Source organism: [Phormidium] sp. LEGE 05292, from assembly GCF_015207735.1.
In the GTDB taxonomy this organism is placed as follows: Bacteria; Cyanobacteriota; Cyanobacteriia; order Cyanobacteriales; family Aerosakkonemataceae; genus Floridanema.
In genome coordinates, this window is sequence record NZ_JADEWG010000028.1 from 1 (window position 1) to 57,671 (window position 57,671).

Genomic DNA, 57,671 nt, shown 5'->3' on the forward strand with positions numbered 1-57,671 from the left:
GTCCCAAAGTCGGTCTTCTCCGATTCCACCGAAGAAGATTTGAAGCAGGGGTGCAGGGAGGACAAGGGGACAAGGGGAAGCTCATTAACTTAGAACTATTTCCCTAACTCAAAACTCAAAACTTTCCCCCTTCTGCCTTCTTGTAGCTTTTTTGTACCATTAGTATGAAGTATGAAGAACAATTTATCCTTCATACTTTAGATTTTCCATATTGCTCTGAGGAGATGTAGTATCATCAAACCATAGTATTTTTATCTATAATCTTGGGCTTTGATCGATTAATGTCTCACAACTATGCCAGTCAGTTTTTACTGCTGCTACTGTGGCTTGATATTCCGCATTATAGGGGCTATGACAAACTAAAAATACCCTGTACAGATTATAACCAAGATCGATAAATTCTCCCATATTAGGAATTCGATTAAATTCAATTATTTGTTGTTTTGACTTTTGTTCATGATTGTCTTTCATGTATAAACAAATTTTAATCATTGGATTGCTCCTTGGTAGAATTATTGTTAATTTGTCTCTCTTCCCTGTGTGATTTTAACTTAATAAGTGCTAAATCAAAATTTGGCAACATATTGATTAAAACAGTAACTTCACTGGACAAATTACTCATTTCGGAGCAGTGTTACATAAATTTTCACAAGGGTCAATCGATTTGGGATTTTGGATTTTAAATTTTAGATTAAATCCTTTCCCGGCGACCAAAAGCCCCATAGTTCTGGAAGTACAGATAAAATGGTTAAAGTCTTGGACTAGAAAGAATCTGCAATGCCTTCACCAGAGTTAAGTACCGCAAGAGAGCAAGATTTTCAGGAAACAGCCAGTAGCGATGTTGCAGCTGTGAGCGATCGCAACGAGGATCAATACCTCGATGAACTCCCCGACGAAGTGGAGATGTCCCTGTTTGACCATTTGGAGGAGTTACGTCAACGGATTTTTTATGCGTTGATTGCCGTAGCGGTGGGCATAGCAGGTTGTTTCCTATTTGTCAAGCCCATTGTCCAATTATTAGAAGTTCCGGCTCAAGGAATTAAGTTTCTGCAATTGGCTCCTGGGGAGTTCTTTTTTGTATCTTTAAAAGTTGCCGGATATAGCGGTTTGTTGGTAGCTAGTCCGTTTATTTTGTACCAAATTATCCTGTTTGTTTTGCCTGGGTTAACTCGCGGGGAAAGGAGGATTTTAGGGCCAGTAGTTTTAGGTTCTAGTTTTCTATTTTTAGGCGGATTAGTATTTGCTTACAAGCTATTAATTCCAGCTGCGATTACTTTCTTCATCAATTATGGGGAAGATGTTGTAGAGCAGTTGTGGTCAATCGATCGGTATTTTGAATTTGTGTTGTTGCTTTTATTAAGTACAGGTTTAGCTTTTCAGGTTCCCGTTATTCAAATAATCTTAGGATTTATCGGGATTGTAAGTGCTAAACAAATGCTCTCTGCATGGCGATATGTGATGATGGGTGGGGTAGTTTTGGGAGCAATTTTAACTCCTTCTACCGATCCTTTAACGCAAAGTTTGTTAGCGGGAGCAGTAATTGGTTTATATTTTGGTGGCATAGGTTTAGTTTTCTTATTAGTTAATTTGAATGGGGGACAAAAGTTAATTCAATGGATAGTCGATCGATTTAAGAAAAACCAGAAAAAGTCTGCTGAAAATTATAATTCCTCAAGTTCAACAACTCAATCTATAGAAGTAAAACAAGAGGCAGAAGAAGTAATAGAAAAAGATGATACTGCGCCAGTTGCTCATACTTCATCAGAAAATTCTATTGCGGAGATTGCGCCTAATGAAATCAGGGAAGAATCACCCGCAGTTGTAGCAATACAGGAACCAATTCAAAATGGTAGTTCGGTTTGGGCAGATGAGCAATCAAATGGCAATGGAGAAGCTTATAAAAATGGCGTAGTTGCAGCATTCCCGGAAGTAAAAGTTACTGAAGAAACTACAGAAAGTGGTGCAATCTTGCAAGATGAACAGCAAGATTTAGAATTGGATAAGCAGGAAAGTTTAGTGACTGGAAATGAAGAAATTCCTGAAGAAAACCTGGAAATAGGTGGTTACAATATAGAGCCTATTACCGTGTCGGAAGAAATAGAAAAAGTAGTGGAAGAATTACCAGAAGTATCTTTGCCTTTAGCAGAAAGCAAAGTTGAGTCTAATAAACAAGTAGTAACGCAGATGTTTCGGAAACTTTTTCATTCCAGAGTTACTGGCGCTTTATACAAAATTGTGAGTCAATGGGGTGATGAATTAGGAGAAGTAGGGATAAAATGGGCAATAAGTTTAAATCGTCAAGGTGAAGATTGGGTATCAACACCAGATTTAAGTTTTATTCCTTACGAAAAGCTGCCTATTGAATCTTTGCAAGATGAAGTTTGTCCGATCGCACCAGAGTTAATTATTAATATTATGCCTGGTGAAAGAAGTTTTCGGGAGTTGGTGGAAGATGCGATCGCTTATCTAGAAGCAGGCGTACAAAGAGTTTGGTTAGTTGACTATCAAGCAAGAAGTATTACTGTATTTTACGCTGATTCTCGACCTCGGAGTTACACAGGAGAAATGCAGTTAAGCGATCGGCTTTTTGACGGTTTAGAACTTACCCCAGAACAAATTTTTCAACAAGCAAAGTTACCCAAAACCTAAATTAATTATTGTATGCTTCCTTCCTCTTCTCTCTGTGTCCTCTGTGTCTCAGCGGTTTAAAAAACTATTATATTTGAACCGCGTTCGCGTAGCGTGTGCATAGCACGTAAGACGCGAAGGACACGAAGAAAGAAGAAAAGACGTTTCATAAAACCTCTCTACTATCAATACCTTTAGCAAATTTTCCTAAATTTTCTTGTCGCCATTTAGCATCTGCTTTACGATTTGTTTGTATTTCCAAAACTCGAATTCCTTTTTCCGGTAAAGGATTCAATCTTTGCTGTAAATGCTGCCAAGAATTAATTAATTCATATTCCACGTTGTAAGTAGCACAAAGTTGAGCAAAATCTATATCTTGGGGTGTAGCAAAATACTCTTCAAAAGGTGGCTCAAATTTAGAAACAGGCAACATTTCAAAAATTCCGCCACCATTATTATTAATTAAGATAATTGTCAGATGACCGATAAATTTTTTCCTCAGCAAAAAGCCATTGGTATCATGTAATAAAGCTAAATCTCCTGTTAACATAACGCTACTTTTTTGCCGATGAGCAATACCTAAAGCGGTGGATAAAGTACCATCAATTCCATTTGCTCCCCGATTAAAAAAAGGTTGAATGCGCGAATTGTTTGGTTGCCAGAAAAATTCTACATCTCGCACAGGCATACTATTAGCAATAAATATCGGGGTTTCTGTTGGTAAAGTTTGAGGAATTAACCAAGCAACTTTGCTTTCAAATAAGTTTTCTTTAGCTGTCATTTCTTGGTTAATTTTTTGTCTAATTTTTGCTTCAATATCACACCAAATTTGGAGATATTTACTATTAAAATTCGCCTCTAATTGGCAATGATTAACTAATTGTTCGATGGAGATGCGTAAATGAGTTGTTTTCCCATGCAGCGGATCAAAATTGTGATGACTGGGGTCAATTATCCATCTTTTCGGTTGAGTTGTTTCTAGCCAAGTTCGCAGTTCTTTGCTGGTGGGTAAATCCCCGATTTGAATAACAATTTCTGGTGTTAGTTGTTGGGCAATTTGTTGATTTCGCAGAATTAAATCATAAGTGGCAATTAAATAGGGATTGAGTTGGTTATAATTTCTTAATGGCGATAGTCCTTCAGCAAGAACGGGCGCTTTTAAGGTTTGGGAAAGATGGGAAATTGCCTGACAGTATTCTTGTGGGAATGAAGGGCTAGCAGTACCACAAACAATAATTATTCGTTCAGTGTTTCGCCATTCTTGAAAATGATGCAAGATGGAAAATGAAGCATATTTTGGTAATTCTTGCTGAGTTTTTTGGATATAATCGAAGAAGTTTTTTAGAGAAAATTGGGATTTTAAGTAATTACTATTATGGTCGGGAACGGGGGCTAATGGGTCACGAAATGGGATGTTAAAATGTACTGGGCCGGGGGTGGGAAAAAGCGATCGCTCCCACCCATAAACAATAGTTTGTCGTAAGTAATTGAGGATGCTTATTTCTAAGGAAGGGGTGGCTAATTCTGTTTGCCAGTTGGGATAATTGCCGTACATTTTTACTTGATTTATTGTTTGCCCAGAGTGGCAATCTCGCAGTTCGGGAGGTCGATCGGCTGTGAATATTAATAGGGGTATACGGCTTTCTTTTGCTTCGATAATTGCTGGATAAAAGTTCGCGCCAGCAGTACCAGAAGTGCAAATTAAGGCTACGGGTAAATTGGTTTTTTTGGCTATCCCTAAAGCAAAAAATGCTGCCGATCTTTCGTCTAAGATGGGGATAGTTTCTATTTGTTTTTCTTGGGCAAAGGCGATTGTTAAAGGGGTAGAACGTGACCCTGGACAAATAATTGCTGTGGTTAATCCGAGACGTTTTAAGGTTTCGGTAATAATGGAAGCCCAGAGGGTGTTGGTGTTACGAAAGTCTAGGGACATGGAAATAATTTAATAAACCGCTTCAGACGCAGAGGGCACAGAGGAAGATGGGAGATTTTTTTAAATTAGGGCTTTGAGAAGGGCTTGGAGTTTTAGTTGGATTTCTGCTAGTTCTTTTTCGGGATCGGACCCGGCGACAATTCCTGCACCTGCCCAAAGTCTAGCGCGATCGCTTTCGATTAATGCAGAACGAATTCCTACTATAAATTCACTATTTCCTTGATGATCTATCCAGCCTAATGGTGCTGCATAAACGGAACGTTTAAATTTTTCATAACGGCGAATTTGTTTGAGGGCAATATCTCTTGGAACACCAGCAACAGCAGGTGTAGGATGCAGTTCAGCGAGGATTTCTAAAGGGTGAATTCCTATAGGAATTTTACCTCGGATTGGTGTCCATAAATGCTGAATATTGGATAGTTTTAATAAGCCTGGAATGGGCAGCTTTTGTGGTGTTAAACCCAATTTTGATAAGCGTTGAAAGATGAAGTCACTGACAATTTGATGTTCGGATCTGTCTTTTTGGCTAGTGAGTAATTTTTCGGCAAAGTAAGCGTCTTCTATTAAAGTTTTACCTCTGGGTGCTGACCCAGCTAACGCATCAGTTTCTAATTCTTGATTTTGAATTTTAATTAGTCTTTCAGGACTAGCACCAATGAAGCTTTTGCCTTTGCCATTACTGAGGGAAAATACCTGACAGTCAGGATATTTTTGTCGCAAGTTATGTAGGGAATGAATCAGATGAAAAGGTCTGGGTGCTTTGACATCGATCGCATGAGCCAAGACAATTTTGCTAATCTTATCCTGCTTAATTAATTCTAATGCTGATAATACTGATGAATAGAAGTTTGTTTTATCAGTAACATCTTTGGTATGCAAAGCCAATTTATACTCATCAAGGTTGGAAAATTTTAAGGTTTTGGTTAGGTTAATTTGCTGGTATTTTTCCCATATACTTTCACAAGTTTTTTCTATGTTAAGGTTTCTATCTATGATAATATTGCTGATAATTATACAACGATTTTTTTGACAAGAAATTTGCCATTTTGGTAAAAATACCATTGCTGATGGAAATGGAGAATCGCTGTGATTATCTTCATCAAAGAAGGTAAAATTACAGAAGAAATGCGGGCCTGAAAATGGTAAATCTAGGACTCCAATAGCAGTGGTATCGGCGAGGCATGATTCGATAAATTGTTGCACTTGAGAAAAGCGATGAGTTCCTGCTACTTTAAATTTGATAGCTGTGCCAAAAGCAGCGATCGCTTCCGCTTGTTTCGCTTTTTCTCCATAAAAATGGATTTCATTTGGTTGGCAAATTTTATCCAGTACTGCCAGAGGATCGATTGATTTTGCCTCCCAGGAAATACTGACTATTTTGGATGGTCTTTTTTCACTTAAGGTTTGTTTACAAGCAGAAAGAAACTGATTTAGTTCCTGACAATCCTGAATCAGATTTGCATGATGCTGTGTGATTGGCATGGATAAAAAAGTTTGCAAATTTTTTTAAAGTTTGGTTGCCAAAACCGAATTCATGAGCGTATTACTAGTGAGTTAGCACTCTACCTCACGTCCGAGCATTGCTAGGCGGGGGGCAGTTTGCTGATTCTTGCATGGTCAACGCTCCAAATTGAGTGTACCATTGCTCCATTAAAATCATAAAATGATTAAAATTGTGAAACTTAAATTGATTTTGTCTAATGACTACCAATTCGATTAAGCTGACAAACAGAAAGTTGTGGTACGCTGCAATTAAACCACCTATGTATAGCGTTGCCATTATCCCGATTTGGGTAGGCACAGCCGTAGCTTTTGCCGAGAGAAAAATGATTCATGCTGGAATATTTGCCACTTTTTTAATATCAGCGATTTTAATTGTAGCCTGGATTAATCTCAGTAATGATGTTTTTGATTCAGAAACAGGCATTGATGAAAATAAAGCTCATTCTCTGGTAAATTTAACAGGTAATAAATCGTTGATTTTTTGGCTGGGCAATATATTTTTAGCTTTGGGAATTCTAGGAATTTTAGCGATCGCTTGGCTACAACGTGACTTAACTGTAATTGGCATAGTCATTCTTTGCTGTTTTTTAGGCTACACTTACCAAGGGCCACCTTTCCGTTTAGGATACCAAGGTTTAGGAGAAATTATTTGTTTTATTTGTTTTGGCCCTTTAGCAATAGCTGCAGCTTACTATAGCCAAACTCAAACTTTTTCTCTGACCAGTATAGCAGTTTCGGTAATTGTGGGAATTGCCACTAGTTTAATTTTATTTTGCTCCCACTTTCATCAAGTTACAGATGATATAGCTGCGGGAAAGCGCTCGCCAATTGTCCGACTTGGTACTACTAAAGCTTCGCAATTACTACCTTGGTTTGGTGGTAGCATTTATGCGCTAACTGTCATGTTTGTAGCAGGGCAAATTTTTCCGATTTGGACTTTGTTAATTTTTATTAGCTTACCATTTGCGCTGAAATTATTTCGCCATGTTGCTGAATTTCACAACCACCCAGAAAAAGTGAGTAACTGTAAATTTATTGCTGTTAAAACTCATTTTTGGAGTGGTTTGTTTTTAGGTTTAGGGTTTGTAATTCCGGGTTTTTAATGGTTTATCAATTGCAATTTCGTCCCTATCAGCGCTCCTTTGTGCGATCGCTCTCTACCAGTCATGGTAACTGGAAAATTAGAGAGGGAATCATCATTAAATTAATCGATGAAACAGGCACAATTGGTTGGGGAGAAATTGCCCCCCTTCCCTGGTTTGGTTCAGAAACATTAGCCGCAGCTTTAGATTTTTGTTCCCAACTAGGGAAGGAAATTACCACAGAAACTATTTTTGCTATTAGCGATCGATTACCCACTTGTCAATTCGGTTTCCAGTCAGCTTGGGAAGCAATCAAACATCCCCAAAAAGTTACTTTCAACCTCAACTTTAGTGGTTTATTACCTACAGGTGAAGCAGCTTTACATACATGGCAACAACTTTGGCAACAAGGATATCGCACCTTTAAATGGAAAATTGGTGTTTTACCAATTGCCGAAGAAATAGCCATTTTTAAAAAGCTAATTCAAGCTTTACCTAATGAAGCAAAACTAAGACTAGATGCTAACGGGGGGCTAAATTGGGAAACAGCAACCGAGTGGTTAAAAATCAGCGATAATTGGCAAATTGAATTTCTAGAACAACCGTTAGCAGTAGGTGAAGAAAAGTTGATGCTAGAGTTAAGTAAAAATTACTCTACACCCCTAGCTTTAGATGAATCAGTAGCGACAATTGATCAATTAAAAGCTTGTTATCAACTTGGTTGGCGGGGAATTTTCGTGATTAAACCTTGTATTGCTGGTTCACCATTTCATCTGCGTGATTTTTGCAAAGAAAATAACTTAGATGTAGTCTTTTCTTCTGTATTTGAAACTACTATTGGTAGAGAAGCTGCATTCAAATTAGCTAGGGAAATTTCTCATAAAAATCGCCCTTTAGGTTTTGGCATTCACCATTGGTTTAAGGAAGATGAAAAAACATGGTTAGCATCTCTATGGAAAAACCTTTAATTTATTTAGAAAAACGTGCTAACGATCGTTGGTTAATTGGTTATGATAGCCGTGAATTTACTTTACTGACTCAACAGTTACAGTCACAACTTACTCAAAATGCTAATTTAAAAACACCCTTAAAAATTGTCATTGCTGAACGACAACCGATAAAATTACTTGCCAGTTTCATCGCTGCGACTGCTGCTAACAGTTATGTTTTTCTTTGTAATCCAGATTGGGTGAAAGCTGAATGGGAACAGGTTTTAAATTTAGTGCAACCGGATATAATTTGGGGAGATGTAGCAGAAATCGTCTATCAAAAACCCCCAATAAGAACTACGCCATCTCTACCTAATTATCCCTCATCTTTAATTATGATTCCCACTGGCGGTTCATCGGGAAAAATTCGTTTTGCCATGCACAGTTGGGAAACTTTAATGGCATCAGTAAGAGGATTTAAGCACTATTTTAATTTAGAAAAAATTAACTCATTTTGTATTTTACCACTTTATCATGTGAGTGGATTAATGCAATTTATGCGTTCTTTTACTAGTGGTGGTAAATTGGTGATTTCTGCTTTAAAACAACTAGAAAATTGTGAAAAGTATGATATTGAACCCTCAGATTTTGTTGTATCGTTGGTTCCTACACAATTACAACGCTTGCTAGAAAAACCATATTTAACTACTTGGTTATCTCGCTTTCAGACGGTACTTTTAGGCGGCGCACCAGCTTGGTTAGAACTTTTAGAAACATCGAGAAATTACGGGATTCGTTTAGCGCCTACTTATGGAATGACAGAAACCGCATCTCAAATTGCTACTTTGAAACCAGAAGCTTTTTTAGCAGGAAATAATACTAGTGGTCAAATTCTTCCCCATGCCAAAGTAATAATTAAAGGTAAAAATGAGGAAATATTGGGTATAAATCAAACAGGTATTATTAACATTCAAGCCGATTCTTTGGCATTAGGTTATTATCCAGAATTCTTTCCCAATCAAGAAGAATTCCAATTAGATGATTTAGGATATATTGATGAGAATGGTAACTTAAAAATTGTAGGACGTAACAGTAATAAAATCATCACTGGGGGAGAAAATGTATTTCCTAATGAGGTAGAAGCAGCTATTATTGCTACTCAAATGGTTGAGGATGTTTGTGTAATTGGTTTACCTGATTCTCAATGGGGTGAAATAGTCACAGCAATTTATGTTCCTAAATTCCCTGATATTAATATTAGTAATTTAAAAACAGCTATGGAAAATAAATTGAGTAAATTTAAACATCCCAAAAAGTGGATTGCTGTAGAAAATTTGCCACGCAATGCACAGGGAAAGGTAAACCGCCAACGATTACAAGAAATCGCTACTACAGCAGTCCTATCTGAGTGATGAACTCCTCTTCTCTTTCCTCTGTGTCCTCTGCGCCTCTGCGGTTCAAAAAATTTTCCAACTAGAAATAAAACAGAATTTCTATATTAATAGCTGTAACCAATAAAGAATTTCTGAGGGGACTTCTTTTCTGGTTCTCGTATTGGGATCAATACAAATATGCCTGGTAATTGCCTTAGCTATAATCTCATTATCAGGAGTATTAATTTGATAATTAATTTCAAACTTTTGGGAGTTTAATTGGTTAATAGATAAGTTAATTAATATGCGATCGCCACAAAACATTGGACGCAGAAAGTCCGCACTAGCATGAACAATGGGAATAGCAAAATCATCGTTTCTAAAAAATTGTTGAAGATTAATATTAGATACATTTAGCGATTCTTCATAAGCTTCATGGCAAATTGCTAAAACATTGGCAAAGTAAACAACGCCAGCTGCGTCAGTGTCTTGAAAGCGAATGGTACGACTATAAGTAAAGGGCATATTTTCTAACTCACTTTAGTAATTAAAGATTGGGTGGTTAACCCACCCTCTTTTGATTTATAGAGAATTTCTGGGACACAAAGTGTTCAGAAGTAGGTCTGGATCGAGAGTTTTATCTAAGCTTGTATTTTTAGTCAAAAAAACCATCCTTTTGCCTTTGAAAATTAAGATCGGTGGCTGCTTAGCATTACTATTGTAAGCACTTATTTGGGAGAACAAGTTACCTAAATTTCCCGAACGGTTTCTAATACTTAATACCCCATCTTGACTACCATAAGGGCCTGAAGAATTGCAAATAGAATTATTAGCGGTAGGATCGCTGGAAACTAATCCGACGAAGGTACCACCGTTACCCATTAAATAAGCATTACCGTCTAATTGGGGAATTATCTGCAAAATTCGCCCATGACTTGCTAATAATATTTCCTGAGAATTCTGATTTGTTGCTGTTGGCGTAAAGGAAACAGCCAGAACTTGAACTGACATCAAAGCTAAGGTTTGAACTGCTAATAATGGGGAAGTCAAGCCTATAAAACGTAAGAACTGAATCATAATTTATACTTAAAAGTTAGTCATGTTGCTTAATTCAATATTCGCAAAATATTTAGTTGTTAGCAATTATTGTAATTAATCTGTAATAGTTAGGAATACTTTTGGTTAGCTTATGAGTAGCATCGTCTGGCTTCCCCTTTTTTAAGGGAAGAGGGGGATTGCCTACGGTACGCTACGGGAACGAAAATGCTTCAACTCAGTTACTAAACAAAAACCCCTCACAAGCTATGTTTTACTGGCGAGGGGTTTTATCAGGGTGCATCTACTATAAATTAATTAAAGCCTGAAGTCGCTATTGGCAGCTTCACACTTTTGGGTGAAGTTTAGTTATTTGGGAGAGTGTATTGCTTTGTCTGATTTTACGCAGTTTAGCGATCGCAATCTATTAATCGCTGCTGCTAACTCAAATTTGCGGAAAACTGCTAAATCTCCTTGAGGAAAACGAGTCAAAATATCCAATCCTCGCAACTCGATATCTGCCATAATTTGATTGAGAATTTCTGGCAAAGTAGCAGTTTTATTAGCATATTGACGGACTGCATAAACCATCGCTTCTGCGATCGCCCTAGACTGTGCTTTATCCACAATTTGTTCTACTGCTGATAAGTCAATATCTTCGCCACCAAATACCATTTCATCCACATCTCTAACTTTTAATCTTACTTGTTTCTGGCGATAACTAGGATCGATCGTTTCAGGGATTGGGATGCGTGGCATAATTTGACCGAACTTTTCGCCGCCTTCAGCTTGTCTTTGATTAGCATATTGATTGGCGATTTCTTTAGCTTTTGCTGTCACATCTTGCGGCTGAAAATTCTGCATCGCAATCACTGTGTCTGCTACTTCAAAATAATCACCGCTACCGCCCATTACCAAGATTGAAGACACATTATAATCGGTGTATAATTGCCGGACTTTATCAATAAATGGGGTGATTGGTTCCTGATTTTTGGCAATTAAAACTTGCATTCTTTGGTCACGAATCATGAAGTTTGTCGCGGCTGTATCTTCATCTATTAGTAATACTTGGCTACCGATTTCTAATGCTTCCATAATATTTGCTGCTTGGGAAGTGCTACCACTGGCGTTTGTGGTGGAAAAATTAGTAGTTGAACGGTCTTGAGGTAAGTTACTAATAAATGGTGAAATGTCAACATTAGCAACAGATCTGCCATCCTCCGCACGGATTTTTACTGCGGCGGGATTAGTAACTACAAATTCTCTACCGTCATCGGGAATATGATTATAAATTCCTACTTCTATTGCTTTTAATAAGGTAGATTTGCCGTGATATCCGCCGCCGACAATTAGGGTAACACCTGCGGGTATTCCCATCCCAGTAATTAAGCCTTGATTGGGACGATCAAATTCAATTTTTAAAGATTCTGGAGATTGAAAAGCGATCGCACTTTCCACCAAAGGTCGATCGTCAACTCCACTGCGTCGAGGTAAAATCGCCCCATCAGCAATAAAAGCTATTAAGCCTTTATTTGCTAATTCCTGCCTTAGCCAATCTGCATCTTCAACAGTTTCTACATGATGTTTAATTTTATTGGCATCTAACCGTTGATATTTAAGTGCTAAATTGACAAGTTGTGGCACTTGATCGCAAAGCATTTCGATCGCTTGATATCCTAAAATTCTGCGTCCGCCAGCAGGTAAGCCTACAACAAAACGCACTTCAACAAATTCGCTGTTAATAACTACAGAATTACGTTCTAAAACTTCTTGACCGACAGGTAAAATAGAAATTAATCCACTATTTCCTGTACCTCTTTTTTGCTTAAATTTCTGCGTACAAACATCAAAATATCGCGTTAAATAATCTCTTAAGGCAATTTCTCTGCTTTTAGTTTGGTAAAGTTCCACTGGAAATTTAGCGACTGTCATCGGAACTTTAACTCGAATGTGACTGGGACTAGCAAAAGGATCGCCTTGTACGCGATCGATTATCAAAGTAAAATCAGTAAAATCGTAACTTCCTTGAATATCCTGATAAGCTTTATATCCACGTCCATCTAATCTAATTAACTCTTGACGCAGTTTCTCTTGGTTAGCCATAATTAAAAACGAAAATCTTTAACAAAATATGTGTTAGCCCGAATCTTGGGCAAAAGCGAGAATATGTTCAGCGATTATTTGTGGTTGTTCCAATTGCGGTGCATGACCACAATCTTTAATCCATATTAGTTTACTATGGGTAATATCTCGCTGAAACTTCTTAGCGTCTTCTGTTCCTAATGTTTCATCCGACTCGCCCCAAAGGATGAGAGTTGATTTGTCAATCTGGGCGATTTTATCACCTAACCAACTGTAGCCGCAACTTTTAGTAAAACTAATCATTGCTTCTACCCATCTGGGCATTTCGAGATGTAAAGTGACAGATTTCAAAGCTAAGAAATCAACAGAATTCTTATTAATCATCTTAACTATATTTAATGCTTGAAGTTTGCGCTGTCGCCAATATTCTACTGCTAAGTAATCGCAAGGAGGAAAGAGATATTTTCCGAAGTTGAAACTCCCTGAATAACCAACGCTGTCAATTAATATTAACTTTTTTACTGCTTGGGGATAGCTAATAGTAAAGTCAATTGCTGCTGCACCTCCCATAGAACAACCTAACAAAATCATTGGTCGATCGATCAGAGATTTCCAGCAACAGTAGAGATGAGTTTTAATAGTAGATGGATTGAAATTAATACCTTCGATTCTATCTGTAAATCCGAAACCTAATAAATCGATCGCCCAAGTTTCATTTTTAGCAGCGAGTAAAGGAAACAGGCGATAAAATTCTAACAGCGAACTATCAAAACCATGTAATAACAAAATTGGAATTCCACCTTTACCTGCTTTTATATAAGCTGTCGAAATTGGTTGCTTATTTAAAGGTGTAGCGATCGCTTTTTGCTGAATTTTTTCTCGTAGTTGAGTAACTGCATCTTGGGTAAACATTTTAGTTGTGCGATCGCTTCCTATTCATTTTACAAAAATTTCCGGCTCTGGCTCATCAAATTTACTTTTATTATTAATTTTAGATACAAAGCACTGCCATAATAACAATGTAGTGATGTTGACAGAATAATTTTATGCCGATTATCCATAAAATAATTGAAGTAGAAACTAGCGAAGGAATCAGCATTTTTAATATTACACCACAGATCGGTAAATTCCTGCAACATACGGGCATAAAAAACGGTCAAGTTTTAGTTTTTTCTCGTCACACAACCACAGCTTTAGCTATCAATGAAAACGAAGAAAGATTGCTGGAAGATGTGAAAGTATATTTAAGAAAATTAGCCCCAGAAACAGACAAGTATTTGCATAACGATCTACACCTGAGAGTTGTCCCAGAAGATGAACCAATGAATGCTCATTCTCATTTAATGTCGATGATGTTAAGTACTAGCGAAGTAGTGCCAATTGTCGATGGAAAATTAGCTTTAGGTACTTGGCAATCTGTGTTATTTTTTGATTTGGATGGGCCGAGAAAAAGGACAGTTTTTTTGCAAATTAGTGGGGAATAAGGGACAGGATCAGGATTTATGGATTTACATGATGAACAGGATTGATTAAGGAATTGATTAGGATTAATACTGTTTATCATGTAAATCCATTAATACTGCTCAAAAGCTCATTTGGGGATGAATTAATTGATAACCTGCTTGTTTGATTTTTTGATTGGATACCTTAGCGTTGTAAGGTCGGTTACTATTTTGGGAAGCATCCCAAGAAACTTTGGGTAAATTGTGGGTTTCAAAAAGGCGATCGAGCAATTCCCGACTAGGTAAATAAGCATCATTTACTAAGTTATAAACACCTGATAATTGATGCTGTCTAGCAAATTTGATCGCACCCACAATATCATCTAAATGAATCCAATTTGTAGTATCCTCGCCATTACCCGGACGAGTTGCACCAACAGCCCTACCAAATATTTTGATCAGTTCTCTACCAGGGCCAAAAATACCGCCTAATCTGAGAATACAAACCTTTAAATTCTCACTAGATGCAGAAAGTAAAACTTGTTCAGTTTCCGCTAAAATTTGCCCATTTGCGGTAGTAGGTGAAAGCGGCGTTGACTCATCTACCCAATCGCCATTCTTATCACCATAAACCGAGTAAGTTCCAGTATAAATCAATTGCTTAATGCTGGAATTTCCTTGTAAAATTGGAACTAAATTTTTCGCAGTATGTAGGTAAGTTTCTTCGTAAGTATTTGCGCCTTTTGCGCCCACACTCAACAAGACAACTTCTTGATTTTCAAGGACTTTTGCTAAACCTTCCGAATCATTCCCTCGAACTACAAAAACCTTTTGAGAAACTGCTTCTAATTCGGCAACTCGTTCAGGATTAGTTGTAGTTGTAGTCACCGAAAAGCCCAAATCTTTTTGCCAAAGACGGGCAACATTATAACCAACATAGCCACAACCAATAATAGCAATATTCATCAGCAACCTTCTTCTTATCTGTGTTCATCTGCGTTTATCTGCTTCCATCTGCGTACCCTAAAAAACTCAGAGTACACAGATGATTAATTAAGCTGCAAAACTATTAGCAACTCGACGTTCTAAAAGAACTTCAAAACGAATCCCAGGTTTCGGTTCCAAAACCTTAGTTGCCAAATTATTTTCTGCCAACTTAGCCCGAAACTCTTGTGTAGTTCCTATATCTTTTAGGAATTTTACCAGTAAACCATCATATTCGATATCACCACCTGCTGCTGTTGGTAACATCACTTGTGGTTTAACCATTTGGGCAACTTCTAAAGCACTTTTTGTTCCTTTAATAATTGAGCCAACTAAAGGTAAAGCTAAGTCAATTATTGGGGTAATTACCACATCAATTGGCGCAACTTCTTTTAAAGTTGGAGAATGGGAACCGTGAGGCTCATAATATAAAGTAAAACCACTTTCTAACTCCTTTAACAAGTAGCCATTCTCGACAGTAGTTGGGCCGATCGAAGAACCTGGAACCGCTTTAATTTCTACGCTATTATTTAAGTTGAAAATCTCACAATGAGTGAGTGCTTTTACTTGCTGATAACCTAACTCTTGTACTACTTTAGCGGCATTGGGAGAACCAACAACGGGAATGTTACGGTTAAGTTGTTTGAGAGTTGCTGGGTGGGCGTGGTCTTCCAAACCTTGAGACAGTAGAATTAAGTCAATGTTTTCGGGAATTTGACGATCGCTTTTCCGCGAACCTTTAAACAACCATTCCTGATTACCAAATACTAACGACCCCACCAGCCAAGGGTCAACTAAAATTTTTTGACCACCTATTTCGATTAACCAAGAATTACTGTCCAGCCAGGTCAGATACATAGTAACTTTTCCGATAACTCCTGTTTCTTATTTTAGGCTTATGTTACGTTCTGTTAACTGGGTCCGATCGCCCCAATTCTGGCATACCTTCAGTCCTTTAAGTATATTTAAGGTATAAAAAGTAACTAAAATAGTGTTAATAATTACTTAATAAAAGCACTCAGCAAACACAGTAACCCCTTACGAGGCAAATCTTAGGGAAGACGAGTAAAATAATTGATCATGTGTAACTAATTGCACCTTCATAATTCAGTAATATTCCGATTTAAAACCTGCCTTTTTGTAATATCAACGAATTGTCCACAGTAACTTTATTCACTTTAGTTTCCCGAAAATTTGCTTTAGCTTCATCCTTTTGGGTGAACCAATCAGAGGAAGTTCTGAAAACAGCATGAAACATATTATACAGATGCCAAATAAATAAATTGCATCAAGTACTACAACCGACAGCAGCTAAATTTTAAGGAAATCTTTCAATTAGGTACATACCGCAACCAAGCAAAAGCAGTAATACTAAAAATTATCTCTTAGTATTTACTAATCTCAAAAGTTTTCTGCAATACAAAACTCTCAAGATTGAATCAATTAAAGTTTGAGGCATTACCCAGAGGTAGCCATGAAAGTCACAAATAACGAAGAACTAGAGCAACTTATCCAACGAGTCAAAGCAGCGCAAAGAAAATATGCCACTTACACTCAAGAACAAGTTGACACCATATTTAAGAAAGCCGCACTAGCAGCTAATACTGCGCGTATCCCTTTGGCAAAAATGACAGTTGCCGAAACGGGAATGGGTGTAGTTGAAGACAAAGTGATCAAAAATCACTTTGCATCGGAAATTATCTATAACAAATATAAAGCTGATAAAACCTGCGGCGTAATCGAAGAAGACAAAGCATTTGGGATTCAAAAAATTGCCGAACCAGTAGGAATTTTGGCAGGTATTGTTCCCACAACTAACCCGACTTCTACCGCAATTTTTAAAGCTTTAATTGCACTGAAAACCCGCAACGCAATTATCTTTTCTCCTCACCCACGCGCCAAAGATTGCACGATCGCAGCAGCAAGAATCGTCCTGGAAGCAGCAGTTGCAGCAGGCGCACCCGAAGATATTATCGGTTGGATTGATGAACCTACCGTGCCACTTTCGCAAGCGTTAATGCAGCATCCTGACATTAATTTGATTTTAGCTACAGGTGGCCCCGGAATGGTGCGGGCAGCTTACTCTTCAGGACACCCATCTTTAGGAGTTGGTGCCGGAAATACTCCAGCATTAATCGATTCTTCTGCTCATTTGAAAATGGCAGTTTCCTCAATTATTCTGAGTAAAACCTTCGATAATGGCATGATTTGTGCTAGCGAACAGTCAGTGATTGTCGTCGATGATGTTTATGAAGAAGTGCGGAAAGAATTTATCGATCGCGGTGCTTATTTCCTCAATCCAGAAGAACGGGAAAAATTTGCGAAATTAATCATCATCAACGGACGGTTAAACGCGGATATCGTCGGACAACCTGTTAGCAGATTAGCAGAATTAGCCGGAGTTATTATTCCCGAAGATACCAGAGTAATCATTGGTGAAGTAGAAAAAATTGGTACTGATGAACCCTTCGCCTTTGAAAAATTATCGCCAATTTTGGCAATGTATCGCGCTACAGACTATGAAGATGCGGTAGACAAAGCCGAACAATTGGTATTATTTGGAGGCAGAGGGCATACCGCAGTTCTTTATACTTCACCTTCCAATGTTGAACATATCAAATGGTTTGAAGACAAAGTACAAACTGCCCGGGTTTTGATTAACACGCCATCTTCCCAAGGTGCGATCGGAGATTTATACAACTTCCGTCTCGATCCATCATTAACATTAGGTTGCGGAACTTGGGGCGGTAATTCAATCAGCGAAAACGTCGAACCAAAACACCTGCTAAACATCAAAACTGTTGCCGAACGACGGGAAAATATGTTGTGGTTCCGCATTCCGCCAAAAGTTTACTTTAAGTATGGTGCATTGCCAGTAGCAATTCGAGAATTAGCCGGAAAACGTCGCGCATTTATTGTTACTGACAAACCATTGTATGACTTAGGTGTTACCAATCCTTTAGAAGCAGCATTAGAAGAAATCGGCTTAAAATATGACACCTTTTATGATGTCGAACCCGATCCTTCTTTGGAAACAGTGGAACGTGGTTTAGCACTGATGAATACTTTTCAACCTGATGTGATTATAGCGATCGGTGGTGGTTCCCCGATGGATGCTGCGAAAATCATGTGGTTGTTGTACGAACACCCAGAAATCGAATTTGAAGGTTTGGCAATGCGGTTTATGGACATCCGCAAACGGGTTTATGAGTTGCCACCTTTAGGCGATAAAGCAATTATGATTGCTGTTCCTACCACATCGGGAACTGGTTCAGAAGTAACACCATTTGCCGTTGTTACCGATCGCCGCACCAACATCAAGTATCCTTTGGCAGATTATGCTTTGACACCAACAATGGCGATCGTCGATCCCGAATTGGTGTTAAATATGCCGAAGAAACTAACAGCTTATGGTGGAATTGATGCGTTAACTCATGCTTTAGAAGCTTACGTTTCTGTGTTAGCTTCGGAATACACCAACAGCATGGCACTAGAAGCAATTCGGTTAATCTTTAAGTATTTGCCAAGTGCTTATCATAATGGGGCAAACGATCCAAAAGCGCGGGAAAAAATGCACTATGCTTCGACGATCGCAGGCATGGCATTTGCTAACAGCTTCCTGGGAATTTGTCACTCAATGGCGCACCAATTAGGGGCAACTTTCCATGTACCTCACGGTTTAGCTAACGCCTTGATGATTTCTCATGTGATCAAGTACAACTCAACCGATGCACCATTCAAACAAGCTACTTTCTCGCAATACAAATATCCTAATGCCAAATGGCGTTATGCCCGGATTGCTAGTTATTTAGGATTACCCGGAGAAACAGACGAAGAGAAAGTTAACAGTTTGATTGCAGCAGTAGAAGACTTGAAGCGCCAGTTAGATATTCCAGTGGCAATCAAAGAAGTAATCATGGAAAGTAAAGCGGAATTTTACGCTAAGTTAGAACATCTAGCAGATCAAGCTTTTGACGATCAATGTACAGGTGCTAACCCTCGTTATCCGTTAATTACTGATTTGAAACAACTGTTGGAAGATGCTTATGAAGGTACTCCAGTGGTTGATGAAAGTCTGTTTTCAACTAATGGGAATGGTCATGTAATTGGTGTAGCGGATGTAAAACCCGATCCGCAACCTGTGAGTTAGGGTTTGGGGACAGGGGATTGGGAAAACTGAAGAATAAAGGTTTCTTCCCTATCCCCTTTCCCGATAATACTCAATCTGCTTGCCTGAATCTTTTTTTAGTGTTCATCTGTTTACCCTACGGGAAGGCTACGCCTACATCTGTGGTTAAAAATCAAACTCTCTGCATCCCACAAGAACAAACCAAATTAAAACTGACGATTGACGGCGGAACTATACATCAAAAAGTTCAGTTTGTCTGTTCTAGTGGGAGAAAAGTATACGCTTTTTTTATATAAAAAGTACAAATACTTACAAAAAATGTATTATTTTGATAATTTACGTTAAGTTATGTTCTAATTTGATAAGGAACTTTAGAGCAGGAGAGTGGCTTGTGCTTTTCTCCTGAACTGATAACTTAAATTAATGGTCTTTCAAAGCTGAAAAAAGCTAGTTATATGATGCGTAAGGTTTCTTTTGTCGGTACAGCATTGTTCGGTTTGATTGCTTCTGCTGCTTTATTGTCAAGCTGTGGTCAAAAAACCGAAACCCCTACTTCTCCAGCAGCAACTTCTCCCACTCCTAACGTTGTATCTCCTGTAGCTGGTTCTTCAACCACCAGCAATGCTTCTCCCGTTGCAGACTCTTCAGCTAACACTGCATCTCCCGCTGCTGAGTCCACTGCTAGCAACACTACATCTACCGTAGCGGCTTCCCCCTCTACTGCATCTGCTGATACTACAGCTAGCACTGCAACTCCTACTGATTCTACAACTGCTAGCACTACCACGCAGTCTCCCGCCGCAACTACTGCTTCTAGTACTCCCGGAACTGGTGTACCTGAGTTGATTTCTGCTGCTGCTTTTGAAGAAATTGATGCTAACAAAGCAGGTAAAATTACTGTTGAAGATTTTGTAGGTTACTACACCGAAAAAGCTGATTCTGCTAATAAACTGAGCAAAGAAGATGCCCAGAAAAAGTTCAAGCAACTTGATAAAGATAATGATGGTAGCTTGACAAAGGAAGAAGCTACTGGTCAAAAGTAGTTCATTTGGTAAAGTTTTGCCTGAAGGAATTTTTTAGGCTTATTTTTAAATTGGACTTGGGAGATTTTTTCCGAAGTCCAATTTTTAGTTCGTTGTAAGCGCTTAAGCGCTTTTCCTACTGAAGTAGGAACAACGAACTTTTTGACAGTATTTTTATAGCAGGTAATTTTTGGTGAGGATTAGACCTTTTGCGAAAGTAGGCAATGCGCCTATTCATCTGTGTTGATCTATGAATATCTGTGGATACTTGTGGTAAAAAATCCGAGATTTTTGTTTATAAATTTAAAACATCGCAATGGAAATAGAGTTTTAGTTAATATTAAGATTTTTCAGGAAAAGTTGATATTTTTTGGTAAGAAGACAACATTAGAGTTAAATTTTTGTTATCATAGTATGGTTAGCTAAATCAACCCTAAATTTCAGAGGAAATTATTATCGTTACAAAACAACTGATTAATCGGCAAATCAAATCCGCTCAGGTTCTTCTGATTGACCATGAGAATATCAATCGTGGTTTAACAGATACCAGTGAAGCCCTAAAACTTGCTGAGAGTGTAGATCTCGACCTGGTGATCGTCTCTGAAGGAAAAGAGATTCCAGTAGCGAAGATTTTGAACTTCGGTAAGCATCAGTACCAACAGAAAAAACGTCAACATTCTAGCGCCAGAACCACTGTTAAAGAAGTTAGGTTGCGTCCTAATATTGGTGAATCGGATTACACCTTACGTATTAATAGAGCGATCGAGTGGTTAGGAAAGGGTGATTCCGTAAAATTTCAGCTACGTTTACGAGGACGGGAACATCAAAACCGCGATCGCGCTTTAGAGTTGCTAAACCGAATAGTTACAGACCTGTCTCAAGCTGGTAAAGTCCAATCCTTAGATAAAGGGTCATTAATTGTGCAGATGATTCCCGGTTAAACTATATTTCTTAGCAATCTATTGCACAGTTGTAATAAGTTGCCACTAAAAAAGGGTCAGACAGAAATGGCTGAACCCTTTAAACTTATAATTGGTCTATCTTTGAAAGCTAATGACTAATTAACTTTAAATATTTAGTAGCGATTGGAAGAATTGTTATTTCTGCGTCCACCACCAAACGATCCACCACGTTCTTCACGAGGTTTTGCTTTATTGACCTTTAAATCACGACCCATCCATTCTGCACCGTCAAGTGCTTCAATGGCAGCTGTTTCTTCTGTATCTGCACCCATTTCCACGAAACCAAAACCGCGCTTCCGACCTGTTTCGCGGTCAGTGGGAAGCTGAACTCGCTTTACTGAACCATATTCTGTAAACACAGAAGTCAAGTCGTCTTCTGTAACGTCATAGGAAAGATTGCCTACATAAATTGACATAGATTGTCTCCAAAATTTAAGGAATGAGGAGAGTGAAATTTCGGAGAGAAGTCTGTCAATGGAAAAACGTAGAAACTAGTTAATACTAAAAACAAATGCTGCAACCGAATATTTAATTCTCTTCTGTCATAGTAGCACTTCGGAGCAGCTTTTGCACTAATTCAAGCAATAATTTTTCCCGAAGAAGGCCAACAATAACTGACGATCGATGCCCCACATTTCTAAACTGTATTCTTTGACACTAGAATACACCGATCGCCTACTGCAAAACACTTAGTTGTTTGCCGAATTGGAATTTATGCAAATAATGGATGAATTTTAAGCTTTAGCAATATTAGTAGGTTTAACCAAACTAGAAATTGCTTGCATTAATGTTTCTGGTTCTACGGGTTTAGCAATATGTTTTTGAAAGCCGCTAGAGAGTGCTTTTTGTTCATTGATTTCTCCGGCGTAGGCAGTAAGTGCGATCGCAGGAACTTCTCCACCTTTTTCTGTTGGCAAAAAACGCAATTTTTCAAGTAACATATAACCATCCATTTCTGGCATTCCAATATCACTAACTAAAATATCAGGCACGGATTCATTAAATGCTGTTAACGCTTCTTTCGCTGATGATACTACTGTCATTGTTGCGCCATATTCTTCTAAAACAAAACTCATTAATTGTCTAACATCTGCTTCATCATCTACTAATAAAATTTTCACCCCTGCCAAAGGTAAAGCGTCAATATTAATTACTAAATCGTTAAGTTTTTCCGATTTTATGATCTTATTAACCCGATTCAATAGGGGTAATTTCACAGTAAAAGTTGCGCCTTTACCTTCTCCTTTACTTGCTGCTAATACAGTTCCGCCGTGCAATTCTATCACTTGACGAACGATCGCTAATCCTAAACCTAAACCGCCGAATTTCCGAGTTGTACTACTGTCAGCTTGGCGGAAATAATCAAAAACGAATGGGAGAAATTCCGGGTTAATCCCTTTGCCATTATCAATTACTTGAATTTGCGCTTGCTGATTAACTTCTTCTAATTTCACTTCTACTTTGCCGCCAATTTGAGTAAACTTGACTGCATTAGAAAGCAAATTCCAAATTACTTGTTGTAGTCGGTTGGCATCACCTGTAACTAAGCCAACATTAGGGGAAAAATTTGTGTCGATTTGAATAGATTTGGCTGTTGCTGCTAAACGGACTGTTTCTATTGCCGCTTCAATGACATTGATTAAATTAACAGGAGCTATATTTAAACTGAGCTTTCCGCTTAAAATTCGAGAAACATCTAATAAATCTTCGACTAACTGTGCTTGTAGTTTAGCATTACGTTCAATAGTTTCTAAGGCTTGAGCGGTTTTTGTTTGATTGAATTGCCGAGTTCTTAATAATTTTGCCCAGCCTAAAATTGGATTTAAAGGCGATCGCAATTCATGAGAAAGTACTGCTAAAAATTCGTCTTTGGTGCGGTTAGCGGCTTCCGCTTCTTCTCTAGCTGCTTGCTCTCGCGCTAAAATTTGTTCTCGCTCTTTTTCTGCCTGTTTTCGATCGGTAATATCATGGAAAGTTACCACACCTGCGACAATTTTCCCAGTACGATCGCAAATTGGTGCCGAACTCACTTCAATAAAACCGTAACTACCATCACCTCGCAAAATCTTAATCTCTTCGCCTGTAACAATTTCACCTGTAGTCAGAGAACGAGCTAAAGGCCATTCTTCTGCTTGATACAATTTACCATCAGGATGAAAACCTGGATATCGATCGTATTGTTCCACATTATCAGAAGGAACAAACTGTTTTCGCCAAATTTGTTCTACTTGTTTATTACCTAAAATTAGCTTACCGGAAGGAGCTTCGGCAATGATTACTCCTCCCGGCATTTGTTGTAAAACTGCTTCCAAAAGTCCTCTTTCTGACTCTAGTTGTTTAAGTAATTCCTCAGTTCGTTGTCTGGCTAATACCTGTTCTGTAACTTCTACTCCATGAAGCAATATCCCTTCAATTTCTCCAGCAGCATTCCACAAAGGTTGGTAAACACAATTGAAAAAACCTTGATAAATAGTGCCGTCATGATAGCGATCGTACACCGCAGGCATTTCATTACCTTCAAAAGTAATTCCAGTCTGATGAACTTCATCTAATGCTTCAAAAAAACCCTGTCCCTGCAATTCAGGAAAAATTTCCTTCATTGGTTTACCAATTAATTCTGCTTCTGAACGACCTACAACTTCTTGATGAGCAGTATTCACAAATTCATAAATATGATCGCGTCCTTTAGTAACAGCAATTAATGCTGGTGCTTTACGGAAAAATTCGTGCAGTCGGGAACGTTCTACTTCGGCTTGAGTTCTTGCTTGTTCTGCTTCTTGACGTGCTGTTTGTTCAGCAGCTAAAAGTTGCGTGTGTTCTGCTTCTGCTTGTTTGCGATCGTGAATATCGATCGCACTTCCTACCCATTTAATCACATTACCGCGAGAATCATGAATCGGAGCAATCGAACCTAAAAACCAGCGATATTCTCCATTAGTTTTGCGAACTCGGTATTCTATTTCGTAGCTTTCCTTAGTTGTTGCGGCTACATTCCATCGCTGAATTAACCGTTCTACATCATCAGGATAAACAACTTTAGCCCAACCTGAATTTAAAGTTTGTTCTCTATTTAAACCTGTATATTCATACCAACATTGGTTGCAGTATTCAAGTTGACTATCAGGAGCGGAAATCCAAACAAATTGGGGCAAACCTTCAGCTAAAATACGATAGCGTTCATTACTTTCATGTAATGCTTCCTTAATACGTTGCGATTCAGTAATGTCTAATGATATACCTGCCAATAATTTTCTACCTTGAGCATTGGGAAGGGAAAATTTGAATGCAGTATAAATATGTTCTCCATCTGGTTGTAAGGCAGTTTCGATAAATTCTATCCCTTGATTTGATGCTAAAACAGCTAAATCATTACTGCGCCATTGCTGTGCTACTTCGGAGGGTAAAAAATCAAAGTCTGTTTTTCCAATAAAATCTTTAAGCTGGCGAGCGAATATTCGCTCAACTGTCTGATTAACATAAATATAACGTCCAGTTTCGTCTTTAATATATGCCGTTGTAGGGCTATGTTTCATAAAACTTTCAAACAACTGCTGAGTTTCTTGCAGTTTTTGTAAATTCCTTTCCACTCGTAACTTAGCATTTCGTAAACCTGCACTGACAAACACCAGCAACAAAGCCACTGACAACAGTATTATTAACCGAAATAGTTCTCTTCCTGAATCAATAGCTAAAGAGTAAATTGGCGGAATGAAAAAAAACTTGAAGGTAATTCCTGCTAATACTGTAGCTAATATCCCTGCTTTTTTTCCACCATAAAGGGAAGTCAGAGTAATTGAGGCATAAAATAGGGCAAAAAGCGTTGGCGTAAGTAGAGGTTGCAAAAACCATGTCAAAATTAAGACGATCGTATTAGCAACGATAGCCACAAAATAACTATGGTATTTTTGGTAACTTGTTTTGATGATGGAAACGTTTCTCAAGGCAGATCTGGCTCACGCTTGTTGAAACTATAATAACTTACATGAGATGGCAACTTTTTAACACTAACCTGGGATAGAAATTTTTTCTTTGAGCCACACCAAGACCTAAAGGTACGCGGATTGAGATTATAAAATTAAGATTAATTTTTTGCTCATTAATCACTATCTGCTTAACCGTTCCTAAATTAAACAACACTGCACGACATTAATTTTCTAACTATTTAAAATCTACTCATTATCCACAATTTCATCATCCTTGAGTCTCACGGGCTTTGCGTAATTTCTCCTCCAGTCGTGCCATCACTACTTCACCATCTACTACGTCTCCACGTTCGATAGAAGCCAGCCCAGCTGCTAGTTTTTTCTTAGTTTCTTCTTCCCATTCCTGATAACCATTCTCCCATTCCTCCAACAGTTTCAATGCTTTCACAATTACATCTTCAGCATTTTCATATCTGCCTGTAGCAATTCGAGTTTGGATAAATTGCTCGTATTCCGCTTTCAGTTGGATGTTCATAATTTTTACCTCTGGGAATAGGGACTCCTGCTATTTTCCTTATAACAAAGGGTAGAGAGCATTAGCCTGAAATTGCCAATTCTGCTCTTAAGAAATCTACAAATTGCCGTGCTGTACGTCCCGATCGACCATTATGACGAGTCGCCCATTGTAACGCCCGCTGTTCTATCTCTTCTGCGGGTAATTTGATTGCGGCTTGATTCGCTAAATGCTGCACAATTGTTAAATAAGTTTTCTGATCTGTTGGTTCAAAAGTTAAGGTTAAACCAAAGCGATCGCTAAACGAAAGTTTTTCCTGCATTGTATCCCAAGCATGAACTTCATCGTTATCACTTGGTCGGGGTCGATCGGCAAAAAATTCCCGAATTAAATGCCGCCGATTAGAAGTCGCATAAACCACCACATTTTGCGGTCTTGCGGTTAAATTTCCTTCCAAAACTACCTTTAAAGCTTTGAAAGCATCATCATCTTCTTCAAAGGAAAGGTCATCGACAAAGATAATAAATTTCTGCGGTAAATTGCGGATCTTTTCCACAATTGATGGTAAGTCTTTGAGTTCAGTTTTGCCGACTTCTATGAGCCGCAAATTGCGATCGCCATATTCATTCAACAAACTTTTCACCAAAGAAGATTTTCCCGTCCCTCGACTGCCATATAGTAACACATGAAGTGCTGGATAACCTGCTAGTAAAAATTCGGTATTTTTAATTAACGCCTCTCGTTGTAACTCATAGCCAACTAACTCTTTTAAGTTAATCGGATCGGGATATAAAATCCCCACTAATTCTCCACCTTGCCAACGAAAAGCTTGATATTCCGCAAATATACCTGTCCCAAATTCTCGATAATAATTTGCTAAATCTGCCAAAATCTCTGTCCAATCTTCTAATTCTTGCCAAGTGGCAATTAACTTTATTTCTTGAGGCGATCGCAGAATTGCTTGGTCAGATTCTAAATACCAAACAACCGGAGCTAAAGCCAGTTGTGCAGCTTCTTGTATCCAATAACTAATATCAGCACCGCTACATTCATAAAGACTTTGTAATGCTTGTAAATCTTGGCGAGCAGCCGCTACTAAAGCTGGCGGCAAATCTGCTAATTTGTGATATTGGGCTTGTTGGCTAAAAGGATTTCGATCGCGGATAATTTTGCTTAATAAATGTTCTTGCCAACTTTGATTTTTGCTAGCTAAAGCCTTTACCCATTGCCCATAAGCTTGTAAGTAACTTAGCCCATCTGCATCACGATGTCTCAAAGCTTGCAGTAAATTGAGGAAAGCTATACCAGGCGCATCATTCAAAACAGATTGGTACAGCAATAGAGAAGCCGCTTGACGTTGGAGAAATTGTACAGGAGCGATCGCAGAAGCATTCATTAATAGAATAAATAGCAAAAACCTAGTTCCATAAATTATGGTAGCAGCAAAAGTAACCTTATTCACGCTAGTAATAATCTCAACCTTTATTTTAATCATAGTCTTTTTGAGCGTCTATACTTAAAATTTGTTTATATTTTACTGTCAAAGTATATTGAAAATTGTTTAAAAATTTCTTTCATGTAGGTTTACTGTGGAGATTAAGGAAAAATAAATCTAGACTGATTAATATAGGCTTTACTAAGGAACAAAGAAATGGACGCTAATGAATTAATCGAACGTTACGCACTCGGAGAAAGAAACTTTAGTGAGATCAATCTCATCGGTGTTAATTTAGAAAAAGCTAACTTGACAAACGCCAACTTTTCTGGAGCATATTTGGGAGCCACTAACCTAAGTCGGGCGCAATTAACAGGAGTAAATTTTGCAGGAGCTTTCCTACATCGGGCGAACTTAAGCTTTGCTAAACTTAACGAAGCAGTGTTAACAAATGCCGACTTAACCAAGGCTAATTTGCAGGGAGCAACTTTAATTAAGTCAATACTTAAAGGAACCAAACTAAGTGGAGCTAGATTAACCGCAGTCAACTTTCGTTTAGCTAACTTAGAAGGCATAAATTTATGTGGAGCAGATTTACGCGGAGTTAATTTACGTTCTGCAAATCTTAGCAATGCTAATTTAAATTGGGCTAATCTCACAGGAGCTAGATTAAGTGGTGCCTTACTTCAAGGAGCATCACTTAATGGAATAAAATTATGTCAAGCTCTACTCAATGGTGTAGATTTGAGTGGCATGGAATTAGAGGGTGTTAACTTTAGTGAATCCAAATTAAGTGGTGCTAACTTAACAGCAACTAACTTATCTGCCACTAACTTAAGTAATTGCCAATTGCGAGTTTCATTATTAGCTAGAGCAAATTTGCACGCAGCAAACTTAACAGGCTCAGTACTTTCTAAAGCAGATTTGTGTGAAGCAAATTTGAGTAAAGCAGATTTAACTACTGCGAGTTTGAATGAAGCTGATTTAACAGGAGCAAAACTAAATATGGCTAATTTAAGTGAAGCCGATTTATCTAATTCCAGTTTGCGAAAAGCTTACCTGTGGGGAGCTAATTTAAAGGTAGCTGAATTGCGGGGAGCAGACTTAAGAGGAGCCAGTCTCCGGGGTGCTTATTTACATGGTGCAGACTGGCGAGAGGCAATTTTAACTGGTGCAACAATGCCAGATGGTAGTTTGCATGAATAGTTAACTTTAATTAAGAATTAGTTAATTAAAAATTCTTAACTAAGCAGTTGAAAGGATCGTATTCAAACCTTTGGTCATAATTAGTTTCACCATATAAATTAAAGCTGATTGTGGGTGTATTAGCGATCGCTTCTACATGATGAATTACCTCCGGCATTAAACAAATTATATCTCCCGTTTCTAAAATACACTCACCAATTTTTTCTATAAAATTAGGCAATTTAGCATCGTCAGAACATCGCCAAAAAGTATTTTTTTCCTGCCCACTAATCAGCGCCACAACTCCCCAAGTTCCATGATTATGAATCGGCGAAACCTTTCCTGGCAACCAACTAACAGTTTGTATTGTTAAAGCAAAATCTGGCTCATCATAAAGCATTTGCACTGACCAACCTGTGTCTGGATCGGGTTCTAAATATTCTCCTTGTAACCAAGACGAACTAATCAGCAAACGACGCACCAACGGACGAATTGCCTGAAGTCGTTGATAGTCATCAGAAATATTCTGCACGATATCTTCTACATCAGTTAAAAATCGATAAAGGCGATAAGGAGAACTTAAATCTACAGCCTCATCTGAAATTTCTTCTGCTTTATATTGCCCATCATTTCTAACTAACCAATCTCGATTCATTATCTTTTCATTGGTAATGGGTAATGGGTAGTGGGTAGTGGGTAGTAGGAATCCGATTATCGACTACCCACTACCTACTACCAGCGTCAATCTTATAAATAGCAACTTGCTTTACTACCTTATATACGTTTCTCATCCAATATTGGATTTATTTAAATCCAAATTCCCAGTTGCTTCGTATTAAGAGTAGCTACTACACAGTTGAGCTATTAAATAGGCTTGCAGACTGTAATAGCGTCCTTGCACTCCAAAACATTAATAAAACTCAAAGGCTAACTATGCGTAAACCTTCAGCATTATTACTCGGTCTATGTATCAGCAGCTTGGTTTTCAGTGCTTCTTTAGTAACTGCAACTACAGCCAGAACAGCTGTTAAAACTGATACTGCGATCGCGCAAGCAAATCCCTGTGCTGCTAAACCCAATCCTTGCGCTGGAAAATTAAAAAATGTCGGTGGGCCATTAGCTAAAGAACTGCAAGGAAAACCTGTAGTTGTAGATATTTTTGCTACTTGGTGTCCCGCGTGTAAAACTCTGGAACCTACCCTATCTCAGTTGCGTCGAGAGTACACCGGAAAAGCCAATTTTGTGGTATTAGATGTTAGCGATAAAGCTAAAACTATGCGCTCAGAAGCTAGAGCCAGACAGCTAGGACTTGAGAAATTTTTTGCTGGAAATAAATCCAAAACTGCAACAGTTGCCATTATCGATCCAGCTACAGGAAATATCTTGGTGCAACACAGCAAAAATCCCAGTAAAGCTGCTTATACCTCTGTGCTGAATTCAGCTATTGCTAAAAGGTAGTTCTTAAAAAGCTATCAGATTATTGGTTAATAAAGGCTTCTCCGTCAAAAATATTCCGCTGCATTCTACCTGATGGAGAACAACCTTTTATTGAGGGAGCAAGTTTATCAAAAACTTTCTCCTTTACAGGAGTTTTTGTCACTTTTTGAACGCACGTAATAAAGTTTCGAGAGATTCCCATGTCACAAATTGAAAAATTCGATCGCCAACCAACCACCACTAAAACTAACAGCTTTAAAATCCGCAAAACTTCGTTAATTTTTAGTGGTTTAGTACTACTCGGTTCGATCGTAGCCATGATGATTAGTGGGCCAGTTTCCCTGCAAATCGATCTTCTAGTAGCAGTCGTAGAAAACAGTTACCAACAATGGTTAAAAAGTCAAAATACAGCTAATCCATTAGTATTAGTTCCTTTAGCATTTGTCGGCGGACTGCTTGCTAGTATTTCCCCTTGTATCTTGGCACTTTTACCGATTAATCTCAGCTACATTGGCACGCGCAACATTACTTCTCGTCGAGATGCTTTCATCAAGGCAAGTTTATTTGTTTTAGGGGTTGTAACCATTCTCAGTTTGTTTGGATTAGCTTCTTCCTTCGCTGGTGCAGTGATGGTTGAGTATCGCGGTTATATCAATATAATTGTCGGATTTATCATCCTAATTATGGGGTTGAGCTTAATCGGAATTATCCGTTTACCTCTACCTCAAATAAATGTCAATGCTTCTAATTTAGGCCCTTTAGGAGTGGGTGTAACCTTTGCTTTAGTGAGTTCTCCCTGTGCTAGTCCCGTATTGTTTGCTGTGTTGGCGGCAAGTGCAGCAACTGGTTCCCAAATTTTGGGAACAATTACAATGATTAGTTATGGTTTTGGTTACACCATGATTATCTTTCTCGCCAGTGTATTGACTGGTTTAGCAAAGCAAACAAGGGTATTACTAAATTATTCCGAATTAATTGTCAGAGTTGGTAGTATTGCTTTAATAATTGCCGGAGTTTATTACTTAATTGCAGGAACGCGCTGGTTTTTTAGTTAGAAACTAAGAGGCGTTAAAGAGATTTGCGCCTCCGCATCCGGCTTATATATTGTCCGTGAATATTGACACAGTAAGGAACAATGTAAGTGAAGCCAGCAGAAATCCAGCGATCGCGATTCATCTCTCCTTTAATCACAGCAGATCCGTGATTGATTATAAATAAAAGTGTCCCAACTACAGTAGCAACTTTTACCGCTGTTGGCATTAACTCTTGATCGAGCAGGCAAAAACAGTATTGCTTTAAAGAATTCATATACTAATCCAATCAACACTACCTGAGATGCTACAATAAAACATCTAAATTGCTTTCTAATCCGTAATATAAATAACACTCTGATAATCCTGAATCAAGACGCTGTGAAATGTAAATCCGAATTAGCGTTAAAGCTTTCTGTAAGCAACTATCTAGTGAAAAATACTGACTCTAATCCCACAAATGGATTATCGAAAAATCTAGCACAAGAAACGGATGCAGCATTGTTTCATGCTTTGCAGGCGGGGGAAACTTCTGCATTAACTGTGCTTTACGATCGCTATTCCAGCCTTGTTTATGGTTTATCTTTGAGAATCTTAACTAATCCCCAAGAAGCTGAAGATCTCACCCAAGAAATTTTTTTGCTGCTCTGGCGTAATCATTCTTATAATCCGAATCGGGGGTCTTTGAGTAGCTTTTTGTCAGTGCTTACCCGATCGCGTGCCCTCGATCGACTGCGATCGCGTAGTAGCAAACTAAAACTTCTTCAGCGATCGCAACAAACTATGACAATTGGAACTGATAGTAATCCACCTTTGGAACAAATTTCTTTAAGTGAACGTCAAGAAATTGTTCGCCAAGCTTTAGAAAAACTCCCCCTTAAACAGCGTCAGGTTTTAGAATTAGCTTACTATGAAGGACATTCTCATTCAGAAATTGCTCAACAATTAAATACTCCTTTAGGTACAGTAAAAACTTGGGCACGTAAAGGCTTACTAACACTTAGACAAAACTTGAAAGAATTAATCGAATAATTAAGATGTACTATGTCTAAATATTTTCCTTCAGAACGCATTCAAGAGTTAGCCGCTGGATACGTTTTAGGCGATCTTTCCTCAGAAGAAGCCGAAGAATTTCAGCAGTTATTACGAGAATATCCTGAACTCGCTACAGAAGTTGATAGTCTCCGAGAAGTGCGAGAAATGATGGCTTATTTACCAGAAGTAGCACCACCACCGCATTTGCGAACAAAGATTTTATCAGCGGCTCAAACTGCTCATCAATCTAAAATTAAACAATTAAAACTTTCGGTTTTTCGCCGGAATAATCTAGTAACTGGGATTGCAGCATTGTTAGCGATCGCCTTCGGTTTAAATAATTACTATTTACACCAACAACTTAACACCGCCCAAACTCAACTAACTCAACAAAAACAAGTAATTGCCAAACTGCAAGAAACCGATTCTTCTGCCAATTCGACAAAACTTGTCATGGCTTCCGAAGCCTTTTTACAAAAAAATTGGCAAGGGATTGATAAAATTTTCAAAGATCATCTCCGTTCAGTTTCGCAAAAACAAAGCCCTGTAGATTTTTCCTCTTCTAATCCCATGAAGATTGTGAAAAACTTCCAAAATCAGTTAACTTTTACCTCTGATGTTCCCTACGTCAGCAACAACAAAGCCAAGCTAATGGGAGGTAGTTTTTGCGATTTTGGGGAAACTCAAGGTATTCGCTTTACCTATAAGCTAAAAGGAGGACAGATGGTGTCTCTCTATCAAATTAAAAGGGCAAATAATATGTCTGTTCCTCAGCTAAACGGAGAGCGTCTTTACATTGGACATAAAGATAGTCCAGCAATTTTAATTTGGGATGATGAACGTTTTTTCTATGTCTTAATTGCGCCATTATCTAAACATGAATTAGAGCAACTAGCTGCCAATGTTGAATATATGCAAGCCTAATTTCACGTTAAGGTTGAGCTAAATAATTTATCGGGGCGAGTTTAGCCAATATCTTGGGCTACCTGACGGCAGATAAATTGCACGATTTAGATAAAACTGAATTCCTTTCTCTAAGTTTAGCAGTAAAAGTAAAAATTCTTCATGTTATAGCAAGTAAAGTGATGGCTTACAGCAAAAAAATTAATATTTTTTTTGCTATTTATTGGGCAAGCTATAACTAGAGACTATTTTTACCACTATTAAGGAGATTAATCATAATGGATGCCCATGAATTACTGAAACGCTACGCAGCAGGGGAAAGAGATTTTACCGGAGTTAATTTAATTGGTGCTAACTTGGAAAGTGCCAATTTAACAGGAATCAACCTTTCCAATGCCTACTTAGCAGCAGCAAACTTCAAACGAGCGCATTTAACAGGAGCTAATTTAAGTGAAGCTTTTCTTCACAGAGCAGACTTAACTTTTGCCAAACTTAATGAAGCATTCTTAACAAATGCGGATTTAACAAAAGCAAATCTTCAAGGAGCTTATTTGGTTAAATCCGTACTCAAAGGAGCCAGATTAAGCGGCGCAATTCTTAGCGCAGTTAACTTCCGTTTAGCCAACTTACAAGGTGTAAATTTTTGTGGCGCAGATTTACGGGGAATTAACTTCCGAGCCGCCAATTTAGTAGATGCTAACTTGAGTTGGGCTAATCTTAACGGAGCTAAATTTAGTGGCGCAATATTGCGGGGAGCAATACTAAACGGAGTCAAATTAAGTAATGCTTGGTTAAATGGTGTAGATCTCAATAGTGTAGATTTAGAAGGAGTTAATTTAAGCGAGTCAAAACTAAGTGGCGCTAACTTAAGCGGAGCTAATTTATTAGCTAGTAATTTAAGCAATGCTCAGTTGCGCGTTTCCATGTTAACTAGAGCAAATCTTCACGCAGCTAATTTAACAGCCGCTAATTTGAGTAAAGCTGATTTGTGTGCCGCCAATTTAAGTAAAGCTGATTTGAGTGCCACAAATTTGAGTAAAGCTGACTTAACAGGCGCGAATTTAAACATGGCTAATTTGTACGATGCTATTTTAGCGGAAACTTGTTTGCGAGATGCTTACTTATGGGGAGCTAACTTTTGTGTCGCACAAATGAGTAAAGTAGATTTGCGTGGTGCTAGCCTGCGTGGTGCATTCATGGAAGCTACCAAAAATCAATGGCAAGAGGCTATGTTAACTGGAGCCACTATGCCAGATGGCAGTCGTCATTTGTAGAGTTATAAACTAGATTAAAATTTAAGGTCGTGCATTTTATAAATTATGTACGATCTGATTTTTTCTTAATTTTTTGATAACCTCATATAAGCTTCACGGCTAATTATGTCAAGAGGAGTAAATTTTCATAATCATGAGAAAGATTTATTTGAGGGGGTGTAAAATTGTGTTATGTTGAAATAGTAAACAACCAAAAGAGACAACTACGTTCTCTAAATTTACGAAGATTAAGATATCATTATTAATGAACAAAGAGGGACTTAGAATGCTAGCTTTAAATAGCGCATATCACTACAAAGATCACAAGCGTTCATTTAAAGAAGCAGAACCAATTCCAGGGGAAAAAAAAAGAGCGATCGCATACAGTATGGACGCTCTAGTTCCAGGGATCTACGCTTGGTTTGGCTCATGGAATTTTCGCATCGGTGGTAGCAGAGCAGAAAGAAGCTACCCCGGAACTATACATAGTTTCGCTGGTTTGGCGCTAGTATTACCCGGATACCGGATATACAGCACCTATCAGGGAGACTATGACCCTCGATAAACATCAAATTGACGGGATAGGTAAAATTATTAGCAAAACTTTACCTACCCATAAATTTGAAGAGATTATGCAGCAAGCTGGCTACAGACGCATTAGTAGCCAGCCAGCTGAAGGTGACAGAATTAAGGTAGATTGGTATCACTACAAATGGGCAAAAGTTGAAGCGATTTATACACCGGATCAAAAGGTAACTATTACCGCTTATCATCCAGAAAAAAAGGGTGTAGCTGGGTACTAGTTTAAAATGGCAAGGGCGATCGTATTTTAAGAAGTGGAAACAACAAGTCTCCTGAAAAGCCTTGTGATAATATATTAATACACTGTCTGGAGAAAGCAAAAATGTCAACAGTCAAAGTTGAAATTCAAATGTCTTCAGAAGAATTACTAAAAGCTGTTTCCCAACTAAGTTTACCAGATTTAGAGAAATTTGTAACTCAAGTTATTGCATTACAAGCACAGCGTAGAGCTAATAAGTTACCACAAATTGAAGCAGAATTGCTGCTAAAAATTAATCAGGTAATTCCTTCAGATATACAAAAGCAATATGATGAATTAATTGTTAAACGACAAGCTGAAACTCTAACAACAGAGGAGCATCAACAGTTATTGAAATTGACTGAACAAATAGAAAAATTGCAAGCACAAAGAATAGAATATTTAGTAGAGTTGTCACAGATTAGAAAGATTTCGCTGACGGAACTAATGGAAAATTTAGGCATTCAGGTGCCAAACTATGTCTGAGAGTCGAGTTACATTTGCTCAGAAAAAGGCTGTAGCTGAAAGGGCTTTTAATTGTTGTGAGTATTGCAAAAGTCAGGCACGTTTTGCTATTCAAGCATTTTCAATTGAACATATAATACCCATTAGTAAAAGTGGAGAGACTGCATTAGATAATTTAGCTTTGGCTTGTCAGGGATGTAACAATCACAAATACAATAAAACTGAAGGGCGCGATCGCGTAAGTAGTGAAACTGTGAAACTTTACCATCCACGCCAACAACAATGGAGCGATCATTTTGCGTTGAACGATGAATTTACTTTGATAATTGGATTAACTCCGATTGGAAGAGTGACAGTGGAAGAATTGCAACTCAATAGGGAGGGTGTTGTTAATTTGCGACGGGTACTTTATGCGATCGGAGAACATCCACCTATTGAGGTTAATTAGTAGAGTTTTTCTATTTACCCCAAAGTCAACAATCCATCGGCAAAATTCACCGTTAATGGCAGCATTTTCAACCATTGTAAACCCAATAAAGATTCAGGAATTCCATCCCCAGCTAAAACCGGAATTATGTACTCCTGTCCATCCAGTACAACTCTTCCTTCATATATGTCAAAATACTCCCAGCCTCGTGCTGTCTGCATTGTCCGATTACGTTCAATCACAGACCATCCTAAACTTTCTGCATCTTGGGTATCAAGTGCTAGCCAGCCAGTAGTAAAACCCGTATCTAGTAAAACTTCGACAGGAAATCTTTCTCCATCAGCGGTAATTAAATCAATTTCAAAAATTAGCTCTCCAATCTCACCGAACTTGCCCGAAATCATATCATGCCACAGGCTCCTGTCTCATTAATTCGGAAAGTAACAAGCCAACCACTAGGGTACTTTTGACGCGCTTTTTGAACCGCTACCTCTTCATCAGGGTCGATAAAATAACTACCACTGTTTGGTTCGATAATAATGAACCAGTTGTAATGATCATCTATCAATTGAGGGCGAACTTGTTCAAAAACTACTCTACTTCGCTGACATCGGGCATCTTTTTCGGCTTTGCGTCTGGCTAGTTCTTCTGGGGGTATTGTGAATTCTGGGAATAATCTTCCTTGACGACGGGGAATTTTTCGTGGTGTTTGAGTCATAGCTTACGTTGCTCATTCAAGTATTAGTAATTATATTTTAAATGTGAATGTAAGTAATCATTAAACCAACTTGACTAATTTAGCTGAGCTTCCACAAGCAAATCGCGCAAGAGACTTATTTGCTCATTTGTTAACCCAATTGTTTTGAGATAAGCAATTACTCCTCCATATTTATCATCTAAATATTTAAAAGTATCTAACAAAGTTTCCGCACGACATTCAAACATATAAGCATTGCCAAGTTCCCTGGCTTTTGGTAACAAAGGTGCATACAAAGGTGCAAGATAATCCCCACTTAAAACGAAATCTTCCACAATCGTATGTACTGGTACATTTGCCACACTCAGCAACAAAGCAATAGTTAAACCAGTGCGATCTTTTCCCCCAGTACAATGAATTAAAACTGGTGATGGTAAACTCTCAATAATCGTTTCTAAAATCTTCCGAAACTGTGCTTGACAGCTATCTAACCAAATATAGTAGTTTTTTGCCTGAGTTTTTAAGGGTTTTAACTGTTCTAATAGTTCATTTTCAAACAAGGGAATATTTAGATATTTTATCTGTTTTGATTCAGCAAAAACACTAGGTCTATTCTGTACTTCAGAAGCATAGCGTAAGTCAATAATTGTTTTTACACCATAATCAATTATTGCTTGTTGGCTTGCTAACGGAAGTCGATGCAAACTATCTGAACGCAGAATGGTTTTCCAGCGTGTTTGATAACCATCAACAGTAACATAACCTCCAATATCCCGAATATTATAGCTACCTTCTAATGGTAAGTGACGTTGTAAATTTGAGAAGTTTTCCATACTTTGTATTTAGTGGGCAGCCATACCACCAGCCGCCTTAACTTTTTTAAAGAATAACACAGCAATTCCACTTAATAATAAAGCACAACCAACTAAATAGAAACAATCATTAAAAGCCATTATGTAAGCTTCCCGACGCACAACATTACTAATAGCTGCTAATGCCTGATTTTGTGCTGTGGCTAAATCTGCACCTTTACTCACAAAAAACTGAGTTAATTGATTGATTCTTTCTTGAGTTTCTGGGCTATAAATTGAAACAGCTTCTCCTAAGCGATTAGAATGAAATTGTTCCCTTCTGGTGAGTAAAGTTCCTAATACGGCAATTCCTATAGAACCACCTAAATTTCGCATCATATTAAATAAACCAGAAGCAGAACCAGCTTGTTCTTTTTCAATGCCAGATGTCGCAATTGAAGTTAAAGGAAGCATAATTAAAGGTTGTCCCATTGCTCGGACAATTTGCGATATTCTTAATTGCTCATATCCAGTTAAATTGGTTAAGTTAGAATTCATAAAAGCACTAATCGCAAAGATACTGATTCCTACTCCTACCATGACGCGCACATCTATTTTTTGCTGCAATTTAGGGAGGAAAGGAATAATAAATAATTGAGGAATTCCTGCCCACATCAAAACTTCCCCTGTTTGCATAGCGTTATAGTTTTGAATTTGACCTAAATATAGGGGTAATAGATACAGCGAACCATACATTGCTGCCCCTAAAGTAACATTAACGATCGCAGATAATCCAAAATTACGCCTTCCCAATAATCTAAGATTGATAAAAGGTCGTCTACGGGTAAATTCAATAAATAGGAAAAGTGGGAAAAATATTGCTGCAATTATGGTAAACCGGACAATAAAATCTGAACTAAACCAATCTTTGCGGGTTCCTTCTTCCAAAATAACTTGTAGAGAACCTAAGCCGATCGCCATAGAAATAATTCCCCACCAATCACCACCTTTTAATAAATCCAATTTTAATTTTTGAGGGGCAATTCCATACCAAATTGCACCAATCATCAAAAGACCAGGAATTAAATTAAGATAAAAGTTATATTGCCAGCCAAAATTTTCCGTTAACCACCCTCCTAAACTTGGCCCGATTGAAGGAGCAAAAGTAGCTGTTAAACCAAACATTGCTATTCCAATTGGTTGTTTTGCTGGCGGAAGTGTAGTTAATATAGTGGTAAAAGCCATCGGAATTAAAACACCGCCAGTAAAGCCTTGCAAAGCCCGGAATAAAATCATTGAATTTAAATCCCAAGCCCAAGCACAAGCCATTGAAAATAAGATAAACAGGGCAGAATTTACCAACAAATACCAGCGAATAGAAAATACTTGTGATAGCCAAGCAGTCAGAGGAATTACGACAATTTCTGCTACTAAATAAGAAGTAGAAATCCAAGAACCTTCTTCTAAGGTTGCGCCTAAAGCTGCTTGAATTTCCCGCAAAGAAGCGTTAGTAATTTGGATATCTAAAACTGCCATGAATGCGCCTATCATTGCGCCAAAAACCCCTATCCAAACTTTTAAAGGCACCTGGTTTGATGGCACACTTTGCGGCACTTTTCCATTTGATATTTCAGTCATAGTTTTTATAATTGATTACAGATTAGAACAATTTCTCCCATAACTGCTGACTTTTCTAACAATTCATGGGCGCTTTGCGCTTCTATCAAAGGAATTATTTCAGCAATGTTAGGCTTAACTCTATTCTCTTTTAACATATTTTTTAATTTTTGGCTTGAGGAAGAATGCCCATTCTGGCATAAATAGGGTGTACTAATGGCTTGAGGCGTGGTAGTTGTCGGGCAAAATATAAGGAACCTAAAATGCAAAATATACCGCTGATTATAACTGTATTGGGCGCACCAATATAATTAGCTAATCCGCCAGCGAATAAGTTACCAAAGGGGATAACTCCGAAAAATGCCAATGTGTAAATACTGAGTACTCTGGCTCTTTTATCATCTTCGACAATGGTTTGCAATAAGGTGTTGCTGGAGGCAAATTGTAGTATAAAACCTAACCCAACTAGAAACATCATAATTAGAGAAAACCACAACACACGGGATAAGCCAAAAGCAACTAAACCTATTCCCATAATTGCTGGAGAATAGGCAATTATTTTACCCAATCCCACCACGCTTTTCCGCATACTAAGATACACTGCACCTACTAATGCACCAACTCCCGATGCTGCCATTAAAAATCCTAAAGCATCTGCGCCACCATTTAAAACTTTTGTAGCGAATATAGGAACTAAAACTGTATATTGCATTCCCATAAAACTGACTAATGCTAGTAGCAAGATGATGGCACGAATCGGGGGAAAACCGAAAGTATAAACAAATCCTTCTTTTAACCTTTGTAAGGAATTTCCTTTAGTATTTAAGCTTACAACATGAGGCTTTAGTTTCATTGCTAATAAAGCTAAAATTACTGCTATGTAGCTAAGTCCATCTATGAGAAAACAATAACCTGCTCCTACTGTTGCTAATACTATACCAGCAATAGCAGGGCCAATTAATCTGGCTCCATTAAACATAGCAGAATTGAGGGCGATCGCATTTGCCATATCATCTCTTTTTTCCACAATTTCAGGAACAAAAGCTTGACGTGCTGGCGCATCGAAAGCATTGATTGTCCCCTGAAATAAACTGAGTAAAATTAAATGCCAAATATCAATGCTTCCCGTTAAAGTTAACACAGCTAAAGCTAATGACTGAATCATTGCTAATACTTGCGTGGCAATGATGACTCGATGGAGATTCCAACGTTCTACAAATACCCCTGCAATGGGGAGAAATACCACACTAGGTATTTGGCTAGAAAATCCCACTATTCCTAATAGCCAAGGTGATGTGGATAGCTTATAAACTAACCAAATTGTAGCGACTTGAGTCATCCAACTGCCAATTAATGACAAACCTTGTCCTGCAAAGAAAAGGCGATAATTCCTCGATTTAAATGCTGGTATATTCGGGATCAACTTTTTTGTACTAAAAGCCATATTTTTTAGTTAATTAACATTTCTTCAATTATTACTGAAAATTTGGTTTTGTGGAGCAGTTGAATAATGAATTTATAACTTAAGTTAGAATATATAAAAAATTTGTAGAGACGTTATATATAACGTCTCTACATTATGTCAAATCAACCAAACATCAAATTATATCCCAGGTTAGAGGTTAACAGTTTTCAGTGACATTTCAGGGTAACGTTCTCCAGAAGCGACACCTTTAGGAGCAATGCGATCGATCATTTCCAACTCATCCAAAGTTAAAGCAACTCCTTCCGCCGCTGCCACATTTTCCTCTAAATATTTGATTCTTTTTGTACCTGGAATTGGGACAATATCTTCACCTTGAGCTAACAGCCAAGCTAAAGCTAATTGAGAAGGTTGACAACCCTTTTCTTTGGCTAATTCTTCAATCTTTTTCACTAAATCCAAATTCTTTTGAAAATTCTCCCCTTGGAAGCGAGGAGTATAACGTCGCCAATCATCTGGCGCTAAGTCATCAATACTTTTAAATTGTCCTGTTAAAAAACCTCTACCCAAAGGACTATAAGCTACAAAAGCAATCCCTAACTCGCGACAAGTTGGCAAAATTTCATCTTCAGGATCGCGAGTCCAAAGGGAATATTCTGTTTGTAAAGCCGTAATTTGATGCACTGCATTTGCTCGGCGAATTGTTCCCGGCGCAGCTTCGGAAAGTCCCAAAAACCGCACCTTTCCCGCTTGTACTAACTCCGCCATTGCGCCGACAGTTTCTTCAATTGGCACATTGGGATCGACTCGATGTTGATAATAAAGATCGATAATATCTATTCCCAAACGTTGTAAACTCGCATCACAAGCTTGGCGGACATATTCCGGTGTTCCATTCACACCTAAAAACTCACCATTAGGCGATCGAACATTGCCAAACTTAGTAGCTAAAATCACTTCTTCCCGGCGATCTTTAATTGCCTTTCCTACCAATTCTTCATTTTTTCCTACCCCATACATATCAGCAGTATCGAGGAAATTCACACCTAAATCTAAGGCACGATGAATGGTAGCAATTGACTCTTGTTCATCGCCACCTACATAAAAATCAGACATTCCCATGCACCCTAGTCCGATGGTGGAAACATTTAAAGAACTCTTGCCCAATTGATGGTATTTCATAGTTCTGGAAATCGCTACTTATTAAAGGCTAGCAGAAAGGATCGGGATTTATGGATTTACATGATGAACAGGATTAATTAGCAGGATTAATGAACGGGATTAATGAACGGGATTAATCAGCAGGATTAATGAACGGGATTAATGAACAGGATTAATCAGCAGGATTAATGAACGGGATTAATGAACGGGATTAATCAGCAGGATTAATGAACGGGATTAATGAACAGGATTAATCAAGAAATCTAGTAAATCTGTAAATCCCGATCGAATTTTCCCAGTCCCCAGTCCCCTTACTTCACATCCACAGTTACAACAGCTGACATCCCAGGAGAAATTCTTGACTCATAACCTTTGATACTTTCAGAATCAAAAATTACTTTTACAGGAATGCGTTGCACAACCTTTGTAAAGTTACCCGTCGCATTATCAGGAGGTAACAAAGCAAACTGAGCACCAGAAGCAGGAGAAAAACTATCAACTCGACCCTTAAAAGTATGATTCGGAAAAGCATCAAGCTTAATTTCTACCTCTTGTCCAGGCTTCATGTTTTCCAACTGCGTTTCCTTGAAATTAGCAGTTACCCAATAATCATTACTAACTATTGCCATTAAAGGAGTTCCGGCTTGGACTCTTTGCCCAACTTCTACCGACTTACGACCGACTTTACCATCAGCGGGAGCCGTAATATCGGTGTAAGATAATTGCAGCTGAGCATCTTTGAGGGCTGCTTCCGATTGCGAGATAGCTGCTTGTGCTGCTTCAAATTGTCTGCGATTTACTTCTGTTTGTTGACCACCCGCCGTTGCTTGTTGCAGTCCACCTTGAGATGCAGCTAATTTCGCTTGGGCTTGTACTACTTGTTCTTGGGCTTGGGCGACTTTGGCTTGGGCGCTGGCTACTCCCACTCTCGCTTCATCTAATTTGGCTTGGGCGGTGGCTACACCTTCATTTGCTTGAGCGACTCTGGCTTGGGCTTGTTGAATTCCTTGTTGGGCGGCGTTTCTTTGCGCTAAAGCTACTTGGTAAGCTGCTCTGGCAGTTTCCTGTTGTTGTCTAGAAACTGCACCTTGCTGAAACAAAGCTTGGTAACGATTATAGTCGGCTTGGGCTCGTTGTAAAGTCGCTTCTGTATTTGCTAATTGCGCTTGTGCCGATCCTACACCCGCTTCGGCTTCCTTAACTGCGGCTTGGGCACTGGGAATACCTGCTTGGGCTGCTGTAACAATGGCTTGCGATCTCGGAACTCCGGCTTGGGCTTCTTTTAATGCAGCTTGGGCGGTGGAAATAGCGGCTACAGCTGCTTGGACATCTCCTTGGGCTGTGGCTGTTTTGCCTTGGGTAGTTTGGGCAGCTAAACTGATATTGGCTTGGGCGGCGTTCGCTTGACGGCGTGCGGCTTCTAATGCGGCTTGGCTACTTTGCACTTTCACTTCAAAGTCGCGGGGATCAAGTTTGATCAATGGCTGACCTTTGCGTACTTGTTGGTTATCATCCACTAATACGTCACTGACGGTATCGTTGATCCGGCTACTGACATTAAGAATGTGTCCGGCAACGGTGGCGTTGTCTGTTTCTTCGTGAGTGGAAGCAAACTGCCAGTAGTTATAACCAAATGTGCCCGCTGTGGCGATCGCACCGATTCCCAATGCTGCCAAAATGAATTTCTTTGGCCCTTTTTTCGGCGCTTTTTGGGGAGGAAGCGGTTCTTTTATTCTTTTTTCTAATTCTTCTCTCTCCGGTGCCAGCAATTCTTGTTCTGTCACCGTTGAATCTATCGTCGGTTCTAATTCTGGTTCTACAACTGGTTTTTTTCCGTTTAGTACAGCAGTGTTTGTGCGTTTCATAATTTCAGTCTCTTGGTAAATTCGTTAAGTAATCTGGAATATTTAGTGTACTTAGCTTTAACTACGGACTTGTTTATTTAGTATGCGTACCATTTTACAAAAATTAATTAATAACAGCCTCATCCCCTAGAGATATCAACTAATCTTCCGCAAGTTGGGTTAGGAGAGATTAGCGATCGCCAAATCCAGCACTTCCGAAAGTAGTTGGCGCTGGCTGTCTGGGATACCTTGAAAAGCTTCTTCTCGTAATTCTTCAGCAATTGGCGGTAAGACGAACTTCAACTCTTTTCCGGCATCCGTTAACCAAATTCGCCAAACTCGGCGATCGCGGGTATCTCGTTCTCGGCGCACTAGTCCCCGCTGTTCCATGCGATCGAGCACTCCCGTCAAAGTACCGCCCACCTGTTGCAGCTTGTCACCTATGCTAGAAGTCGCTAAGCCGTCTTCCTGCCATAAGCAACACAACACAACCCAGTGAAAAGGCGTTAAACCGTGAGGCTCAAGTCGCTCTTGGAATTTACGTGCTAGCAGTTGAGATAGTAGCTTGATCCGGTAGCCCATACCGTGTGGCGCTAAAACCTCTTGCCACCCCCTCGATAACTTTTGTTCTACAGATGGAGCAGGCATTTAGCCTCCTAAGAATTACTTAGCGTCCTTAATTTAAGGATACGACATATTCAAGGTATCGTCAAGTAAGAAACTAACTTCAGCCGAACTAGTTAGTTCTTGATAAGAATTTGAAAGAAAACATTCTGAGTTACACAAAATAATTTAAAGTCAAAATAGATAACTTTTACACAAGTGGGACAAGGAAATGAGATTCGCTGTGGTCGCTAGTGCAGCAATATCTACTACTGTCGCATTAACATATTTTAGTTTAGCAGAATCAGTTAATGCTCAAAAGATTCTTCAGAAAGACAAGAACTTCCTGAGTTTGCCCGACCAGAGCAGCAATTCAGACTTAAGAAATAAGCAAAGATATGATTACGATAGCGATCGGTATGACCGGGATTGGAACGATCGGAACAGATACGATGGGGGACAGCGTTCCCAGTACTATGATGAGATTAACAGACTTTATCGCCAAGTATTAGGGCGAAATGCTGATTATGACGGACTAAGAACTTGGTCAAGAGAGTTACAAAGAGGTAGGTCTTTGAGCTATGTTCGGCGCGAACTGGCGTACAGTCAAGAAGCAGAAAATACAATCAACAATATTTATCGGCGAGTTTTGGGGAGAAATGTAGACCGAAATGGTTTAAGGACTTGGCAATCAGAATTAGCTAGAGGTAAAAGCTTGCGGGAAGTGGAAAGATCGATCGCACGCAGTCCAGAAGCCAGAAATAAAAGATAACAAATCAGGCAAAATTAGCCATGAAAACTAAAAGTTTGTCTAATTTCCTCATGTTTACTTCTGGTTTTTTACTAGTAAGTACTTTAGCAAACCCAGTTCAAGCACTTGACTGTGGTTGGCAAGGAATTTTTTCTCCTATATTGAGAGGAAACCCAGAAGCAGAACGTCAGAGCTATTTAGGAAAACTTTCTGACATAGAACAAATTAATGAAATTTACATAGAAGTATTGGGGAGAGAAGTTGATTATCCAGGAATAGTAACTTGGACAAAAGAATTAGATCGGTATAGGACTATTTGCGAGATTCGCCGTGATATTGCTTATAGTCGAGAAGCCGAAGCAGCGATTAATCAAATGTACCAAGAAGTGTTAGGTCGCAATGTAGATAAAAAAGGTCTAGACATTTGGAAAAATGTGTTAGCTAAAGGTACAAGTTTGTATCGCATCCGGCTATATTTAGAAAAATATCGAGAGGAAATGGAGAAAAAATTTCAACAAGAGCAATCATAATTTTCTTAAGCCAATTTCTAGGCCAAGACAAACTCCTGTAAGGAAATTTAAGTCGAGATTTTCGATGCGATCGCTAACTTGATGATAATGAGGATTTCGCATAAAAGCTGTATCGGTAATCATCATCGATCGATAACCATTATCCCAAAAAGGAGCATGATCGCTCAAGCGAGTTTGCCGCACAACTTTACCTTGATTTGGCACTGGCAACCATTCCGCAGGTGTGCCACTTTTGCGGATATTTCGACTCAGTTTAATTAGATCGGGAATAGTCGTTAAATTACCAATCAAAGCAATAAAATTACCTGTATTTGGGTAAAACCTTTCTAATCCCGCTGGGTAACGTTGAGAGTTAGGCGCATGATTACAATAACCCAACATTTCCAAAGAAATCATCAGGCGCAAACGTTGCTTTTCTTGCTTTAATTTGGCAGCATATTCCTGACTACCAAGTAAACCATATTCTTCCATATCAAAAGCAACTAATCGCACGGGATATTTCAAAGGTTTAGCGGCAAATGCTTTCGCTAATTCCAACAATACAGCAACACCTGTACCATTATCATCTGCACCCGGACAATTTGGCACAGCATCATAATGTGCGCCGATTAAAATTGGCGGATATTTTTCTTGGTTTTTAGTTAAAGGTGGTAAATTTAAAATCAAATTTTGATGAGTTTGACCTCTAACAGCAAATTCGTGAGTTTCTACATTTCCCCATTGTTGGAATTGTTCGCGGATATATTGCTGGACAAAAAAATGACCTGCTGAGGAGAGATAGGGATCGCGATCGCGCACAATTTGAGTTAGATGTTCTTGTAATCTTTCTGTTAAATTCACGGGTTGTTCCTCCTGAAGATTCCCGCAGATTGGAAATCTGGGGCTATACAAACGAAGTCCGCCTGCGCGGACTTTTTTGCTTATTTATGCCTGATGAGATTCTAACCAATTGGTTAAATCAGCATATCCAATAGAAGCAAATAAATGGTTCCAAAAAGCGCGAGAGCAAGGTTTTTTAAATAGTCCTATTTCCAGTGACTATTTAAAATTAACAGGGGTTGGATAATTGCTTTTTTTCACTCTCCTTCCTTCACCTGACTCCTCACCCATTCTCGAAACAACCGAATTAAACTTGTTTCTCCCATCGTTTTTCCTAATTCCAAAAACCGCATAATTTCTGCTGACGTTAACAGAGGTAAACTCGGAGATCGATCGCACTCTCTATACTCCCCATCTTCTAACTGCAAAATTACCAACCGCCCATTATCATAACGCCAAATTTCAGGAACACCTAAAGCTGTGTAAATGCCTAATCTATTTATTGAACTACTGGTAATATCAATTTCAATTGCTAAATCTGGTGGGGGATATTCATTCAGATCGATTTGCTCTAAACTGCGAACAATAGCTTCATTTTCAATGTAAAAACATTTATCAGGTTCAAGCCCGCGTGCCAAATCTTCGCGTTGACAGGTTCTTGAACCTAAACTGCGAATTTCTATATTCAGTTCTTCTGTTAATGCTGTAACAAAACGACCTATCACTTCCGAGTTACTTTCATGAGGATCTAATGGTGTCATAATTTCTAATTTACCTCGATCGTAGGTCAAGCGAATTCCTGGTTGTTCTGCACAATCTAGCAACAAATCTTGATATGTTTGCCAGCTAATGTTCTCCAGCACAACTCGGTTAGCACTTTTGTTCAAAGTAGTAGTCATCATAGCGATGTATTTAAAAATGTAATTGCTTAACAGTAAATTCTATAACTCTGATTTTAGCCGATCGAACTTAGTCATGCAATTGTTTATATCCACCCAAAAAAACTAACTAAACTATTACAACTAACCAATGAATAAGCCTTAATTGTTGGAAAAGTGCAAAAAGCCACAATTATTCGCCAAGCGAGCTTATGAAAAAGATTTAATAAATCTAAAAAAAACATCAAGGGAATCTCCTAGTGGTAAAGTGAAAAATAAAAATAAATTCACACCACTTATTTAATATAGATTTAATGGAAAAACAGTCATCGTCAGAAAGAGTCAGAGCTCATGTTTTCATTACTGGCACTGTTCATGGTGTCGGTTATCGCCTAGCTACTTGGGACAAAGCTAACCAATGGGGAATCGGTGGTTGGGTGGAAGAAATACCCGATGGACGGGTAGAAGCTGTGTTTGAAGGAAATAAGGAACTTGTCGAAGCTATAATTCGTTGGTGTTACCGAGGGAGTCCTGATGCAGTTGTCAAAAGTGTCACAGTCGAATATGAAGAATTAGAGGGATTGAAGGATTTTATTATCAGGCGACCCAGCGAACTTAGTATTAAAAATGAGTTAAAAAATATTAAAGTTAAAACTATTAATATCCTCTTGTTTGTACATGGTGTAATTTCCAACGATACTCATTTTTCGGAAACGAAACTATATGATTTACTTTGGGAACCAGTTAAGAAACAGCATAAACTATCGGAACGAATTGATGATATTATTTCTGTAGATTGGGGTCATTATTTGGCAGATACAGAGGAATCAAGATTAGATGAAAGGTTGGCTAAAGCAGAGGAGTTTATTGCTAAACAACTAAATTTTAGAGCGAAGCCACAAAATATTACTAATAGTTTAGCAAATAATCCTAACTTACAACCTTGGTGGCGATCGCTACTCCACCCCCTCCAAAATCTCATTTGGTCGCAGGGAATTTGTGCAGCTATTTACTATAGTGGAATTGAAGGGAAAATTGCCTTACAACTAGCCGCTTACAGCCAAATTTTAGAGTTTATAGAAAAGTACCGTCATCAAATTGAGAAAGATTTATCTAGAAAAGAAACCACAATCAAAATTAGATTACACACAATTAGTAGTGGTTTGGGTACAAATATTGTTAACGATTTCTTACATGGTTTATTTTCCCCAATTGGAACCAGAATTAAAAATGACCCGGAACAAGCGAAAGAACCGACAATTGTTAGCAGTCAGATTTTAGCCGAGGAAAAACGAGAAACAGTAGAACGCTATTTATTTTGGCGTGTTGCTGCTGGGAAAAAACATTTAGAACTGGGATCGATCGTTACTATGGCATCGCAACTTCCGGTTTTATTACTAAGTTCCCAAAGGGTAGTGAATACCTTTGCTAATCAAGAAACTTTATCGGTTGATGAAATTGGCATTTCTGAGCAAAGCAAAGAAATCATTTGGAAAGTTTTTTATGGTATAGACGACATATCGGCATTTCCGATTAGTCCTCTATTTGGTAATCATCCAGCAATTGAGGACATTGCTATAGAAATGAGTAATAATTACAGTAATTATCCCAATTATTGGGAAAATGAAGTAATTCATACTCATGTAGCTGAACTTTTGCATAGAAGAGTTGTAAGTTAAAGAATTATGACAAAAGAATCACAAACAAACTTAATTCGCGCTCATGTTTTTGTTTCTGGATTGGTTCAAGGAGTAGGTTATCGTTATTCTACCTACAATCAAGCAAAGCAATTAGGTGTTTATGGTTGGGTACGCAACTTACCCGATGGTCGTGTAGAGGCTGTTTTTGAAGGGAAAAAAGCAGAAGTTGAGCAAATAGTTAATTGGTGTCATCAAGGAAGTCGTTCAGCTGAGGTGAAAAATGTAACGATTGAATACGAACAACCTCAAGGTTTAACAAATTTTGAAATAAAAGGACGAGATTGGTAGGTAAGAATGTAACTTATTTAACTGATTTTCTAGCGCAAATTAATAATCTATTGAATAGAGTAGTTACTTCACTAATAATTAATTTAAGTTAAGGAAAATATCTGAAAATATTTTTTTGAAACTATGTCTTCAAAAATACCACTTTATTTGCAACTCACTTCAAACTAAAAATACGTGGGTCGATCGCTATTTATGAAGGGGTGGGTCAAATCCCATTGGTGATTTCTTGTCTAATTTCTCCGCCTCCCCGCCTCCCCGCGTCAGCCCCAACCAACTACTTTTGACCACACCATTTTTGGAGTGACCGTAGGGAGTCAGCAATGAATAAACTAGAGAAATACTATCAAGTACTTGAACTAGAGCCTGGAGCTTCCTTAGAAGAAATTCAACAGGGGTATAAAGATTTGGCTATGGTGTGGCATCCAGACCGTTTTCCCAATCACCCACGACTGCAACAAAAAGCTCATAAAAAGTTGCAAGAAATCAACGAAGCTCATCAACATTTACGTTCCCATACTTACACTTCTGTTTCTATCGCTCCCCCACCCAATCCTGACCTAAAAAATCCACCATCTTGCTCGATTCAGAAAAACGGTAGCAACTTTTACCAAGAGCCAAAAACTCCGCCTAAACCTGAAAATATACACCGGGATATTGATGAACATTTGCGGTTCAGTAATTTCAATCGTAAAGATATGTTTATGTGGTTAGACTAAAGATTTTTTCAGAGAATTTAGTGGGGATTTGGCGATCGCTAATATGAATCAACTTAAATACACCTCTCCAAAAAAGAATGTAGAGACGTTGTATACAACGTCTCTACAAGGGCTCCGGGTAATACACTTTTAATTTCTGGAGAAGTCTAGTTATGAATATTCTCAGTCAGTACATATCCTTTAGTAAATAATCAATCATGAATCTGGCATCTCTATTGAGATTAAATCGCGCAATTCGTGTCATTGGATTCGATGATGCACCTTTTCAACGTCGCCGAGGAAGTCGTGTAGCCATATCTGGAATTGTCTGTGCCAATACCCGTTTTGAAGGTATGGTTTGGGGGTATGTCCGACAAGATGGCTGGAACGCTACAGACACAATTTGTCAGTTACTTATTGGCAGCAAATTTTTACCACAATTACACATTTTGCTACTTGATGGGATAGCCTTTGGTGGCTTCAATATAATAGACCTGCCGCTACTTTCCCAACGACTAGCACTTCCTTGTGTTTCCGTCATGCGCCATCTCCCAAACCTTAACGCAATGGAAACTGCTTTGCGCCGTCTTCCTCAACCAGAAAAACGCTTAAAAATATTGCAACGTGCAGGTACAATTCATGCCTTTCCACCTTTTTATTTTCAAGTTTGTGGCGAAACTCCAGAAGTTATTGCTGGGGTACTGCAAAGATTAACAGACTGCGGTAATGTTCCAGAAGCGTTGCGTCTTGCACATTTAATTGGAGCAGCTGTAATACAAGGTGAAAGTGGTAGATCCGCTTAAATTTGCTAAAAAGTTGTATTTCTTAAAAGTATTTTTACAAAAATATTACAAAATATTAAATATTTTCAATATTTGCATAATTAATAACTTTTTTTGTGCATCTTAGTATCAGTTAGTTCAATATTTGAAAGGATAAAAGTAGTTGGTTCAGAAATAATAGTAGAGGGAAAGTGCGATCGCCATAATCAACAGCAAAATTAAGAAGAAAGATCTATACTTAATCTCATCATACTAGGATAAAATTTTATATCTGGAAGGAAAAATAATAATATGACAACAAGGCAAATTATCACAGCTGAAGAAGCTAGTTTAACAAACTGTGAAATGGAACCTATTCAGATTCCTGGTTCAATTCAGCCTCATGGGATTCTATTAGTATTACAAGAACCCGATTTGACTATCTTACAAGCTAGTGAAAACACTCTGGAAATTTTGGGAATAAAAGCTGAAAATTTGATTAGTAATAACTTGAGTGTATTAATTGACGAATTACAGATTAAGTGCCTCAAAGAATGTTTATCTAGTGAAGAAATTCAGTCATTTAATCCTGTTAAATTTTCCATAAAATTCAATCAAAAAACTGTGTCTTTCGATGGCATCATCCATCGTATAAATGGATTATTAATTCTAGAATTAGAGTCAGCAGTATCTATAGAATATATGCCTTTTTTTAGTTTTTATCATTATATTAGAACCGCCGCTACTAAAATTCAAGAATCGCCTAATTTACAGCAACTATGCCAAAATATAGCTACAGAAGTACGGCATCTTTCTGGTTTTGATCGAGTCATGGTATACAAATTTAGCCCCGAAGGTCATGGAGAAGTAATTGCCGAAGATAAACGAGAAGATTTAAACAGTTATTTAGGATTAAACTACCCTGCTACAGATATTCCTAAACAAGCAAGAAAACTATATTCCTTGAATTGGATAAGATTAATTGCTGATATTAACTATCAACCAGTGCCTATTACACCACTGAATAATTCTGTCACTGGTAATCCTATAGATTTAAGTTTTTCTGGATTAAGAAGCGTCTCTCCCTTACACATAGAATATCTGCAAAATATGGGTGTTGGTGCTTCTATGTCCATATCTTTAATGAAAGAGCAAAAACTTTGGGGACTTGTCGCTTGCCATCATTATTCACCAAAATATATTAGTTATGAAGCTCGCACAGCTTGCAAATTTTTAGGACAAGTAATGTCCGTTGAACTCTCTTCCAAAGCCGATCGCGAAAATTACGATTATCAAATCAAACTAAAATCCCTAATTTCAAGATTTATTGAATATATGTCTAGGGAAAAAAACGTTTCAGATGGTTTACTCAAAAATTATCCTAATCTATTAGAATTAGTCAGCGCAGAAGGAGCCGCAATTTGTTTAGACCAGGAATTAAGAGTCATTGGCAAAACCCCATCATTAAGCGAACTTAAAAGCTTAACTGAGTGGATAGGTACTCACTTTAAACAAGATGTTTTCTATACAGATTCCTTACCTAAACTTTATCCAGAAGCTGAAAAATATAAGGATGTAGCTAGTGGCTTAATTGGAATTTCCCTGTCCCAAACACAAAATCATTATGTTTTATGTTTCCGACCAGAAGTTGTGCAAACAGTGAATTGGGCAGGTAATCCTTATGAACCAGCAAAAATCACTAAAATAATGGAAGATGGCAGCTTACGTCTCTCGCCTCGCAAATCATTTGAATTGTGGAAAGAAATCGTTAAATTTAAATCCTTACCTTGGAAACAATGCGAAATAGAAGCTGTACATGAACTCAGAGATGCTATTATTAAAATTGTTCTGCGTCAAGCAGATGAACTAGCTAAATTAATTGCAGCTTTGCAAGAATCTGAAGCCAGAGAACGAGAAAAAGCTGCTCAATTAGAACAAGCACTTAAAGAACTTCAGCGTACTCAAACTCAGTTAGTGCAAAGCGAAAAAATGTCAGCTTTGGGGCAAATGGTAGCTGGTATTGCCCACGAAATTAACAACCCAATTAACTTTATTTACGGGAATTTAAGTCATGCAGATGAATATACACAAGATTTGCTAGACCTGTTGAATTTATATCAAAAGTATTTCCCTGAACCTGGAAAGGAAATTACAGAAAAGGCAGAACAGGTAGAATTAGATTTTTTGGTGGAAGACTTGCCAAAACTTTTGGCTTCTATGAAACTGGGATCAGAACGTATTCGAGAAATTGTTTTAGCATTGCGGAACTTCTCTCGGCTTGATGAAAGTGAAATGAAATTTGTCGATATTCATGAGGGAATAGATAGCACTCTGTTAATCTTGAGTAATCGCTTGAAATCCAATCCTCATCGTACTGGAATTGATGTAATTAAAGCGTATGGTAAATTGCCAAAAGTAGAGTGTTATGCTGGTCAACTCAATCAGGTATTTATGAATATTTTAGCTAATGCCATTGACGCTTTAGAAGAGGGAATGGAAAACCCTTCATTAGTAGATTGGGGAAAAGCAGATTCTCAATATTCATCACCTACGATCGAAATTTGCACCTACTTAGTTGATAATAATTATGTATGTATTCGCATTAAAGATAATGGCTGCGGTATTGCAGAAGAAATGCAAAGCCGCTTGTTTGATCCATTTTTTACTACTAAAATGGTAGGTAAAGGTACAGGCATTGGATTGGCAATTAGCTATGCTGTTGTAGTGGAAAAACACCAAGGTAAGCTCACTTGTAATTCAGTAAAAGGAAAGGGAGCAGAGTTGATTATTGAGATTCCGATAACAGCGTCTTAAATAAACTACTATGTATTTAAATTTAATATTTAGGTTGATAGGGAGATGGGGGGAGGAATTGACAGTTTTTGCCTAGCACCGAAAATATACAATTTAGGTGCTTTTTAGCCGATCGCTTCCCTTTAGTAGTCCCGTTCAAACTGGGTTCAAACCCTGGTGTACTCTTAATAATGACTATGTAAAATTTATCAAAAAAGTGATATAATTCTTCATGGTCATCTATGAATAAAGATGGCAATCAATACTGCTCAGTTTTTTGGTATAGATTTAACTAATTTGGTAAATCTATTTTTCAGTAGTTGTGGCTTTTTCTGTCGCTTTTTCGATCGCGGCTTTTTCCAAGGCGGCATTTTCCAATGCTGCGGTTGTTAGTGCTTCATCTAAAGTTTTTCTGGCAGCTTCAGCTTCCGCTATTGATTCGCGAAATTGAATGTTAACTTGGGCAAAATTTTTCAGGGATTTTAACCCTTCTTTGATTTGTTGAATTTGTTCTACGGTGACTTCTCCAGCAAATAATAAATCAATTTGCGATCGCGCTTCTTGAGCCGCTGGACGTAACTCCTCGACTCGCTGGCGTAAGCTGGCAAATTGGGTTAAAATTTGCACCGCTTGCACTACCCCAGAATCTTCACCTGTGCTTTCTTTTAGATTCACATTTCCCTCTGCTTTGGCATCTTTAATCATAATTAACTGATCGGGCCCAAAACCATCTTTTAAATCTATGTCTAATTCTCCTGAATCCATTAATTCTAGTAATTGTTCTATCGCTGCTTCCCGATTTTTTTTTGTGTCATTTTTACCTGGCACAGTCAAAACTACTGTTGGATCTTCAGCTAAAGTATATTGCGGCATATTCAATCTCCCTCTGTAGTTTATTTACTCAAAAATCTATTCTTATTCGTACTTTTATTATACTAAACAACGGGTACACTCAGATCTTGCAGCATTGCAGGCTAATAGAGAAAGTTCATTGAAATGGACTGAAGAATTATTGATAATTTTTTGGTGTTGCAGTCAGTTTTAACTGACTTTTGCTATCAGATATTGCGATCGCTTGAACTTCTTTTGAGTGCGATCGATCTATACATTTGGATCTATCCCTAACTCGCGCAATCGTTGAGCTAATTGCTCAGCACGTCGAGCTTGTTGTTCGGCGCGTTGAGCTTCCTGCGCGGCGCGTTGAGCTTCCTGCGCGGCGCGTTGAGCTTCCTGCGCGGCGCGTTGAGCCTCATATTTAACCTGTTCTTCAGGTGTCAAATAGCGTTTTTCTTCTGCGTCGTACCAATATAACCATTCTCTTGTCACGCCAGAATAATTGCCCCTTTCACACCCAATTCCTAAACCTATTTCAGGCATCCAAACAGGATTTCCTAACTGTAATTCATACTTGCCATTGACTAACTTATGGACTTCCAAACGCGGTTTGCGGCGACGACGTGACGAATAAATAACATAATAAAGTATGCCTAACCCTTCATATTCAGCTAATTTATCGCTGTATTCCTTCCGATAGTTTTGAGAAACGACTTCTAGCACAAAAATTGGTGTAACATTTTCATCCCACAATACATAACTGGGACGCAATTCTTCATCATAAAACCGTTCTACCCCTAAACTCAAGAAAGCATCTGGGACAATCGCAGGTCGATCGGGGTGATAATAAATACCCATATCGATGCCAAAAAACCAATCCATGCGTTCTGCCCAAAGAATAAGCAAAATCGCCTTTAGCAATCCTGGTATTAATTCTTGCAGTTCGTTATCCACAGGTGCCTCATCAGAGTCAGGTAGTTCTTCGGCAGAAGGTAAGTATCTCGGTAGGTTGTACTTTAACATGGCAGCTTTCCCGCAAACTCACTCGAATTATAGCGTTTCCCTGTCGTGCGATTATTGTATTTCTTGTGTCGTCAATTTTGTTAATTAATCAGATTAGATTTATACAATAAATCAAACCCTCTGCCTGTAAAGTAAACTTTAGCTTCTTCCGAATCTTATTTACCGCAGACTACGCGATACGCCTACGGCACGCTACGCGAACGCATATTCTTGATACAGAAAAGCGATCGCCTATCCTTGAGACAACATAGCAAAAGTGTTATTTCGCATTGTCATTTTATTTATTTATAGGGCAATAATCTGAACAATTAACTGCTTGTGAAGTCAGAGCAATAGAGGGATTTACAGCGCATCGTAGATAAGGATTGTTTGTAAAATAACGACAGTTTTTACAAGGAACTTGCTCCAGATTTTTAATGATGGAAATCTTATGTTTGGCAAATTTTAACAGATCCGTAGACAGAATCAAGTACATCAACCAAAAGGTAAAAAAAGTACTGGGAATTATATATAATGAAGCAGCAGAAATATCTGGCAAATTCGGTTTATTTACATAGGGTTCCGAGTTAACTGATTGAATTTCTTTTACTTCATTTATAGTTGATAGCATCGGTTCTGAAGTAGAAAAAATAAGGGAGTTTTCAACTGACATTTTGTTCGCCTCTGTTACTAAAAGTTTACACAAAAATTTCCCTTAAGAATGAAACTGGGAATTATTTTATACAACTCTCTTTCTGGAGAATGTTTAACCTCAGCACCTAGTAATGCCAAACTTAATCAAGTCTCGTCAAAAGTTTATATTAATTTCAAACCTATTATCTGTTTAACAAAAATTTGGGTTCTTTTTCACCTGTCTTAAGGATTAAGTAAAAAGTGTAAATTTGTGGTTTTTGGGATGTATTCTAAGAATAACCAGTTATTCATGCACAGCAATTCCAAACAATTGTTTAATCTGCATATCTCTAGGAGTATCTAATTTTATAGATGCTAAAATATTGCATCTATCTTAGGTTTAATTGAGGAGTAGGTAATTGACTTAATTGATAAAATTATCAAACTTTGAGTAAATATTTTGCTTGAGGAATTACTTCTCTCAAGCTATGAAACAAATATTTGGCTGATTTAAACATTAAAATCAATTACTTGCAAGCGATCGCAGTTGATAGTATCTGCCAAAATTGTAGTTACCTTAGCACTGGTATGAACTTCTAACACACCTTGGACTGGTGCTTGAAATAACAAAAGTTGTCCTGGAAAAACAACTCTCTCAAAATACCAGTTAGGGACATTTGCAATTCGCAAAATTTGTAATTTGTTAGAAGCATTTTTATAATGACACAAAGAGAGTGGTATTGAACTAGATTTATCTTCTGTAAAAGTGGAGGAACTAATCATGACAAAAAACGCCTGAATCTAAAAAACATCTTTTAAAGTATCTTGATCGAAGACTATCTCATATAAAAATAAGGATTTTGTAAGGATTAGTTAATTTTGCTAGTTTATTGTAATAACAGCCTAGTATCTTACATTATTGTTTTGATGGAATCAATGAATATGCAAGAAATTGTCAACAATACCTTAACTTGGATCGCGCAACAGGGCCCTTGGGGTGCGATCGCATTTATCCTGATATACAATCTCACCACCGTGCTATTTATCCCAGGTTCACTTCTCACATTGGGAGGAGGTGTCATTTTTGGTGTATTTTGGGGTTCCCTTTATGTATTTATTGCTGCCACAATGGGAGCAACATTTGCATTTCTTATCGGCAGATATTTAACTCGTGATTGGGTAGCCAAAAAAATTGCCGATCGTCCTCAATTTCAAGCTATTGATAATGCCGTTGCCAAAGAAGGTTTCAAAATAGTCTTACTAACTCGCCTTTCACCAGTATTTCCCTTCAATCTTTTAAACTATGCCTTTGGAATTACAAAAGTTTCCTTAAAAGACTATATTCTAGGTTCAATAGGCATGATACCCGGAACAATTATGTATGTTTATATTGGTTCCTTAGCAGGTGACATTGCCATGATTGGCGCAGGGAATGTACCCACAAATCCTCAAGCAGAAACCGCTAAATGGACAATTCGGATTGTAGGTTTTATTGCCACAGTTGCCGTCACAATTTACATTACTCACCTTGCCAAAAAAGCTCTCCGAGAAAGTGTTAATTAAGGAGTAAATTATATGTCCAAAACCGAAAATTTAACAGTTTCCCCAATGGATGTATATAATCAAAAATTATTAGCTCAAGTACATCCTCAATATTGGATAAATCCCCAACCAGCAGAACGTTATAACTTAGTTGTAATTGGTGCAGGAACAGCGGGATTAGTAGTTGCTGCTGGTGCCGCAGGTTTAGGCGCAAAAGTGGCTTTAATAGAAAAAAATTTAATGGGAGGAGACTGTTTAAATGTTGGTTGTGTACCTTCAAAAACTATAATTCGTTCTTCTCGCATTATGGCTGATATTTCTCATTCTCAAAAATTCGGGATTCACGTTCCTGATGGTATAAAAGTTGATTTTCCCGCTGTCATGGAACGGATGCGAAAAATCAGATCTGATATCAGTCATCATGACTCTGCACAACGATTTCAAAATCAATTAGGAATTGATGTTTTTCTGGGTGAAGGTCATTTTTATAGCAGCAATTCTATTGAAGTTGCTGGTAAAATTTTGCGGTTTAAAAAAGCCGTAATTGCTACAGGTGCAAGAGCGGCAACTCTGGATATTTCAGGGTTAGAAGAAGCTGGCTATCTCACAAATGAAACTGTATTTAACCTCACCGAAAAACCGCAACGTTTAGCAGTAATTGGTGGCGGGCCAATTGGTTGTGAATTAGCACAAACATTTCAACGTTTGGGTTCCCAAGTTATTTTGTTCCATAACAATGAACATATTCTCGATCGCGAAGATGCAGACGCAGCAGAA

Annotated in this window: 57 protein-coding genes and 1 pseudogene (1 of these 58 running past the window's edge); 28 read left to right on the forward strand and 30 right to left on the reverse strand. The window is 38.2% G+C overall.

Going from position 1 to position 57,671, the window contains the following annotated elements:
- Nucleotides 1-255 precede the first annotated feature (255 nt).
- On the reverse strand, nt 256-492 hold the full coding sequence (locus IQ264_RS10695) for a hypothetical protein (protein ID WP_193980763.1): 237 nt from the start codon (nt 490-492) through the stop codon (nt 256-258).
- Between the two features lie 285 nt (nt 493-777).
- On the opposite strand from IQ264_RS10695, the pseudogene tatC reads away from it, so the two are divergent.
- Together tatC and IQ264_RS32895 are read left to right on the forward strand one after the other, a co-directional pair.
- Nucleotides 778-1,581: pseudogene (tatC, locus tag IQ264_RS32890) on the forward strand (twin-arginine translocase subunit TatC); the annotation flags it as partial.
- A 603-nt stretch (nt 1,582-2,184) separates the two neighbouring features.
- The gene (locus IQ264_RS32895; RefSeq protein WP_228061448.1) at nt 2,185-2,649 is read left to right on the forward strand and encodes a Uma2 family endonuclease; all 465 of its coding nucleotides are present in this window, start codon (nt 2,185-2,187) and stop codon (nt 2,647-2,649) included.
- Between the two features lie 145 nt (nt 2,650-2,794).
- On the opposite strand, the gene menD is transcribed toward IQ264_RS32895, so the two are convergent.
- Together menD and IQ264_RS10710 are read right to left on the reverse strand one after the other, a co-directional pair.
- Nucleotides 2,795-4,561: a 2-succinyl-5-enolpyruvyl-6-hydroxy-3-cyclohexene-1-carboxylic-acid synthase gene (gene menD, locus IQ264_RS10705; RefSeq protein WP_193980765.1), complete on the reverse strand. Its 1,767-nt coding sequence runs from the start codon at nt 4,559-4,561 to the stop codon at nt 2,795-2,797.
- Nucleotides 4,562-4,621: 60 nt separating this feature from the next.
- A complete protein-coding gene (locus IQ264_RS10710; RefSeq protein WP_193980766.1) occupies nt 4,622-6,043 on the reverse strand; it encodes an isochorismate synthase in 1,422 nt (473 codons plus the stop codon).
- A gap of 218 nt (nt 6,044-6,261) precedes the next feature.
- Between IQ264_RS10710 and menA the strand changes: the two genes are divergently transcribed.
- From menA to IQ264_RS10725, 3 genes are read left to right on the forward strand one after another with little or no spacing between them, the layout of a single operon-like run.
- On the forward strand, nt 6,262-7,167 hold the full coding sequence (gene menA / locus IQ264_RS10715; RefSeq protein WP_193980767.1) for a 2-carboxy-1,4-naphthoquinone phytyltransferase: 906 nt from the start codon (nt 6,262-6,264) through the stop codon (nt 7,165-7,167).
- On the forward strand, nt 7,167-8,114 hold the full coding sequence (locus IQ264_RS10720) for an o-succinylbenzoate synthase (RefSeq protein ID WP_193980768.1): 948 nt from the start codon (nt 7,167-7,169) through the stop codon (nt 8,112-8,114). Before menA ends, IQ264_RS10720 begins: the two co-directional genes overlap by 1 nt.
- Entirely contained in the window at nt 8,084-9,487 is a 1,404-nt protein-coding gene (locus IQ264_RS10725; protein WP_228061441.1) for a 2-succinylbenzoate--CoA ligase, read from the forward strand. Before IQ264_RS10720 ends, IQ264_RS10725 begins: the two co-directional genes overlap by 31 nt.
- An 81-nt stretch (nt 9,488-9,568) precedes the next feature.
- On the opposite strand, the gene IQ264_RS10730 is transcribed toward IQ264_RS10725, so the two are convergent.
- From IQ264_RS10730 to IQ264_RS10745, 4 genes are all read right to left on the reverse strand, one after another.
- The gene (locus tag IQ264_RS10730) at nt 9,569-9,973 is read right to left on the reverse strand and encodes an acyl-CoA thioesterase (protein ID WP_193980769.1); all 405 of its coding nucleotides are present in this window, start codon (nt 9,971-9,973) and stop codon (nt 9,569-9,571) included.
- A 57-nt stretch (nt 9,974-10,030) separates the two neighbouring features.
- Nucleotides 10,031-10,525: a hypothetical protein gene (locus IQ264_RS10735; RefSeq protein ID WP_193980770.1), complete on the reverse strand. Its 495-nt coding sequence runs from the start codon at nt 10,523-10,525 to the stop codon at nt 10,031-10,033.
- Nucleotides 10,526-10,852: 327 nt separating this feature from the next.
- Nucleotides 10,853-12,586, reverse strand: coding sequence for an ABC-ATPase domain-containing protein (locus IQ264_RS10740; RefSeq protein WP_193980771.1), 1,734 nt, complete (start codon nt 12,584-12,586; stop codon nt 10,853-10,855).
- A gap of 33 nt (nt 12,587-12,619) precedes the next feature.
- The gene (locus IQ264_RS10745; RefSeq protein WP_193980772.1) at nt 12,620-13,477 is read right to left on the reverse strand and encodes an alpha/beta fold hydrolase; all 858 of its coding nucleotides are present in this window, start codon (nt 13,475-13,477) and stop codon (nt 12,620-12,622) included.
- A 134-nt stretch (nt 13,478-13,611) separates the two neighbouring features.
- Between IQ264_RS10745 and IQ264_RS10750 the strand changes: the two genes are divergently transcribed.
- Entirely contained in the window at nt 13,612-14,049 is a 438-nt protein-coding gene (locus IQ264_RS10750; RefSeq protein ID WP_193980773.1) for a secondary thiamine-phosphate synthase enzyme YjbQ, read from the forward strand.
- Nucleotides 14,050-14,148: 99 nt separating this feature from the next.
- Here the strand turns inward: IQ264_RS10750 and IQ264_RS10755 are convergent, their stop codons facing one another.
- Both IQ264_RS10755 and IQ264_RS10760 read right to left on the reverse strand, forming a co-directional pair.
- The gene (locus IQ264_RS10755; RefSeq protein ID WP_193980774.1) at nt 14,149-14,973 is read right to left on the reverse strand and encodes an SDR family oxidoreductase; all 825 of its coding nucleotides are present in this window, start codon (nt 14,971-14,973) and stop codon (nt 14,149-14,151) included.
- Nucleotides 14,974-15,060: 87 nt separating this feature from the next.
- Entirely contained in the window at nt 15,061-15,849 is a 789-nt protein-coding gene (locus IQ264_RS10760) for an MBL fold metallo-hydrolase (RefSeq protein WP_193980775.1), read from the reverse strand.
- A 616-nt stretch (nt 15,850-16,465) separates the two neighbouring features.
- Between IQ264_RS10760 and adhE the strand changes: the two genes are divergently transcribed.
- The 3 genes from adhE (at nt 16,466) to infC (ending at nt 21,083) form a co-directional block, all read left to right on the forward strand.
- Complete coding sequence (adhE, locus tag IQ264_RS10765) at nt 16,466-19,141, forward strand: bifunctional acetaldehyde-CoA/alcohol dehydrogenase (protein WP_193980776.1); 2,676 nt, start codon at nt 16,466-16,468, stop codon at nt 19,139-19,141.
- A gap of 434 nt (nt 19,142-19,575) precedes the next feature.
- Nucleotides 19,576-20,163, forward strand: a complete 588-nt coding sequence (locus IQ264_RS10770) for an EF-hand domain-containing protein (protein ID WP_193980777.1) — start codon at nt 19,576-19,578, stop codon at nt 20,161-20,163.
- Between the two features lie 452 nt (nt 20,164-20,615).
- A complete protein-coding gene (gene infC, locus IQ264_RS10775) occupies nt 20,616-21,083 on the forward strand; it encodes a translation initiation factor IF-3 (protein ID WP_322744659.1) in 468 nt (155 codons plus the stop codon).
- Nucleotides 21,084-21,217: 134 nt separating this feature from the next.
- On the opposite strand, the gene IQ264_RS10780 is transcribed toward infC, so the two are convergent.
- The 4 genes from IQ264_RS10780 to IQ264_RS10795 form a co-directional block, all read right to left on the reverse strand.
- Nucleotides 21,218-21,520 (reverse strand): RNA recognition motif domain-containing protein, encoded by a 303-nt coding sequence (locus tag IQ264_RS10780; protein WP_193980778.1) that lies wholly within the window; start codon nt 21,518-21,520, stop codon nt 21,218-21,220.
- Nucleotides 21,521-21,838: 318 nt separating this feature from the next.
- Nucleotides 21,839-24,991: a PAS domain-containing protein gene (locus IQ264_RS10785; RefSeq protein ID WP_193980779.1), complete on the reverse strand. Its 3,153-nt coding sequence runs from the start codon at nt 24,989-24,991 to the stop codon at nt 21,839-21,841.
- Nucleotides 24,992-25,295: 304 nt separating this feature from the next.
- On the reverse strand, nt 25,296-25,562 hold the full coding sequence (locus tag IQ264_RS10790) for a type II toxin-antitoxin system ParD family antitoxin (RefSeq protein ID WP_193980780.1): 267 nt from the start codon (nt 25,560-25,562) through the stop codon (nt 25,296-25,298).
- A 61-nt stretch (nt 25,563-25,623) separates the two neighbouring features.
- Complete coding sequence (locus tag IQ264_RS10795; RefSeq protein WP_193980816.1) at nt 25,624-26,937, reverse strand: ATP-binding protein; 1,314 nt, start codon at nt 26,935-26,937, stop codon at nt 25,624-25,626.
- 255 nt (nt 26,938-27,192) lie between these two features.
- On the opposite strand from IQ264_RS10795, the gene IQ264_RS10800 reads away from it, so the two are divergent.
- Nucleotides 27,193-28,182: a pentapeptide repeat-containing protein gene (locus tag IQ264_RS10800; RefSeq protein WP_193980781.1), complete on the forward strand. Its 990-nt coding sequence runs from the start codon at nt 27,193-27,195 to the stop codon at nt 28,180-28,182.
- Nucleotides 28,183-28,207: 25 nt separating this feature from the next.
- Here the strand turns inward: IQ264_RS10800 and IQ264_RS10805 are convergent, their stop codons facing one another.
- Nucleotides 28,208-28,816: a cupin gene (locus IQ264_RS10805; protein ID WP_228061443.1), complete on the reverse strand. Its 609-nt coding sequence runs from the start codon at nt 28,814-28,816 to the stop codon at nt 28,208-28,210.
- 278 nt (nt 28,817-29,094) lie between these two features.
- Here IQ264_RS10805 and IQ264_RS10810 point away from each other — a divergent pair, with 278 nt between their 5' ends.
- Together IQ264_RS10810 and IQ264_RS10815 are read left to right on the forward strand one after the other, a co-directional pair.
- Nucleotides 29,095-29,619 carry a thioredoxin domain-containing protein gene (locus IQ264_RS10810; RefSeq protein WP_193980782.1) on the forward strand — a complete coding sequence of 175 codons (525 nt, stop codon included), beginning with the start codon at nt 29,095-29,097 and terminating at the stop codon, nt 29,617-29,619.
- Nucleotides 29,620-29,798: 179 nt separating this feature from the next.
- Complete coding sequence (locus IQ264_RS10815; RefSeq protein ID WP_193980783.1) at nt 29,799-30,653, forward strand: cytochrome c biogenesis protein CcdA; 855 nt, start codon at nt 29,799-29,801, stop codon at nt 30,651-30,653.
- Nucleotides 30,654-30,666: 13 nt separating this feature from the next.
- Here the strand turns inward: IQ264_RS10815 and nrtS are convergent, their stop codons facing one another.
- Nucleotides 30,667-30,906, reverse strand: coding sequence for a nitrate/nitrite transporter NrtS (nrtS, locus tag IQ264_RS10820; RefSeq protein WP_193980784.1), 240 nt, complete (start codon nt 30,904-30,906; stop codon nt 30,667-30,669).
- Between the two features lie 155 nt (nt 30,907-31,061).
- Here nrtS and IQ264_RS10825 point away from each other — a divergent pair, with 155 nt between their 5' ends.
- The 7 genes from IQ264_RS10825 (at nt 31,062) to IQ264_RS10855 (ending at nt 35,553) form a co-directional block, all read left to right on the forward strand.
- Nucleotides 31,062-31,661: a sigma-70 family RNA polymerase sigma factor gene (locus tag IQ264_RS10825; RefSeq protein WP_193980785.1), complete on the forward strand. Its 600-nt coding sequence runs from the start codon at nt 31,062-31,064 to the stop codon at nt 31,659-31,661.
- Between the two features lie 12 nt (nt 31,662-31,673).
- Entirely contained in the window at nt 31,674-32,588 is a 915-nt protein-coding gene (locus tag IQ264_RS10830) for a hypothetical protein (protein ID WP_193980786.1), read from the forward strand.
- Nucleotides 32,589-32,845: 257 nt separating this feature from the next.
- Entirely contained in the window at nt 32,846-33,841 is a 996-nt protein-coding gene (locus IQ264_RS10835; protein ID WP_193980787.1) for a pentapeptide repeat-containing protein, read from the forward strand.
- Nucleotides 33,842-34,106: 265 nt separating this feature from the next.
- On the forward strand, nt 34,107-34,385 hold the full coding sequence (locus IQ264_RS10840) for a hypothetical protein (RefSeq protein WP_228061444.1): 279 nt from the start codon (nt 34,107-34,109) through the stop codon (nt 34,383-34,385).
- On the forward strand, nt 34,372-34,623 hold the full coding sequence (locus IQ264_RS10845; protein WP_193980788.1) for a hypothetical protein: 252 nt from the start codon (nt 34,372-34,374) through the stop codon (nt 34,621-34,623). Before IQ264_RS10840 ends, IQ264_RS10845 begins: the two co-directional genes overlap by 14 nt.
- A 101-nt stretch (nt 34,624-34,724) precedes the next feature.
- Nucleotides 34,725-35,126 (forward strand): STAS/SEC14 domain-containing protein, encoded by a 402-nt coding sequence (locus tag IQ264_RS10850; RefSeq protein ID WP_193980789.1) that lies wholly within the window; start codon nt 34,725-34,727, stop codon nt 35,124-35,126.
- Nucleotides 35,119-35,553, forward strand: coding sequence for an HNH endonuclease (locus IQ264_RS10855; RefSeq protein WP_193980790.1), 435 nt, complete (start codon nt 35,119-35,121; stop codon nt 35,551-35,553). Before IQ264_RS10850 ends, IQ264_RS10855 begins: the two co-directional genes overlap by 8 nt.
- A gap of 14 nt (nt 35,554-35,567) precedes the next feature.
- Here the strand turns inward: IQ264_RS10855 and IQ264_RS10860 are convergent, their stop codons facing one another.
- The 9 genes from IQ264_RS10860 to IQ264_RS10900 form a co-directional block, all read right to left on the reverse strand.
- Nucleotides 35,568-35,936: an aspartyl protease gene (locus tag IQ264_RS10860; RefSeq protein WP_193980791.1), complete on the reverse strand. Its 369-nt coding sequence runs from the start codon at nt 35,934-35,936 to the stop codon at nt 35,568-35,570.
- Nucleotides 35,933-36,250 (reverse strand): hypothetical protein, encoded by a 318-nt coding sequence (locus tag IQ264_RS10865; protein ID WP_193980792.1) that lies wholly within the window; start codon nt 36,248-36,250, stop codon nt 35,933-35,935. Before IQ264_RS10865 ends, IQ264_RS10860 begins: the two co-directional genes overlap by 4 nt.
- Nucleotides 36,251-36,324: 74 nt before the next feature.
- A complete protein-coding gene (locus IQ264_RS10870) occupies nt 36,325-37,062 on the reverse strand; it encodes a tyrosine-protein phosphatase (protein WP_193980793.1) in 738 nt (245 codons plus the stop codon).
- Nucleotides 37,063-37,071: 9 nt separating this feature from the next.
- Nucleotides 37,072-38,658, reverse strand: coding sequence for an MDR family MFS transporter (locus IQ264_RS10875; RefSeq protein ID WP_193980794.1), 1,587 nt, complete (start codon nt 38,656-38,658; stop codon nt 37,072-37,074).
- A 5-nt stretch (nt 38,659-38,663) separates the two neighbouring features.
- Entirely contained in the window at nt 38,664-38,795 is a 132-nt protein-coding gene (locus tag IQ264_RS33405; protein WP_193980795.1) for a zinc-binding dehydrogenase, read from the reverse strand.
- 5 nt (nt 38,796-38,800) lie between these two features.
- Nucleotides 38,801-40,081, reverse strand: coding sequence for an MFS transporter (locus IQ264_RS10885; protein WP_193980796.1), 1,281 nt, complete (start codon nt 40,079-40,081; stop codon nt 38,801-38,803).
- Nucleotides 40,082-40,252: 171 nt separating this feature from the next.
- A complete protein-coding gene (locus IQ264_RS10890; protein WP_193980797.1) occupies nt 40,253-41,242 on the reverse strand; it encodes an aldo/keto reductase in 990 nt (329 codons plus the stop codon).
- A 290-nt stretch (nt 41,243-41,532) separates the two neighbouring features.
- Nucleotides 41,533-43,086, reverse strand: a complete 1,554-nt coding sequence (locus tag IQ264_RS10895; protein ID WP_193980798.1) for an HlyD family secretion protein — start codon at nt 43,084-43,086, stop codon at nt 41,533-41,535.
- Nucleotides 43,087-43,245: 159 nt separating this feature from the next.
- On the reverse strand, nt 43,246-43,713 hold the full coding sequence (locus tag IQ264_RS10900) for a MarR family winged helix-turn-helix transcriptional regulator (RefSeq protein WP_193980799.1): 468 nt from the start codon (nt 43,711-43,713) through the stop codon (nt 43,246-43,248).
- Nucleotides 43,714-43,900: 187 nt separating this feature from the next.
- Here IQ264_RS10900 and IQ264_RS10905 point away from each other — a divergent pair, with 187 nt between their 5' ends.
- Together IQ264_RS10905 and IQ264_RS10910 are read left to right on the forward strand one after the other, a co-directional pair.
- Nucleotides 43,901-44,440 (forward strand): DUF4214 domain-containing protein, encoded by a 540-nt coding sequence (locus IQ264_RS10905; RefSeq protein ID WP_193980800.1) that lies wholly within the window; start codon nt 43,901-43,903, stop codon nt 44,438-44,440.
- 20 nt (nt 44,441-44,460) lie between these two features.
- Nucleotides 44,461-44,949 carry a DUF4214 domain-containing protein gene (locus tag IQ264_RS10910; RefSeq protein WP_193980801.1) on the forward strand — a complete coding sequence of 163 codons (489 nt, stop codon included), beginning with the start codon at nt 44,461-44,463 and terminating at the stop codon, nt 44,947-44,949.
- Here the strand turns inward: IQ264_RS10910 and IQ264_RS10915 are convergent.
- Both IQ264_RS10915 and IQ264_RS10920 read right to left on the reverse strand, forming a co-directional pair.
- Nucleotides 44,944-45,789, reverse strand: a complete 846-nt coding sequence (locus IQ264_RS10915) for a M20/M25/M40 family metallo-hydrolase (protein WP_193980802.1) — start codon at nt 45,787-45,789, stop codon at nt 44,944-44,946. The genes IQ264_RS10910 and IQ264_RS10915 overlap by 6 nt on opposite strands.
- A 236-nt stretch (nt 45,790-46,025) precedes the next feature.
- Nucleotides 46,026-46,670 (reverse strand): Uma2 family endonuclease, encoded by a 645-nt coding sequence (locus IQ264_RS10920; protein WP_322744658.1) that lies wholly within the window; start codon nt 46,668-46,670, stop codon nt 46,026-46,028.
- A gap of 290 nt (nt 46,671-46,960) precedes the next feature.
- Here IQ264_RS10920 and IQ264_RS33680 point away from each other — a divergent pair, with 290 nt between their 5' ends.
- The 5 genes from IQ264_RS33680 (at nt 46,961) to IQ264_RS10945 (ending at nt 52,904) form a co-directional block, all read left to right on the forward strand.
- Nucleotides 46,961-48,325 carry an acylphosphatase gene (locus IQ264_RS33680; RefSeq protein WP_193980803.1) on the forward strand — a complete coding sequence of 455 codons (1,365 nt, stop codon included), beginning with the start codon at nt 46,961-46,963 and terminating at the stop codon, nt 48,323-48,325.
- A 6-nt stretch (nt 48,326-48,331) separates the two neighbouring features.
- On the forward strand, nt 48,332-48,634 hold the full coding sequence (locus IQ264_RS10930) for an acylphosphatase (RefSeq protein ID WP_193980804.1): 303 nt from the start codon (nt 48,332-48,334) through the stop codon (nt 48,632-48,634).
- A gap of 320 nt (nt 48,635-48,954) precedes the next feature.
- Entirely contained in the window at nt 48,955-49,350 is a 396-nt protein-coding gene (locus tag IQ264_RS10935; RefSeq protein WP_193980805.1) for a J domain-containing protein, read from the forward strand.
- 197 nt (nt 49,351-49,547) lie between these two features.
- A complete protein-coding gene (locus IQ264_RS10940; protein ID WP_193980806.1) occupies nt 49,548-50,132 on the forward strand; it encodes a DUF99 family protein in 585 nt (194 codons plus the stop codon).
- A gap of 270 nt (nt 50,133-50,402) precedes the next feature.
- Nucleotides 50,403-52,904, forward strand: coding sequence for an ATP-binding protein (locus tag IQ264_RS10945; protein ID WP_193980807.1), 2,502 nt, complete (start codon nt 50,403-50,405; stop codon nt 52,902-52,904).
- Nucleotides 52,905-53,189: 285 nt separating this feature from the next.
- Here the strand turns inward: IQ264_RS10945 and IQ264_RS10950 are convergent, their stop codons facing one another.
- From IQ264_RS10950 to IQ264_RS10965, 4 genes are all read right to left on the reverse strand, one after another.
- Nucleotides 53,190-53,756: a hypothetical protein gene (locus IQ264_RS10950; RefSeq protein WP_228061446.1), complete on the reverse strand. Its 567-nt coding sequence runs from the start codon at nt 53,754-53,756 to the stop codon at nt 53,190-53,192.
- Nucleotides 53,757-53,984: 228 nt separating this feature from the next.
- Entirely contained in the window at nt 53,985-54,740 is a 756-nt protein-coding gene (locus IQ264_RS10955) for a Uma2 family endonuclease (protein ID WP_193980808.1), read from the reverse strand.
- A 277-nt stretch (nt 54,741-55,017) separates the two neighbouring features.
- The gene (locus tag IQ264_RS10960; protein ID WP_193980809.1) at nt 55,018-55,392 is read right to left on the reverse strand and encodes a hypothetical protein; all 375 of its coding nucleotides are present in this window, start codon (nt 55,390-55,392) and stop codon (nt 55,018-55,020) included.
- Nucleotides 55,393-55,862: 470 nt separating this feature from the next.
- Nucleotides 55,863-56,135, reverse strand: coding sequence for a DUF1830 domain-containing protein (locus IQ264_RS10965; RefSeq protein WP_193980810.1), 273 nt, complete (start codon nt 56,133-56,135; stop codon nt 55,863-55,865).
- Between the two features lie 153 nt (nt 56,136-56,288).
- Between IQ264_RS10965 and IQ264_RS10970 the strand changes: the two genes are divergently transcribed.
- Complete coding sequence (locus IQ264_RS10970; RefSeq protein WP_413470345.1) at nt 56,289-56,915, forward strand: TVP38/TMEM64 family protein; 627 nt, start codon at nt 56,289-56,291, stop codon at nt 56,913-56,915.
- 12 nt (nt 56,916-56,927) lie between these two features.
- On the forward strand, nt 56,928-57,671 hold the beginning of the coding sequence (locus IQ264_RS10975) for a mercuric reductase (RefSeq protein WP_193980812.1). The gene runs 786 nt beyond the window's last position; only the first 744 of its 1,530 coding nucleotides appear in the window; it begins with the start codon at nt 56,928-56,930; its stop codon lies off the right edge, out of view.

Excerpts from the sequence above, each read along its gene's own strand:
- IQ264_RS10695 (WP_193980763.1), bottom strand. The coding sequence starts at position 492 with ATGATTAAAATTTGTTTATACATGAAAGACAATCATGAACAAAAGTCA.
- IQ264_RS32895 (WP_228061448.1), top strand. The coding sequence starts at position 2,185 with ATGTTTCGGAAACTTTTTCATTCCAGAGTTACTGGCGCTTTATACAAA.
- menD (WP_193980765.1), bottom strand. The coding sequence starts at position 4,561 with ATGTCCCTAGACTTTCGTAACACCAACACCCTCTGGGCTTCCATTATT.
- IQ264_RS10710 (WP_193980766.1), bottom strand. The coding sequence starts at position 6,043 with ATGCCAATCACACAGCATCATGCAAATCTGATTCAGGATTGTCAGGAA.
- menA (WP_193980767.1), top strand. The coding sequence starts at position 6,262 with ATGACTACCAATTCGATTAAGCTGACAAACAGAAAGTTGTGGTACGCT.
- IQ264_RS10720 (WP_193980768.1), top strand. The coding sequence starts at position 7,167 with ATGGTTTATCAATTGCAATTTCGTCCCTATCAGCGCTCCTTTGTGCGA.
- IQ264_RS10725 (WP_228061441.1), top strand. The coding sequence starts at position 8,084 with ATGGTTAGCATCTCTATGGAAAAACCTTTAATTTATTTAGAAAAACGT.
- IQ264_RS10730 (WP_193980769.1), bottom strand. The coding sequence starts at position 9,973 with ATGCCCTTTACTTATAGTCGTACCATTCGCTTTCAAGACACTGACGCA.
- IQ264_RS10735 (WP_193980770.1), bottom strand. The coding sequence starts at position 10,525 with ATGATTCAGTTCTTACGTTTTATAGGCTTGACTTCCCCATTATTAGCA.
- IQ264_RS10740 (WP_193980771.1), bottom strand. The coding sequence starts at position 12,586 with ATGGCTAACCAAGAGAAACTGCGTCAAGAGTTAATTAGATTAGATGGA.
- IQ264_RS10745 (WP_193980772.1), bottom strand. The coding sequence starts at position 13,477 with ATGTTTACCCAAGATGCAGTTACTCAACTACGAGAAAAAATTCAGCAA.
- IQ264_RS10750 (WP_193980773.1), top strand. The coding sequence starts at position 13,612 with ATGCCGATTATCCATAAAATAATTGAAGTAGAAACTAGCGAAGGAATC.
- IQ264_RS10755 (WP_193980774.1), bottom strand. The coding sequence starts at position 14,973 with ATGAATATTGCTATTATTGGTTGTGGCTATGTTGGTTATAATGTTGCC.
- IQ264_RS10760 (WP_193980775.1), bottom strand. The coding sequence starts at position 15,849 with ATGTATCTGACCTGGCTGGACAGTAATTCTTGGTTAATCGAAATAGGT.
- adhE (WP_193980776.1), top strand. The coding sequence starts at position 16,466 with ATGAAAGTCACAAATAACGAAGAACTAGAGCAACTTATCCAACGAGTC.
- IQ264_RS10770 (WP_193980777.1), top strand. The coding sequence starts at position 19,576 with ATGATGCGTAAGGTTTCTTTTGTCGGTACAGCATTGTTCGGTTTGATT.
- IQ264_RS10780 (WP_193980778.1), bottom strand. The coding sequence starts at position 21,520 with ATGTCAATTTATGTAGGCAATCTTTCCTATGACGTTACAGAAGACGAC.
- IQ264_RS10790 (WP_193980780.1), bottom strand. The coding sequence starts at position 25,562 with ATGAACATCCAACTGAAAGCGGAATACGAGCAATTTATCCAAACTCGA.
- IQ264_RS10795 (WP_193980816.1), bottom strand. The coding sequence starts at position 26,937 with ATGAATGCTTCTGCGATCGCTCCTGTACAATTTCTCCAACGTCAAGCG.
- IQ264_RS10800 (WP_193980781.1), top strand. The coding sequence starts at position 27,193 with ATGGACGCTAATGAATTAATCGAACGTTACGCACTCGGAGAAAGAAAC.
- IQ264_RS10805 (WP_228061443.1), bottom strand. The coding sequence starts at position 28,816 with ATGAATCGAGATTGGTTAGTTAGAAATGATGGGCAATATAAAGCAGAA.
- IQ264_RS10810 (WP_193980782.1), top strand. The coding sequence starts at position 29,095 with ATGCGTAAACCTTCAGCATTATTACTCGGTCTATGTATCAGCAGCTTG.
- IQ264_RS10815 (WP_193980783.1), top strand. The coding sequence starts at position 29,799 with ATGTCACAAATTGAAAAATTCGATCGCCAACCAACCACCACTAAAACT.
- nrtS (WP_193980784.1), bottom strand. The coding sequence starts at position 30,906 with ATGAATTCTTTAAAGCAATACTGTTTTTGCCTGCTCGATCAAGAGTTA.
- IQ264_RS10830 (WP_193980786.1), top strand. The coding sequence starts at position 31,674 with ATGTCTAAATATTTTCCTTCAGAACGCATTCAAGAGTTAGCCGCTGGA.
- IQ264_RS10835 (WP_193980787.1), top strand. The coding sequence starts at position 32,846 with ATGGATGCCCATGAATTACTGAAACGCTACGCAGCAGGGGAAAGAGAT.
- IQ264_RS10840 (WP_228061444.1), top strand. The coding sequence starts at position 34,107 with ATGCTAGCTTTAAATAGCGCATATCACTACAAAGATCACAAGCGTTCA.
- IQ264_RS10845 (WP_193980788.1), top strand. The coding sequence starts at position 34,372 with ATGACCCTCGATAAACATCAAATTGACGGGATAGGTAAAATTATTAGC.
- IQ264_RS10850 (WP_193980789.1), top strand. The coding sequence starts at position 34,725 with ATGTCAACAGTCAAAGTTGAAATTCAAATGTCTTCAGAAGAATTACTA.
- IQ264_RS10855 (WP_193980790.1), top strand. The coding sequence starts at position 35,119 with ATGTCTGAGAGTCGAGTTACATTTGCTCAGAAAAAGGCTGTAGCTGAA.
- IQ264_RS10860 (WP_193980791.1), bottom strand. The coding sequence starts at position 35,936 with ATGATTTCGGGCAAGTTCGGTGAGATTGGAGAGCTAATTTTTGAAATT.
- IQ264_RS10865 (WP_193980792.1), bottom strand. The coding sequence starts at position 36,250 with ATGACTCAAACACCACGAAAAATTCCCCGTCGTCAAGGAAGATTATTC.
- IQ264_RS10870 (WP_193980793.1), bottom strand. The coding sequence starts at position 37,062 with ATGGAAAACTTCTCAAATTTACAACGTCACTTACCATTAGAAGGTAGC.
- IQ264_RS10875 (WP_193980794.1), bottom strand. The coding sequence starts at position 38,658 with ATGACTGAAATATCAAATGGAAAAGTGCCGCAAAGTGTGCCATCAAAC.
- IQ264_RS33405 (WP_193980795.1), bottom strand. The coding sequence starts at position 38,795 with ATGTTAAAAGAGAATAGAGTTAAGCCTAACATTGCTGAAATAATTCCT.
- IQ264_RS10885 (WP_193980796.1), bottom strand. The coding sequence starts at position 40,081 with ATGGCTTTTAGTACAAAAAAGTTGATCCCGAATATACCAGCATTTAAA.
- IQ264_RS10890 (WP_193980797.1), bottom strand. The coding sequence starts at position 41,242 with ATGAAATACCATCAATTGGGCAAGAGTTCTTTAAATGTTTCCACCATC.
- IQ264_RS10895 (WP_193980798.1), bottom strand. The coding sequence starts at position 43,086 with ATGAAACGCACAAACACTGCTGTACTAAACGGAAAAAAACCAGTTGTA.
- IQ264_RS10900 (WP_193980799.1), bottom strand. The coding sequence starts at position 43,713 with ATGCCTGCTCCATCTGTAGAACAAAAGTTATCGAGGGGGTGGCAAGAG.
- IQ264_RS10905 (WP_193980800.1), top strand. The coding sequence starts at position 43,901 with ATGAGATTCGCTGTGGTCGCTAGTGCAGCAATATCTACTACTGTCGCA.
- IQ264_RS10910 (WP_193980801.1), top strand. The coding sequence starts at position 44,461 with ATGAAAACTAAAAGTTTGTCTAATTTCCTCATGTTTACTTCTGGTTTT.
- IQ264_RS10920 (WP_322744658.1), bottom strand. The coding sequence starts at position 46,670 with ATGATGACTACTACTTTGAACAAAAGTGCTAACCGAGTTGTGCTGGAG.
- IQ264_RS33680 (WP_193980803.1), top strand. The coding sequence starts at position 46,961 with ATGGAAAAACAGTCATCGTCAGAAAGAGTCAGAGCTCATGTTTTCATT.
- IQ264_RS10930 (WP_193980804.1), top strand. The coding sequence starts at position 48,332 with ATGACAAAAGAATCACAAACAAACTTAATTCGCGCTCATGTTTTTGTT.
- IQ264_RS10935 (WP_193980805.1), top strand. The coding sequence starts at position 48,955 with ATGAATAAACTAGAGAAATACTATCAAGTACTTGAACTAGAGCCTGGA.
- IQ264_RS10940 (WP_193980806.1), top strand. The coding sequence starts at position 49,548 with ATGAATCTGGCATCTCTATTGAGATTAAATCGCGCAATTCGTGTCATT.
- IQ264_RS10945 (WP_193980807.1), top strand. The coding sequence starts at position 50,403 with ATGACAACAAGGCAAATTATCACAGCTGAAGAAGCTAGTTTAACAAAC.
- IQ264_RS10950 (WP_228061446.1), bottom strand. The coding sequence starts at position 53,756 with ATGCCGCAATATACTTTAGCTGAAGATCCAACAGTAGTTTTGACTGTG.
- IQ264_RS10955 (WP_193980808.1), bottom strand. The coding sequence starts at position 54,740 with ATGTTAAAGTACAACCTACCGAGATACTTACCTTCTGCCGAAGAACTA.
- IQ264_RS10960 (WP_193980809.1), bottom strand. The coding sequence starts at position 55,392 with ATGTCAGTTGAAAACTCCCTTATTTTTTCTACTTCAGAACCGATGCTA.
- IQ264_RS10965 (WP_193980810.1), bottom strand. The coding sequence starts at position 56,135 with ATGATTAGTTCCTCCACTTTTACAGAAGATAAATCTAGTTCAATACCA.
- IQ264_RS10970 (WP_413470345.1), top strand. The coding sequence starts at position 56,289 with ATGAATATGCAAGAAATTGTCAACAATACCTTAACTTGGATCGCGCAA.